Origin of the sequence: Salinispora sp. H7-4 (genome assembly GCF_013416675.1) — a bacterium.
Classification (GTDB): Bacteria; Actinomycetota; Actinomycetes; order Mycobacteriales; family Micromonosporaceae; genus Micromonospora; species Micromonospora vitiensis.
Map to the genome: position 1 here is coordinate 115343 of NZ_JABZED010000051.1, position 57671 is coordinate 173013.

At 67.1% G+C, this 57671-nt stretch carries 53 protein-coding genes and 1 pseudogene (2 of these 54 running past the window's edge); 25 read left to right on the forward strand and 29 right to left on the reverse strand.

The annotated features are described in order from the left end of the window. The 8 genes from H0524_RS20545 to H0524_RS20580 all read left to right on the forward strand — a co-directional run. A protein-coding gene (locus H0524_RS20545) for a type IV secretory system conjugative DNA transfer family protein (RefSeq protein ID WP_309225173.1) crosses the window boundary here: on the forward strand, positions 1-1043 show its 3' portion. It extends 553 nt beyond the left edge of the window; 1043 of the gene's 1596 nt are visible here — the last part of the coding sequence; its start codon lies off the left edge, out of view; its stop codon occupies positions 1041-1043. Between the two features lie 83 nt (positions 1044-1126). Next, the gene (locus tag H0524_RS20550) at positions 1127-1936 is read left to right on the forward strand and encodes a replication-relaxation family protein (RefSeq protein WP_180200106.1); all 810 of its coding nucleotides are present in this window, start codon (positions 1127-1129) and stop codon (positions 1934-1936) included. Further along, on the forward strand, positions 1924-2508 hold the full coding sequence (locus H0524_RS20555; RefSeq protein WP_180200107.1) for a C40 family peptidase: 585 nt from the start codon (positions 1924-1926) through the stop codon (positions 2506-2508). Before H0524_RS20550 ends, H0524_RS20555 begins: the two co-directional genes overlap by 13 nt. A gap of 485 nt (positions 2509-2993) precedes the next feature. Then, positions 2994-4289: a MarR family transcriptional regulator gene (locus tag H0524_RS20560; protein WP_180200108.1), complete on the forward strand. Its 1296-nt coding sequence runs from the start codon at positions 2994-2996 to the stop codon at positions 4287-4289. A 78-nt stretch (positions 4290-4367) separates the two neighbouring features. Next, complete coding sequence (locus H0524_RS20565) at positions 4368-4655, forward strand: hypothetical protein (RefSeq protein WP_180200109.1); 288 nt, start codon at positions 4368-4370, stop codon at positions 4653-4655. An 85-nt stretch (positions 4656-4740) separates the two neighbouring features. After that, positions 4741-4932, forward strand: coding sequence for a hypothetical protein (locus H0524_RS20570; protein ID WP_180200110.1), 192 nt, complete (start codon positions 4741-4743; stop codon positions 4930-4932). A gap of 176 nt (positions 4933-5108) precedes the next feature. Further along, complete coding sequence (locus H0524_RS20575) at positions 5109-5438, forward strand: hypothetical protein (RefSeq protein WP_218942337.1); 330 nt, start codon at positions 5109-5111, stop codon at positions 5436-5438. Positions 5439-5630: 192 nt separating this feature from the next. Next, positions 5631-6161 (forward strand): hypothetical protein, encoded by a 531-nt coding sequence (locus H0524_RS20580; protein WP_309225174.1) that lies wholly within the window; start codon positions 5631-5633, stop codon positions 6159-6161. Between the two features lie 35 nt (positions 6162-6196). Here the strand turns inward: H0524_RS20580 and H0524_RS20585 are convergent, their stop codons facing one another. The 3 genes from H0524_RS20585 to H0524_RS20595 all read right to left on the reverse strand — a co-directional run bounded on the left by H0524_RS20585 (position 6197) and on the right by H0524_RS20595 (position 7884). Then, on the reverse strand, positions 6197-6685 hold the full coding sequence (locus tag H0524_RS20585) for a hypothetical protein (RefSeq protein ID WP_255436093.1): 489 nt from the start codon (positions 6683-6685) through the stop codon (positions 6197-6199). Positions 6686-6792: 107 nt separating this feature from the next. Next, positions 6793-7296: a hypothetical protein gene (locus tag H0524_RS20590; protein WP_180200112.1), complete on the reverse strand. Its 504-nt coding sequence runs from the start codon at positions 7294-7296 to the stop codon at positions 6793-6795. A gap of 6 nt (positions 7297-7302) precedes the next feature. Then, complete coding sequence (locus H0524_RS20595) at positions 7303-7884, reverse strand: hypothetical protein (RefSeq protein ID WP_180200113.1); 582 nt, start codon at positions 7882-7884, stop codon at positions 7303-7305. A gap of 125 nt (positions 7885-8009) precedes the next feature. On the opposite strand from H0524_RS20595, the gene H0524_RS20600 reads away from it, so the two are divergent. The 5 genes from H0524_RS20600 (at position 8010) to H0524_RS20620 (ending at position 11859) form a co-directional block, all read left to right on the forward strand. Next, a complete protein-coding gene (locus H0524_RS20600; protein ID WP_026272809.1) occupies positions 8010-8276 on the forward strand; it encodes a hypothetical protein in 267 nt (88 codons plus the stop codon). 168 nt (positions 8277-8444) lie between these two features. Further along, positions 8445-9425: a DUF932 domain-containing protein gene (locus tag H0524_RS20605; RefSeq protein WP_180200114.1), complete on the forward strand. Its 981-nt coding sequence runs from the start codon at positions 8445-8447 to the stop codon at positions 9423-9425. A gap of 266 nt (positions 9426-9691) precedes the next feature. Beyond that, a complete protein-coding gene (locus H0524_RS20610) occupies positions 9692-10219 on the forward strand; it encodes a hypothetical protein (RefSeq protein ID WP_180200115.1) in 528 nt (175 codons plus the stop codon). Between the two features lie 84 nt (positions 10220-10303). After that, a complete protein-coding gene (locus tag H0524_RS20615; RefSeq protein WP_309225175.1) occupies positions 10304-10885 on the forward strand; it encodes a hypothetical protein in 582 nt (193 codons plus the stop codon). A gap of 335 nt (positions 10886-11220) precedes the next feature. After that, entirely contained in the window at positions 11221-11859 is a 639-nt protein-coding gene (locus H0524_RS20620) for a hypothetical protein (protein WP_180200116.1), read from the forward strand. A 65-nt stretch (positions 11860-11924) separates the two neighbouring features. Here H0524_RS20620 and H0524_RS20625 read toward each other — a convergent pair whose 3' ends face one another. From H0524_RS20625 to H0524_RS20660, 8 genes are all read right to left on the reverse strand, one after another. Beyond that, positions 11925-12722, reverse strand: a complete 798-nt coding sequence (locus H0524_RS20625; RefSeq protein ID WP_180200117.1) for a hypothetical protein — start codon at positions 12720-12722, stop codon at positions 11925-11927. A gap of 13 nt (positions 12723-12735) precedes the next feature. Then, positions 12736-13050: a type VII secretion target gene (locus H0524_RS20630; RefSeq protein ID WP_180200118.1), complete on the reverse strand. Its 315-nt coding sequence runs from the start codon at positions 13048-13050 to the stop codon at positions 12736-12738. Between the two features lies 1 nt (position 13051). Next, the gene (locus H0524_RS20635) at positions 13052-13807 is read right to left on the reverse strand and encodes a hypothetical protein (protein ID WP_180200034.1); all 756 of its coding nucleotides are present in this window, start codon (positions 13805-13807) and stop codon (positions 13052-13054) included. Positions 13808-14487: 680 nt separating this feature from the next. Continuing rightward, complete coding sequence (locus tag H0524_RS20640; protein ID WP_180200119.1) at positions 14488-15774, reverse strand: hypothetical protein; 1287 nt, start codon at positions 15772-15774, stop codon at positions 14488-14490. Next, positions 15771-18569 carry a BTAD domain-containing putative transcriptional regulator gene (locus H0524_RS20645; RefSeq protein WP_180200120.1) on the reverse strand — a complete coding sequence of 933 codons (2799 nt, stop codon included), beginning with the start codon at positions 18567-18569 and terminating at the stop codon, positions 15771-15773. Before H0524_RS20645 ends, H0524_RS20640 begins: the two co-directional genes overlap by 4 nt. Before the next feature lie 214 nt (positions 18570-18783). After that, entirely contained in the window at positions 18784-20835 is a 2052-nt protein-coding gene (locus H0524_RS20650; protein ID WP_309225176.1) for a hypothetical protein, read from the reverse strand. Position 20836: 1 nt separating this feature from the next. Beyond that, positions 20837-22705: an Hsp70 family protein gene (locus H0524_RS20655; protein ID WP_180200121.1), complete on the reverse strand. Its 1869-nt coding sequence runs from the start codon at positions 22703-22705 to the stop codon at positions 20837-20839. 216 nt (positions 22706-22921) lie between these two features. Then, the gene (locus H0524_RS20660) at positions 22922-23704 is read right to left on the reverse strand and encodes a hypothetical protein (RefSeq protein WP_309225177.1); all 783 of its coding nucleotides are present in this window, start codon (positions 23702-23704) and stop codon (positions 22922-22924) included. A 584-nt stretch (positions 23705-24288) separates the two neighbouring features. Between H0524_RS20660 and H0524_RS20665 the strand changes: the two genes are divergently transcribed. Continuing rightward, on the forward strand, positions 24289-26391 hold the full coding sequence (locus H0524_RS20665) for a nuclease-related domain-containing DEAD/DEAH box helicase (RefSeq protein WP_180200123.1): 2103 nt from the start codon (positions 24289-24291) through the stop codon (positions 26389-26391). A gap of 959 nt (positions 26392-27350) precedes the next feature. Here H0524_RS20665 and H0524_RS25100 read toward each other — a convergent pair. Continuing rightward, entirely contained in the window at positions 27351-27557 is a 207-nt protein-coding gene (locus H0524_RS25100; RefSeq protein WP_255436112.1) for a DUF397 domain-containing protein, read from the reverse strand. Between the two features lie 389 nt (positions 27558-27946). Between H0524_RS25100 and H0524_RS20675 the strand changes: the two genes are divergently transcribed. Both H0524_RS20675 and H0524_RS20680 read left to right on the forward strand, forming a co-directional pair. Beyond that, complete coding sequence (locus H0524_RS20675) at positions 27947-28759, forward strand: helix-turn-helix transcriptional regulator (protein WP_180200125.1); 813 nt, start codon at positions 27947-27949, stop codon at positions 28757-28759. 753 nt (positions 28760-29512) lie between these two features. Next, the gene (locus tag H0524_RS20680; protein ID WP_018727860.1) at positions 29513-29677 is read left to right on the forward strand and encodes a hypothetical protein; all 165 of its coding nucleotides are present in this window, start codon (positions 29513-29515) and stop codon (positions 29675-29677) included. A 63-nt stretch (positions 29678-29740) separates the two neighbouring features. Here H0524_RS20680 and H0524_RS20685 read toward each other — a convergent pair whose 3' ends face one another. From H0524_RS20685 to H0524_RS20695, 3 genes are read right to left on the reverse strand one after another with little or no spacing between them, the layout of a single operon-like run. Then, positions 29741-29953 carry a hypothetical protein gene (locus H0524_RS20685; RefSeq protein ID WP_018820069.1) on the reverse strand — a complete coding sequence of 71 codons (213 nt, stop codon included), beginning with the start codon at positions 29951-29953 and terminating at the stop codon, positions 29741-29743. Positions 29954-30013: 60 nt separating this feature from the next. Further along, positions 30014-30553 (reverse strand): hypothetical protein, encoded by a 540-nt coding sequence (locus tag H0524_RS20690; protein WP_309225178.1) that lies wholly within the window; start codon positions 30551-30553, stop codon positions 30014-30016. Then, the gene (locus H0524_RS20695) at positions 30528-31955 is read right to left on the reverse strand and encodes a hypothetical protein (protein WP_180200156.1); all 1428 of its coding nucleotides are present in this window, start codon (positions 31953-31955) and stop codon (positions 30528-30530) included. Before H0524_RS20695 ends, H0524_RS20690 begins: the two co-directional genes overlap by 26 nt. 694 nt (positions 31956-32649) lie before the next feature. Between H0524_RS20695 and H0524_RS25105 the strand changes: the two genes are divergently transcribed. The 5 genes from H0524_RS25105 (at position 32650) to H0524_RS20715 (ending at position 38575) form a co-directional block, all read left to right on the forward strand. Further along, complete coding sequence (locus H0524_RS25105) at positions 32650-32838, forward strand: hypothetical protein (RefSeq protein WP_026322889.1); 189 nt, start codon at positions 32650-32652, stop codon at positions 32836-32838. A 930-nt stretch (positions 32839-33768) separates the two neighbouring features. Beyond that, on the forward strand, positions 33769-35565 hold the full coding sequence (locus H0524_RS20700) for a radical SAM protein (protein WP_180200126.1): 1797 nt from the start codon (positions 33769-33771) through the stop codon (positions 35563-35565). Positions 35566-35702: 137 nt separating this feature from the next. After that, a complete protein-coding gene (locus tag H0524_RS20705) occupies positions 35703-36659 on the forward strand; it encodes an aldo/keto reductase (RefSeq protein WP_255436097.1) in 957 nt (318 codons plus the stop codon). Then, on the forward strand, positions 36656-37111 hold the full coding sequence (locus tag H0524_RS20710; protein ID WP_180200128.1) for an NUDIX domain-containing protein: 456 nt from the start codon (positions 36656-36658) through the stop codon (positions 37109-37111). The genes H0524_RS20705 and H0524_RS20710 overlap by 4 nt, the downstream gene beginning before the upstream one ends. Before the next feature lie 879 nt (positions 37112-37990). Further along, the gene (locus H0524_RS20715) at positions 37991-38575 is read left to right on the forward strand and encodes a hypothetical protein (protein ID WP_180200129.1); all 585 of its coding nucleotides are present in this window, start codon (positions 37991-37993) and stop codon (positions 38573-38575) included. A gap of 380 nt (positions 38576-38955) precedes the next feature. Here the strand turns inward: H0524_RS20715 and H0524_RS20720 are convergent, their stop codons facing one another. The 10 genes from H0524_RS20720 to H0524_RS20765 form a co-directional block, all read right to left on the reverse strand. After that, positions 38956-39375 (reverse strand): hypothetical protein, encoded by a 420-nt coding sequence (locus H0524_RS20720; protein ID WP_180200130.1) that lies wholly within the window; start codon positions 39373-39375, stop codon positions 38956-38958. Between the two features lie 24 nt (positions 39376-39399). Continuing rightward, a complete protein-coding gene (locus H0524_RS20725; protein ID WP_180200131.1) occupies positions 39400-39540 on the reverse strand; it encodes a hypothetical protein in 141 nt (46 codons plus the stop codon). 289 nt (positions 39541-39829) lie between these two features. Continuing rightward, the gene (locus H0524_RS20730; RefSeq protein ID WP_180200132.1) at positions 39830-40666 is read right to left on the reverse strand and encodes an NAD(P)H-binding protein; all 837 of its coding nucleotides are present in this window, start codon (positions 40664-40666) and stop codon (positions 39830-39832) included. Further along, entirely contained in the window at positions 40663-41556 is an 894-nt protein-coding gene (locus H0524_RS20735; RefSeq protein ID WP_180200133.1) for an NAD(P)H-binding protein, read from the reverse strand. Before H0524_RS20735 ends, H0524_RS20730 begins: the two co-directional genes overlap by 4 nt. Positions 41557-42484: 928 nt before the next feature. Further along, complete coding sequence (locus H0524_RS20740; RefSeq protein WP_180200134.1) at positions 42485-44899, reverse strand: excinuclease ABC subunit UvrA; 2415 nt, start codon at positions 44897-44899, stop codon at positions 42485-42487. Continuing rightward, positions 44896-45468: a TetR/AcrR family transcriptional regulator gene (locus tag H0524_RS20745; RefSeq protein WP_180200157.1), complete on the reverse strand. Its 573-nt coding sequence runs from the start codon at positions 45466-45468 to the stop codon at positions 44896-44898. The genes H0524_RS20740 and H0524_RS20745 overlap by 4 nt, the downstream gene beginning before the upstream one ends. A gap of 216 nt (positions 45469-45684) precedes the next feature. Then, entirely contained in the window at positions 45685-46053 is a 369-nt protein-coding gene (locus tag H0524_RS20750) for a hypothetical protein (RefSeq protein WP_180200135.1), read from the reverse strand. 306 nt (positions 46054-46359) lie between these two features. Further along, positions 46360-47805, reverse strand: a complete 1446-nt coding sequence (locus tag H0524_RS20755; protein WP_180200136.1) for an MFS transporter — start codon at positions 47803-47805, stop codon at positions 46360-46362. A 549-nt stretch (positions 47806-48354) separates the two neighbouring features. Continuing rightward, positions 48355-49140 (reverse strand): hypothetical protein, encoded by a 786-nt coding sequence (locus tag H0524_RS20760; protein ID WP_180200137.1) that lies wholly within the window; start codon positions 49138-49140, stop codon positions 48355-48357. Continuing rightward, positions 49140-50108: an ATP-binding cassette domain-containing protein gene (locus H0524_RS20765; protein WP_180200138.1), complete on the reverse strand. Its 969-nt coding sequence runs from the start codon at positions 50106-50108 to the stop codon at positions 49140-49142. Before H0524_RS20765 ends, H0524_RS20760 begins: the two co-directional genes overlap by 1 nt. A gap of 403 nt (positions 50109-50511) precedes the next feature. Here H0524_RS20765 and H0524_RS20770 point away from each other — a divergent pair, with 403 nt between their 5' ends. Together H0524_RS20770 and H0524_RS20775 are read left to right on the forward strand one after the other, a co-directional pair. Further along, a complete protein-coding gene (locus H0524_RS20770) occupies positions 50512-51015 on the forward strand; it encodes a hypothetical protein (RefSeq protein WP_180200139.1) in 504 nt (167 codons plus the stop codon). Positions 51016-51114: 99 nt separating this feature from the next. Then, positions 51115-52662 (forward strand): histidine kinase, encoded by a 1548-nt coding sequence (locus H0524_RS20775; protein WP_218942339.1) that lies wholly within the window; start codon positions 51115-51117, stop codon positions 52660-52662. Here the strand turns inward: H0524_RS20775 and H0524_RS25110 are convergent. From H0524_RS25110 to H0524_RS25115, 3 genes are read right to left on the reverse strand one after another with little or no spacing between them, the layout of a single operon-like run. Further along, positions 52610-53512, reverse strand: coding sequence for an HAD-IC family P-type ATPase (locus tag H0524_RS25110; protein WP_309225182.1), 903 nt, complete (start codon positions 53510-53512; stop codon positions 52610-52612). The two genes, H0524_RS20775 and H0524_RS25110, sit on opposite strands and share 53 nt — an antisense overlap. Then, positions 53416-53883 carry a hypothetical protein gene (locus tag H0524_RS25490; RefSeq protein ID WP_309225183.1) on the reverse strand — a complete coding sequence of 156 codons (468 nt, stop codon included), beginning with the start codon at positions 53881-53883 and terminating at the stop codon, positions 53416-53418. The genes H0524_RS25110 and H0524_RS25490 overlap by 97 nt, the downstream gene beginning before the upstream one ends. Beyond that, the gene (locus H0524_RS25115; protein ID WP_255436099.1) at positions 53880-55076 is read right to left on the reverse strand and encodes an HAD-IC family P-type ATPase; all 1197 of its coding nucleotides are present in this window, start codon (positions 55074-55076) and stop codon (positions 53880-53882) included. The genes H0524_RS25490 and H0524_RS25115 overlap by 4 nt, the downstream gene beginning before the upstream one ends. Positions 55077-55250: 174 nt before the next feature. Here H0524_RS25115 and H0524_RS20785 point away from each other — a divergent pair, with 174 nt between their 5' ends. Beyond that, positions 55251-55928 carry a response regulator transcription factor gene (locus tag H0524_RS20785; protein ID WP_180200141.1) on the forward strand — a complete coding sequence of 226 codons (678 nt, stop codon included), beginning with the start codon at positions 55251-55253 and terminating at the stop codon, positions 55926-55928. A 13-nt stretch (positions 55929-55941) separates the two neighbouring features. On the opposite strand, the pseudogene H0524_RS20790 reads toward H0524_RS20785, so the two are convergent. Next, positions 55942-56745 (reverse strand): annotated as a pseudogene (locus tag H0524_RS20790) (ornithine carbamoyltransferase); the annotation flags it as partial. Positions 56746-56906: 161 nt separating this feature from the next. On the opposite strand from H0524_RS20790, the gene H0524_RS20795 reads away from it, so the two are divergent. After that, positions 56907-57671: the 5' portion of an adenosine kinase gene (locus tag H0524_RS20795; protein WP_180200142.1), read on the forward strand. Its footprint extends 165 nt past the window's final position; 765 of the gene's 930 nt are visible here — the first part of the coding sequence; the start codon lies at positions 56907-56909; the stop codon falls past the right edge of the window.

The window sequence follows — 57671 nt, forward strand, 5'->3', positions numbered from 1 at the left end:
GACTGTTGTCGGACACGGCGTGGCGCACAGCGCGGGTCAAGGCCGTGACCAACGCCTTGAAGGCGTGGGAAGGCAACACTCTGGGCGAGTTCTGGGAGGGCTTCGACGGTCTCCCGGCGGGTCAGCGCGCCGGGCTGACCGCGCCGTTGCTGTCGCGGCTGCGGCTGGTGCTGGCGCACCCGATGGCGAACTCGCTGTTCGGGGTTCCGGCCACCACGTTCTCCTTTGCCGACATCCTCGACGGCGGGGTGCTGTTGTGCCGGCTACCCAAAGGCGTCATCGGCGAGGACGGCACCCGCCTCATCGGCTCCTTGCTGCTGGCCGGGTTGTGGCAGGCCACCACCGTCCGCGCCCGCATTCCCGAACACCAACGCCTCGACTGCGCCGTCGTGTTGGACGAGTGTCACAACTTCTTGCATTTGCCGATCGGTATCGATGACGCCCTCGCCGAGGCCCGCGGCCTGCACACCTCGTTCGTTCTGGCCCACCAGTACCTCGGCCAGCTCTCCGGGGAAATGGTCGAGGCGATCGACGCCAACGCCCGCAACAAGATCTACTTCGCCCTCGCCCCGCGCGACGCAGTCGACCAGGCCCGCCACCTGCGCCCGTACCTGGACGACGGCGACCTCATCCGCCTCGGCGGCTACGAGGTCGTCCTGCGACCCGTAGCGAACGGTCGGGTCGTGCCACCGGCGACCGCTGACACCGAGCCCCCACCGCCGCCGATCAAGGGCCGCTCCGAAGCGCTGCGCAAGGCGGCACGCAAGCAGACCGGGCTGTCACACAAACACCGGCGGGAGCTGCTCGGCACGGCGGTGACGGTCACGGCGAGCACCGAAACCGAGCCTGCGACGCCGGTTCCGGTGCCGGATCTGGTCGGTCGCAACACCTTCGCCACTGCGGGCGAGGGTTCTAACGAGACCCCTCACGAGCCGTCCAACGAGGAATCCAACGAGTTCTCCAACGAGTCCGAGGACTCGTTTGACCCCACCCCCTATAACACGCCATCCGCGCACGTCAACGGCGCTGAGGAGGTCTGGTGAACCGGAACCGACTGATAAGAGATATCACTCCTACTAGCGCACAAGCCTCTGCCCCTACCGGTGCCCGCCTCACGGCGTCCGTCGTGGCCGGCGAACTGACCCGGCTCACCCCCCGAGACCGGCACCTGCTCGACCTGCTCGACCAGCACAAGACCCTCACCACCGATCAGCTCGTCGACCTCGCGTTCGGCTCCCTCGGCCGTGCCCGCAACCGGCTTAACACCCTGCTCAGCCGGGACATCCTCGACCGGTTCCGGCACTACCACCGGCCCGGCTCGCAATCCTGGCGGTGGACCCTCGGCCCGGTCGGCGCGGCGATCCTGGCGGCCGGGCGCGGCGACACGCTGCCCCGACCGGCCGCCGTACGCGACGCCACCGCCCGACTCGCCATGTCCCCGACACTGCCGCACCTACTCGCCACAAACGGGTTCTTCGTCGCGCTGACCGGGCACGCCCGCATCCACGGCGGGCGGTTGACGCGGTGGTACAACGAAACCCAAAGCCGCGCGGCGACCGGCAACCTGGTCCGACCCGACGGACACGGCGTGTGGGCCACCGGCGGGCGCGCCGTGCCGTTCTGGCTTGAAGTCGATCTCGGCACCGAAACCCTGTCCCGGGTCGTGGGCAAGCTGACCGGCTACGCCGCGCTACCCCCACCCCGGGCCTACCCGGTGTTGTTCTGGCTTCCCACCACCGCCCGGGAAGCCAACCTGCACACCCACCTCACCCGCACCGGGACACCGGACGGGCTGACCGTGGCGACCGCCACCGTCAACCACGCCCCCGACGCGGGCGGGCCGGCGGGTGCGGTGTGGTGGGTCGCCGGACAACCTGGGCGGGTCAGCCTCGCCGATCTCATCCCCGCCGGGGACGGTACCCCGTGGGACGGGTAGCAACCGGCCTCGCGGTAGCGGCGGCGGCGGTCGTACTGCTGATCGCCACTGCCGCCGCCGGGGTGGTGTCGGTGATCTACGGCGGCGGGTACGGCGGCCACGGGCTACCACCGCCCGGCGTGGCCGTGTCCCTGCCACCCGGGTTCACCCTCCCGGCGGGCGCCCCGCCGCCGGTCGTGACCGCGATCGGATGGGCCCTCGCCCAGCTCGGCACCCCGTACACCTTCGGCGGCGATTGCACCGCCGCGCACTCCGGCGTGCCAGCGCGGCAGTGTGACTGTTCGTCGCTGATGCAACAGGCGTACCGGGCGGCCGGGGTCACCATCGGACGCACCACCCGCGACCAGGCACACGACGGCACCCCCGTTCCGGGCGCGACGTATCTGCGTCCCGGAGATCTGATATTGATCCCGGGTAGCGGCGGCACGCACGCCGATCCGCGACATGTAGGAATGTTCATCGGTTCTGGTTTGATCGTGCAAGCCCCGAAAACCGGTGACGTGGTAAGGGTCAGCAAACTATCCGGATGGGCCAATCAGATAGCGGCCATTCGGCGAGTCGTACCGAGCTGAAAAGAGGCAAATGGAGAACACATCGAAGAGTCGCCGAACAGCCATTCGGGCGATGGGGTAAGAAGTGATTTTCGCCACAAGGTATCGGGGTTCGTCGTTCATTGATGGTCGGCGTATCCGGCGCCGACCGGACCCTGACCCCGGGGCCGGGCCGAATTCGCCCTGTTCGGCAGCGCTGCCGTCGCGCCATACGCGCCCCGATCGAACGCTACCCATACCGATATACCCAAGCGCGGGGAACGTCCGCCAGTGGGGACCATAGCGCCCCGCAGCGCCTATTACGGGCCGGACAGCCGGCCCTGAAATGAAGGGGTAGGTGGTATCCGGAATGGTTACGAAAAAAGTCTTGGAAAACGGGGTTGACATTCAACCGGCAACGAGGGTCCATGGACGTGGGCACCGAAACAACGGCCCCGGCGAAACCGCCAACAATCGCTAGCGCGATGCGGTATTCGCTGCCACCCCATTTCTGTGGAGGATCCGCCATGACCGCAAACATTTTTCTCACCGCCGGCAGCAACGAGGCCCGGTCTGTTGTCGCCGAGGCTCTTCGTCGCCTCCCCGGCGTGACCGCCCGTAAGTTGGCCGGACAGGAAAACCTTTCGCTGGGGGTCGTCACCGAGGCACTCAAAGTCATGGAGGCGGCCGGAACCGCTATCCGCACTCCCGGCCCGACCAACGGCAACCGCAAAAGCGCCGACCTCTGGGAACCCGCCATCCCGAACAACGACGCCACCGACACCACGCCGGACACGGCCGACGAGGCGACCCCGGCGGACAGCGACGCGAGCGGCAACGCGGCGGCAGACGAGGCAGCCACCACCAACGCCATGCCGGGCGCGGCCGACGAGGCGACCTCGGCGGACAGCGACGCGAGCGGCAACGCGGCGGCAGACGAGGCAACGAGCACCGACACCATGCCGGGCGCGGCCGACGAGGCGACCCCGGCGGACAGTGAGGCGAGCGGCAACGCGGCGGCAGACGAGGCAACGAGCACCGACACCACGCCGGGCGCGGCCGACGAGGCGACCTCGGCGGACAGTGAGGCGAGCGGCAACGCGGCGGCAGACGCGGCGCCGGTTTCCGGGGTACCTGTGTCGGGCGTGCCGTCGGGCGCCGGTGACCACCTGAAGATCGTGATGGTGGCTGCGGTGCTCGGCGACTACCCCGACGGCGTGAGCGCGGCCGACGTGATTGACCAGTCCGGCCTACGCGCTCAGGTCGTCGCCCGGGTGCTTACGGCGATGGAAGTTGCCGGGGCGGCGGTCCGTAAGCCGGGTGACAGTGACAGCGCCCCGGAACGGTGGGTGCGTGGTGAGGCTGACCTCGCCACGGTGGACCTCGCCAACGCCGCCCCGTACCGCGAGTGCGTGTGCACCTGCGGCCACAAGCACCGGATCAAGACCGGTGTCACGGTCACCGCCACCCGCCGCGCCGGACGCACCACCGGCGAGAGCAACACCGACGGGTCGCCGAAACTCGGCAAGAACGGCCTACGAAACCAGGTCGAAGCGTTCATGCGTGACCTCGGTCCCGGCCACGACCTCACCCCGGGCACCGTCGGCCGTGAGTTGGGCGGCCGTAGCTCGGGCGCGGTCGGCAACGGCATGAACAAGCTCAACGGACTCGGCGTGCTGATCATGACCAGCGAGGCCCCGGTGAAGTATGCCCTCGCCGACAACCCGCCCGCACCAACCGGCGAGGTCGCTGCGCTGATGACCCGCACGGGCGCCGACCCGAGCAACACCGCCGGGGCCGACGGCACGACGGCCACGACCTGACCGAACAGACCCGATACGCCGTGGCCGGGCACCACGCCCGGCCCCGGCGCTCACACCAGACCAGAAAGGCAATGACCAATGACCACCCACCGCCACCCCGGCCACGGCCCGGGGCGCCGTCGTACCGCCCCGACACCCCCACCGGCTGAAACCGCCGATGTGTACCTGGTCGCCGGGGGCGACCTGGTAGCCGTGTTCACCGATGCGGACGCCGCCGCCGTGCAACACACGGTGATGACCGGCGCCAACCTCGACACGATCACCCGGCGTATCAGCGCCCACGAGTGGCCGCGCGTACGCGCCCGGCTCCAGGCAACAAACCCCGACCTAACGATCGTGGACGCGTGGGCCGGAGACGACCAATGACCCGACCCCACAGTGGAACACCGAAGATCCCGGCCGCTTTGGCGGCACGCTCCCGCGACGCCCGATGCGGCCTGCCATCCCACCGGTGAACATCCACCCCAACCCCAACCCGGACCCCGACTCGGATCGGGGCGGATGGCACGTGGACTTCACCACGATCAACACCACCATTTCGGCCCACCTCGCCGCCGAACGATGCTGCTCAGTGTGCGGCCAACCGATGAAGTACTGGGTGCACCGGGCGGAGTTGCGTTCGATGCAACAGGCGATGCGGTGATATTCGTCTTGGGCCGATCCGCCCCTGTGCTGGCGGCGGTATTCGTGCCATCATCTCAGCCATGACGATCACGGAAAGGGGCAATGCCGCGTAGACGGCCTGCCCAGGTGCGTGCGGACGTACCGATCCGACGTACGAGACCTGCCCGGCAAATCCCGGGGGTCCCCAAGAGCGTGATGCACGGTGTCCGCCGGTGGGAACGCCAACGACTATGGCCGGATGCGGTCGCGGAGGCGTTTGAGAAGTATCGGCGTTTCGTTCACCAGCCGGGTCGCATCCTCTACGGGCTGCCCGGTGGCTGCTGTCCGTGCTGCGTCGACTACTACGGCCTGCCGGATGACCCTCGCGCCGTTCTGCATGAGGCGCTGACCCAGATGGCGGGGCGGAAGGCGCGCAAGCTGCGGCGCATGGTGGCCGAACTCGACGCTCGCTTCCTGATGCGGTCGCTGCCTGATCCGTGGGCGCCAGCGCAGTGGCCGTGGTGGCGTCGGCGATGCCTGTGGTGAACGGGGCCTCTGCAGGTGTGCAACCTCCCGCAACGATGTTGCGTTGGAAGCAACGTGAACGTCGTGGTCGAGCTGCCGGGTGCGGCGCCGTCGTCGTAGGGACGGTCGAGCAAGCGCCGATCAGACGGGCCGAAACCTAACGTTGACCGGTGGCTGAAGGGCGGTAGCCGCAGCCTGTCGTAGGCTGCGTCCGTGTCCGAGACCAGACGTGCCGTGGTATTCGCCGACCACGGTCAGTTCTACCTGCAAGATGTCGAGGCCCACGATCAAGAGATGCGCTCCGGCGGCGCGATGGACCCGGATCGTGCCCCTGCAGGATGGACTCACGAAGCGGTCCATGTGCACCGCATCGGTGTGGAGCCGCACTCGATCTCAGTCGGCACAGCGCGTAGCGACTTCGTGGAGACGAGCCTTGAGCTGCACGAGACGCCCCCGCCGGAGCTGCCACAAGCGGAGCATATCGTCGAGGCGGACGTGCAGATTCCTACCGGCGAGTTGTCCATTTACGGATGTTCCGAGGATCCTGGACCCGAGCACCGCGTCAATATCTCGGCGGGCCGGTACCGCGTCCGTGTGTCATACGTGCCGTCCGACCCGCCGGAGGTTGACGGGAACCCGGACGAGCCCGGTGACTATTTCCGGTATCACGTGGAGATTTGGCCGGCGACCCAACCGGCAGCTCTCGTGGTGGTTAGGCAGGGACCAAGCCCCTGGGCGGGCTGACGGCGGAGCCTGTCATCGTTCGGCCAGGCCGGTCATCACAGCCCGCCCGGATGGCCAGACAGCCATTCACGATGCCGATTTCGCAGTTCATCTCGGTCAGCTCGGCTTGGAAGAATCACATCGGCGCCGCCGTCGTACGGGTGATAGAGCCACCGCAAGTCCGACGGGCCAACGATCACATTGCTCAGTTCGTCGTCCGCCACCGCACGAAGCAGATCGTCCAGGATGCCTGGCCGCCACGCCCGGCGGCTGGCGAACAGATGCCAGTACACCTGGAAGTCGGCTTCGTCGTCCGGATCAGGCTGGACGGTGGACCAGTGCACGCCGCCCGGGTCGAGTTTCGCCTGAAGCGGAGCGCGCTGCACGGGAGGGTCGTTCTGGCCGGTCCAGTCGCAGGTGATGATGATCAGTGAAACGCCGGGTGACAGCTCGGTCAGCACCGTGTTGTGGCGATCAAGGATGGTTGCGTACTCGTTGGCGTCGTCGGCATACCGCTTCGACCCGGGGAGGCTGTGGAAGCGCACCCACCGCTCGGGATAGCAGCCCCGTAGCTGGTACGCGATCGCAGGGCACTCCGGCCACCGCCGCTGCCACGCCGCGCGGACCGTGTCGGCAAGCTCCGACGCGGCTATCACGACTCATCCCGCTTTGTCCAGCGTTGGAGCAGGCCCCAAGCCTCTTGGCGGTGGCGCTCGTCGGCACCGGCGTCGGTGGCCAGCGCGGTCAACACCTCCACCGCCTCACGCTCCCGGCCGCGATCCTTCAGCAGACCGGCCAGCCACAACCCAGTGCGCGGCAGGACCGCTGTCTCCCGGCGCAGCGCCGCCTCGTCACCTCGGCGCACCCAGTACTCCGCCAACGTCACCCCAGCGCGCTCATCACCGCCCAGCGCAACCTCGCGCAGACTCTCCACCCGCCCGGCCTCTACCAGCAGCTCCATCAACCGGACGAACGCGCACCGGTGGCCCTCGTGCACCATCTGCCGTAACTCTGTCTCACGCTGCTCGGCCAGCAACCGGCTCGCGCGGTGATGACAATTCAGCTCGGCGTCGGCCAGCGGGCAGCGGTACCTGTCGCCCAGGTACGACCACCCGTCATACCGAGGATCATCGGTGTCGCCGGGGTACTCAAGCACCGGCTATCACCCGACCAACTCCCGCCAGAACGCCACCGTCGCATGTGGCTGCCAGCGCAGTTCGCGTCGATCGAGGCCTTCGCCGGCGCCGAACTCCTGACGGACGTAGTCCATCAGATCGACGCCATAGAAGATGATGTCCGTTTGATACATCGACAACACAGGGTGTCCGAAGGTTCCACGCCCGGCCGGCAAGTAGCGGTGCGAGTACACCGGGATCATCTGCGGTACCGAAGCCAACCGCTCGCCAGCCACCACCAGCGCTTCTCCACGGTCGGCCGGTTGCGCGCCCCACTCGTCATGCCAGAACGCGTTGTGTTCGACGTCGAACAGCACGCCCTTGACCGGCCACGCGAGCCGATCACGCAGGTGATCGACCTCGCCGTCGCGCCAGTCCGGCCAGCCCTTGCCTATCGGCAGGCCGGCCGAGAGGAACGCCCGGTGATCATCAGCGAACTCGAACCCGAACCGCCCCTCGACACGGTCAAACTCCGCTGCCGTCAAGCCAGGCTCCAACTCGACATGGCGCTGCTCAGCAAGCGGCCTCGCCGCCTCCGCGCCGATGAACACCGCCTCGCTGTTGATCATCGAGCCAGGCTACCGGCTACGAATAGCGCACGACTCTGATATTTCCTGCCCCCAGTACGTTCCTAGGTGGTCCCCGGGCTGCCGAGCTGCGGCGCTAGGCGGACCCGCCGGGGCACCCGGATTGCATGAAGGCCGCACTCACGCTGTGTCCGCATATCGCGCTGGCCCGGCACCGCCGGGCCCGCCCGGACCGGCCCGGTGGCGGCATCATCCCGCCCGGCTCACATGGTGGCAAGCCTGACCGCTACGTCCTCGGGATCACCCGCTCCTACCGGAGCGTGTTCATCCCCGAGCACGGCTTCACCGTGTACGTCCCCGCGTTGTTCAAGACCGTCCACGAGTACACCTACGGCCCGCACGGGCGGCTGAACACCGAACCGGAACCCCGGTAGAACCCCACCGGCGACGGGCGTCAAATTCGCCACAGAAAGCTCGATCGACCGGACCAGATCGACTTGATCCAAGACCATAGGTAGGAACAATTATTTACGACAGCGCGGCCCGGGATTGGAACCCCGACCCGCTGTTCACATCCGCACGGCGACTCGGAAGGAAACCTCGTGGCACACGAACTCGAGACACTGGCCAACGGCCAGACAGCGTTCGCCTCCGCCCGACTGTCCGCCTGGCATCAACTCGGCCAGGTCACCGATGACTGCATGACCGCCGAGGAGGTCATGAGCACCGCGTGGCTCGGCGGCTGGGAGGTCCGCAAGATCCCACTGCAGGGCATGGAGATCAACGACAAGGGCGTCACGAAGGTCGACTGCCCCGACAAGGGGATGACCGTACGCACGAACCCGGCCACCGGCGGCACCGAATACCTCGGCATCGTCGGCGACGACTACACCACGGTGCAAAACGAACAGGTCGCCGAGGTACTCAACCTCCTCGTTGACGCCTCCGGCGCGCACTTCGAAACCGCCGGGTCGATGCGTGGCGGCCGGTCGGTGTTCGTCACCATGAAGCTGCCCGAGGGCATGAAGGTCGCCGGAGTCGACCTCCACGATCTGTACCTGGCCGCGACCACGAGCCACGACGACACCGCCTCACTGCGGATGGACGCCACCCCGGTACGGATCGTGTGCGCCAACACCCAACGGATGGCCTACCAGCGGTCACAGGGCTCCTACGTGTTCCGGCACACCTCAAACATCACCGCGAAGATCAGCGAGGCCCGGCAGGCACTGCAGCTGGTGTGGGAGCACTTCGACGCGTTCGAGCGCGAGGCCGAAAAGATGATCAACGAGACGTTGACCATGGGCGAGTTCGAGAAGGTTATCGCCCAGCTCTGGCCCTTGGCCGACGACGCCTCGGACACCGCGCGTAACAACGCCAAACAGCGAACCTTGCGGTACCTGACCCGCGACGCCGACACGCAGAAAACGATCAAGGGAACCCGGTGGGCCGGCTACCAAGCCATCACCGAGTACCTCGACCACTACGCCAAAGCCGCCACCGTCGAGGTCCGCGCCCGCCGCGCGGTCACCGGCACCGGGGCGGACCTCAAGGCCCGCGCGTTCGACCTGCTGGCGGTCTGAGCGTGGCCCGGTATCGGGGCCGGCACCGCCACAGGCGGCGGACGGCCCCGACACCGGCGGGCACCACCACCGCCGAACGTGTCACCAACCCTGTTGCCCGACCGGGCGGCGCGGCCCGCCCGCCCACACAGCCCGGCCCCAAACGCCCACCCGCGCCACAGACCGGCCGCACACCGGGGCATCGCACCACCCGCCCGTCGGGCGCCGCTACGACCACGCCCACACCTCGACACACTCGCACGCACTCCACGATGGAGGACTTCCGCATGAGCACCGTCCCGACGCCGACCGCCGACACGGTCCTGAACTCGATCGACGCCCTGTGCGACGCCTACGCGAAGGCGAAAGTGGCCTACACCGTGGCCAACCACGCCGACACCAAAACCGAACGTGACCACCACATCGCCCGCAGCCAGTACTGGAATGCCGAGGCCCAGAACCACTACAGCAGTTTGACCGAGGCCATCCATACCCTCGCGCCGGACCGCACCCAGGTCGAGACGTTCCTGCCCGTGCGGGTCCTACCCAACGGCCACGTCGAGATCCACACCCGCGACCAACTCGGCCGACAGATCGTCGTCGTCCTCACCACCGCTGAGGCCGTCGCCATCGGCGTGCACCTGACCGCACACGCCGCCGCCGCTCTGGACCGCACCGGCACGATGCTCCACCGCATCCTGCCCCCACTACCCACCCAGCCACCCGTAGCCACCACCCACACCCCCACCCGCGCCCCCACCACCCCGGCCAATGAGGGCGCCCCCGCAAAAGGCCGCGCGCCCGCACCCCAGTAGGTACCCCACTCCGGGCGGCGCGGCACCACGCCCGCGCCGCCCGGCACCGGCCTACACCATCCCCCCTTTCCTTCGGAGATCCTTGTGACCACTGTTGAGCGCCTGCTCGCCCTCGCCACCGCCTACGCCCACGCAGCCGTATACGCCGACCGCCAACGCAGGACCGCCCTGACCGTCGAGGGCCTCACCGAGCAAGCCGTTGCCCTCACCGACGCCCAACACGCTGACGACGCCGTCGATCGCGCCCGCGCCACGCTGCGCGCTGACCTGCGACACGCTCTCGAACGGCCCGTACGCGCCACCCCGGACGCGGACCTACCCGTCTGCACCTGGCACAACGGGAAGGTCGAGGTTCGCGCCGTCACCGACGACGGCTCCCGCGCCGTGCGAGTGCGCTATAGCGCGTCGCAGGCCGTCGACGCCGGAGCCGCGCTGATCGCCTGCGCCGCGATCACCGACCAATACCTCGGCGGCACCCTGTCCACCATCTTCGGCGCCTTCCCCTCCAACCCTGCGACCGTGCCGGCAACCGATACGCCCGAGCGGAACGCGGACATGAACGGACATCCGTCACACGAGGTGACGTCGAGGCGTCGCAGGTCTTTCTGGATGGCCGCCGTCTCAGCGCCGCACTGCACGCCGCCGGGCCGATCGAGCCGGCCCTGATCGAGGCAGTCAACCACCTGAACCTACGCATCTACCCACGAGACCACCAGGCCGGCGACCGCAGCGCCTACGTGGTGCTCGACCTGCACGGCGATACTCCGCCCGAAGAACAACTTGATGGTCGGTGGCCGGCGGGCACACCCAAGGGTGCGTGGAACTCCCGCCGGCCACCTCGCCCAGTGCCGGGCCATCCAGGCCGACGACAGCCTCTACCCGGGCGGGCGTGCCGAGCATCCTACGAGAGCCGCCAACAACCACGCCCTGCCCGTCGCCACCGCGACCGGCAGGCACCGGGCAGCGGATCCCGGCATCGGTGAGGTTGAAAGGATGACGAGGTGGCGCAACGAAGCATCGGCGGACGGATCGCACTCGACCGCGCAGGCGTCGCGGCGCACACCGGCGCCGCACGCTCCACGGTCAACCACTGGCACCTGCACCGCGACCGATTCGGCTTCCCGAACGCGTTCGTTCATGACGGCCAGGAGTGGTTCTGGCGCGATGACATCGAGGTGTTCCACGCCGCGCACCTGACCAACAAGAAAGCCGTGCTCACCAAGGTCGACCGCAGCGGCAACCCGACCGACCTCGTCACCTCCAGCGGCGCCGCCGAAATCCTCGGCTACTCCTCCTACCGCAACCTGCCGCACGAGCTGATCGACAACCCAGACGACACCGAGGAACTACCCAGCGGACGGATCCGCCGGTACTGGTACCGACGCACCGTATGGGCACACGCCGACGCACGCACCGGCCGGCAATCCACCGGCCGCACCCCCGGCACCACCGGCCCCTACAAACCACACCCATACGCCGACGACCCACGCCTTCACATCGCTGCCGAGCTACTGGCCGAAGCAACCGAGGCCGGCCGAGACCGGCGTGGCCTCGGCATCGAGCTGGCCCAACACCTCGGCATCCCACAACGCACCGCCCAACGGCTACTCGCCGCGGCAGGTAGGAAGATGGGCCGGTAGCCGGTAGCCAATCCCGTCAGGGAGCGCCCTGCTATCCCTGGGATGCTGGCTCCCGGCCTGGGCGGCTACTTCGGTGGAGCGAGCGACCAGTCTGCGTCCCCGTCCTTGACCGTCGCGTCGTTGAATGTTGACGAGTTGGGCGATGGCCATTTCCCAGCAGGGAAGGAGCTGTTGTCCACGGCCTCGCCGTGCAGGGTAACCATCGTGGATGCCTGCGAAGCGAGGAAGGCCGACAGCGTAGAGATAGCCGCCCAGACGATCGCAGTGTTTACGCCGGCTTCCTCCAGGATCAGCGCGGCACCAACCGGAGAAAAGACACCGGAGCCAAAAGCGGTGATCGCGGCGATGGTTGCTGTTATGAGCTTGGCGACCACAACGGCAAGCGTGGTGTAGAACGCTGCGCCAGCACCCGCACATAGCAGAAGGTGGTTCGATGTGCTCGACGCGAGCGAGCTGATGTGTGAGGCTGCATCAGAATGACTCGCGACGCTGTTGACGTAGGCATCTCTCGCCTTGCCTGACCAGTCGGAGTTGTCGACCACCAAGTGCTGTGAGGACAGGGCGCTGCCGACTGCCGAGGCGGAACCGCGAACGTCCATCCAATCCCAGGCGTCCATGAACATGAAAATTGGTGCAGTGGCGCCTTTTAGGAGGTCGACAAGGAAGTCGAAGATTTCTTTGCCAACCTTAAAGGACTCGCGGCCAAGCCACAAAATCTCTTCGGCCAAAAAATCTGGAACGAACCAGCGGTTAGCGGCCGCAATGGCGGCTGGCTCGACCTGGTTAAGCCGCATGCTCAGGTCGTCCAAGCCTGCGCCGATGTCCGCCAACAATCCCTCAAATTGGGCTTTACTGAAGTCCACGACGAACCTTAACTTAGTAGATGTTTCGGATTTTGTGCTCGTTGCTGCGATCTTCCTCGTCGTAGGTATCGGCGACCTGGCGTAGGGTGTTCGCGACCTCAGTCATGGCAGTTTGCCCTTCGAGGCAGCGCTGACTGACGTGCCGGACAACGTCGTTGTAGGGGGAGACGATCAGTTGAAATAGACCAGCCTCTACCCGACCAAGCTCCATGTCTGCAACCTTGGCGGCGGTCGCTCCGATCGCCGTACTCTGCCGGTCCCACTCGCCTGCCTCGATCCGCAGCACGTCCGTTGCTACAGTTACCTGTTGACGATTGGTGGGTGGCATTTCAGCGCTCCTTCGGCGAGTTGGCTAAATTTTGAAACCCCGCCAACGTGGCGAGCGCCTGTTGCGCAAGTTCATCGAGGTTCTGCGTCGTCGACTTACGGCGCGCGGCACATTCCTCGATGCCAGCACGCGCCTGTCTCAGCGCCTCCGACAATGCTGCATTAATGCCCGCTGAGCCCTCTCGTGCCGCCCACTGTGGGTTAATCGTACAAGCTTGCAAGCCAGTAGGAGTAAGCGTGATCGAGACAGCCCGGTCCCTATCCCAGCCCGTCAACGTTGGTAATGCTTCGGCGGCCTGGTCCCGCGTTACCTTCAGCGCTGAGAGCACCTCCTCCGTCAGGCTCAACGGGTCACGTGGGTCACCGATCGGTTGAGTCTGAACCATCGGAGCTTCACCGCCCCGACCTGGCGCCTCCGATGCGGCCTCCCCTCGGCGATTCAGGGAAGTGAGGGAGCGCATGGTGTGGGTGTTGAGGGATTCGGACCATGCCCGCGAAGCATCGGCAACCGCTTGCTGAAAGGCAAGCAGCACAGATGGTCCTATCTCGTCAGCTGCCAGATGGCGTTGCCAACCAGCACCTACCTCGATACGTGATGGCAGGCTGTCCGACCCGACGGCTACGACAACGAAGCCGGTCGGGTCAGTGCCTCGCGCGCCGTTCGGGTGTGGCTGAGACTGTATCGCACTGATCGCATCCTGAAGCTCCAGCGCCCTGCTCTGGATCTCGCGGAGTCGGGCAAGTGGGTCCTTATTCATGCTGATCTCATCACCCCAAGGTTGATGGCTGAGCCGCCACTACGCGCCGTACCAGTGCCCATCCGATGACGCCCGTCGCGAGCGCAGAGTGCCCTAGCAAGACCGCCAATACCATCCATGTTCCGTGCGTTAGGTACCCGAGCATCAGCGTCGCCAGTAGCCCAGAGGTGAGCCAGAGCAGGGCAGCCACGATCCGGCTAGGCCAGAGCGAAGGCCGTTTCCAGGCAAGCGCTACACCGACCAGCACAAGCGCTAACGAAAGTAGGGCCACCGCCTGCGAACCGGCCGAGCCGAAGGCTGCATCTGAGGCCACGTCCGGTGAAGAGGAAACTACGAGGGCGACGATGGGAAGCTCGAAAACTGGACCCGCCGCCCAGAGAATGAAGAAAGTCCTATCAGGACGCTTTTTGCGTAAAGATGGGCCCTGCTGCACACTTCCCCCCGTCATCTTCACCTTCGAAGATTGGCGGCCACACCAAACAGTCGCCGCCCGCAGCGAGCCAGCATGCCGCATGATCTGTGGACCCCGCAACCCCTGGCGGGAGGTTTAGTAGCGGATAGACCCATCACACCAGCGCGAAGTGGGCGCACGCGCCGGTGACCAGCGATGGGCTTTCCATTTCGTTCGGTATGAGATATCCATCAGTGTCGTTTCGGCCCCTGGTCTGGCCGGAATGACGTCATACCGGCACCTTCAGGTGTCCGTTGCGGGTCGTCTCTTCACGGCGTAGCGCGTTGAGTAGCTCGGACACGCGGTTGTTGCGGATGGCGTGGCCGTCGCGGCGGAGGCGGTGAGCGAGGGCGTCACGGCTGACGGTACGTCCTTCGCGGACCAGGTCGTCGCGCGCCGCGCGGGCGGCGGGTAGCAGCGGGGCGAGGTCTGGTGCGAGGTCATCATCGTCTGTGTCGATTTCCTCTCCGTCGTCCACGTCGTCGTCTGGGCCGTAGTCCTCGCCGTCGTGGTCGTGTGAGTCCAGCTTGGGTACGGGTTGGGCTTCGGGATATGGGTTGGCCGCATCGGAGTTAGGTGTGGCGGCAGGTTGGTGTGGCTGTTCGGGCGCTGACACCTCTGACGCCTCGGCCGGATCGGGCCTGTTGGTGTCGCCGTCGGTCGGGGTTGGCGTGGGTGCGGTGATGGCGGGTGCTAGTCGGTCAGCCCAGGCGGTGTAGTTGACGCGGGAGGCCAGTTCGGCGGCTAGCCGGTCCAGGTCCAGCGTCCGGACTGCGATGTCAGCCATGCGGGGGTCGTGTTGGTCGGCGCGCACGACTTCAGCGACGGCGCGGGCGACTGCCGGGCGGCGTTTCTCGGCGCTGATGGCCTGTTCGGCGGCGCGCAGAGACTCAAACAGGGCGAGGGGGCGCCATTGGCCGGTGGTGGCGTCGCGGTGGCCTTCGCGGGCCAGCTCTGCCGCGCGGGCGGTGAGGATCGGGTGTCGTATCCGCCGCCATAGGCCGTAGTCGGGGGCGGTGTCGGCGAGTTTGCCGGCCGCGCGGAGGGCGTCTCGGCGGCGGGCGGCGGCGTGCAGCATCCACAGGGCGTATGCCGAGCTGGACAGGACACCGAACACGGCGGCCCAGTACAGGTCTGGCCAGTGCCCGGCTACCTGGATACCGACTGCGACGGCGGCGACCATGGCCGAGAACGCACGCAGGCCGTAGGCGCGTTCACCGAGGCGCATCCGTTCGTCGGCCATCGCGGCGAGGGCCATCGCCAAGAGTTCCAGGCACAGCGCGAACGGCAGCACCAGGAGTACCCGAGCCGGGACCGGAACGGCGGGCGACCAGGACAGGTGCTCGAGGGCGACCCAGGTCTGACCGATCACGGCGCCGGTGACGGCCACGGCATAGAACGGGTATGCCCACCGCGCTGACCAGCCTGCGCTGCCGTCGCTCGACGGTCGGCTGCTGCCCGGGTGGTCGGCGGTGTCGTGGGCGGCCTGGATGTGAGTGTCCGGGCTGTCGGTCATCTGCGGTCCCCGGCGGTGGTGGGCTGGAGTTGGCGTGCGGCGACGCGGCGGGTGGCCTCGGATGGTTCGGCGTCACCCAACTCGGTGAGGCATTGCTCGAGGCGGCGTAGGGTGCGCCGCACGGCGTCGGGTCGTCCGGCGCGGCCATGGATGCGCATGATCCGCTGGTACAGCTCCTCGTTGACCGGGTCGAACTCCAGCGCACGTTCCAGCGCGGCTACCGCCTGCTCCGGGTGATCGGTCTCGGTGATTTCAGCGATGCGGGCGAGCGCGGACAGGATCTGGTACCGGTAGGTCGTGGCGTGGTCGCCGATCCAGGGCTGGCCGTCGCCGCCGTCGGCAAAGTCACCCCGATACCACTCGACTGCCTCCCGCAGCGCGGCGAGCGCAGCGGTGTCGTCTTTAGCCCGGTTGGCGCGCTCGATGGTAGTGAGCATCTGCCATAGGTCCACGGCGATCAGTTCGGGGTCGAGGTGATAGCGGCTGGCCGCTGGGTCGTAGACGACGAACATGGCCTCAGTACCGGTCGCGGCGCGTAGCACGCGCCGAATAGTGCTGATGTCAGTGCGGATGCGTTTACCGGCGGTGCTCGGATCGGTATCGGGGTGCAGGTCGGCGGAGAGCTGGTCGAGGGTCCGCCCGATCGGGTGCACGGCCAGAGATGCGAGGACGGTGTAGGAGCCGCTGCGCATCCCGGTGGCCACCGGCCCGGTCTCGGTCTCGACCAGGAGCGGGCCGAGGACCCGCAGCCGCACCGGGGCCGCCGCCTTACTTGGCTGGGCGGGGATCAGCGGGGCCGCCTCGGTGGTGGCCGCCTGGTCGACCGCGTGTTTCGGGGCGGGGTCGAGGTCGATGTCATGGCCGGGTTCCGGGCGCGCGGCGGCGTCGGTGAGCATGGCGAGAACGGCGGCGAGATCGCCGGCGCTGAGGGTGGACAGTCGGGTAGCCGGGTGTGGTTCGTCGCTGGTGATGGTGCCCTCGGCGCTGATGTCGAGGGTGGGAATGCCGTCGTGGTGTCCGAGGATGACGGGGTGTAGGTCCAGGGTGGTGTGGTGGGTGGCGATGGCGTGGAGGCGGGGCGCGTGCCGGGGGTTGGAGTCGATGAGTAGTACGTATGGGGGTTGGGTCTCGGCGTGGTCGGTGTAGGTGTTGAGGTCGAGGATCGTTTCGGCGTTGAAGGTGTCCAGTAGTCGGCGCCGGCCGATCATTTCTTCCTCGGCGTGGGTGATGGCCGCTGCGGTGTCGGCGAGCACGATGAGGCGTTCTCCGTCGTAGGCGATGTTGTCGGGGTCGAGTCCGACGGTCAGGGCGTTTTCGGGTAGGAGCCGGGCGATTAGGTCGGCGGTGGTGACCACGATCGGGCGGGCGGTGGATGTCTCGGCCGCGGTGGTGGTTAGGACGGAGGCGAGGATGGCGCGGGCCGTTGGTATCGCGCCGTCGCCGTGCAGGGCGATGCCGGGACCGGGCAGGTGGAACAGGCCTATCTCGGTTCCGTCTGCGTCGATGCCGATCGGTGCCGCAACGGCAGGGCTGGCGCGGTGGCGGTCGCTGTTGCTGGGGGAGAGGTGGCGGCTGTCGATGATGTCGACGGGTGCCAGAGACGGTGGCATCGGGAAGCGTTGCGGTGGGCTGCTCACCGCTGCTGGGAGGGTCAGTCGGGCGTGGCGTCGTCGTTGTAGGCGTAGCAGGGTGGCCACGGAGGCGATGGCGGCGGCCAGGCCGAGGCTGATCCAGCCTCGCGTCGGCAGCATGATCCCGGCTTTGTCGTCGGGCCGGTTGTCGAAGGTCACGGCACCCGGCGTGGGGGTGTCGACATCGGCTAAGCCGGCGGGGGCGCTTGGCTCGAGGTTCGGTGGTGACGGGCTCGACTCCGGGACGCTGGGTGCCGGCGACGCGGGCAGTGGGTCGGCTTGGATAGTCTTGTTGGCCTCGGGTGCGGTGGTGCCAGGGCTGCCCGGTGGGGGACTTTCGGCGTTCTGTGGGGTGGCTGCTGGTGGGGCCTGGCGGGCGGGGAGAGCGAGGATCCAGCCGATGTGGATTTCGTTAGGGTCGGTGAGGGCGTAGCCGTTGGCCTGTTCGTGTCCCTGGTTGAGTTTGTAGATCTCTTGCCAGCGGTGCGGGTCGCCGAGGTGATTGGCGGCGAGGTCCCACAGGGTGTCTCCGGCGGTGACGTCGATGCTCCTGTCGGGGTGTTGGTCTACGAATTGGGCGTCGATGTGGTTTCGGGCCGAGGTCGGCGGGGTGGCGACAGCGGATTCGCTGTTGCGGGTTTCGAGAGTCGGAACGGCGTCGGTTGTCGTGGACAAGCTGACGGTGTGTCCTAGCCCGGAGGGGGCGGAGCAGGACGGCGGTGCGTACGGTGCAGCGTCGCGGATTGTTGCGTCGGCTGATGGCGGTGTCACCGCAGGCAGGCCGGTATCGGAGGCGGTGGGGCTGTGCGCGGTGGCGGGAAGGGCGGCGGTGGTGACGGCGGTGGTGCCGAGCAGCGTGGCCGCGAGTGCTTGCAGGGGGCCGGGTAGGTGCAGGGTGAGGTGCCATCGCAGGCGGGTGGCGAGATATCGGTGGATGTGTTCGGTGACGGCGGTGATGAGGAGTATCCATAGCAGCCAGGCGCCGACGTACACCAGCAGAGCGAGGAAGCCGGTCGTCAGTGGCTGGTGCACCCATGCCTGAACCTGGTCCATGGATAGATCGACGGCGGTGAGCCAGCCGCACTGGTAGAGCAGTGCTGGTGGTGCTAGCGCGAGGGCAGCGGTGGCGGTGCGTACGACTGCTGTCGAGGCGTGCTTCGCCATGGCCTGTCTCACCTCCGGCGTTACGGCGGTTGGTGAGTCAGACCGTAGGAGCGCTATGTGCTGCCGGAGAGGGCGAAGGACCTGACAGCACCTCACACTTCCTTACACGGCCTCACAACCGCAGGTCCGGGCCGTGCGCTGCTCGGTGATCGCGATCTTCTCGGCTTGGTGGGGAGACAGGGCCGCGAGCGTCACCGCCCCAGCCGGGCGGCTATTACCCGATGGTGGTGGGGGTGACTGGGTGCGCGGCGGTGTCATCGTCGAGACCGGCGCGTGTGAGGGTTTGTTGGTAGCGGTCGTGGAGTCCGGCCGCGGCTTCGTGGTCGCCGAGGGCGGTGAGGACTCGGCCGGCGTGTCTGTGTAGCTCGGCGTTGTAGGGGTCGATGCGGATGCCGGCCTGCAGCAGTCGGAAGGCACGGTGTGGGTCAGGTTCCGCGGTGGCGAGGGAGACGCAGATGTCGATGATCTGCCGACGGGTTGCTTCGCGGATGGGGTCGAGCCATGGCCAGGTGCGCGTAGCGGCAAGGTCGGCGGGGTAGGCGTCGAGGATGGCCTGCCACGCGGTGTGGGTGTTGGTGAGCGTGGTGGCGGCGTGGTGAATGGCGGCGTTGAAGTGCCATAGGTCGACGTTGATGTGTGTGGGGTTGAGGCGGTAGCGGTCATCGACGTGGTCGATGGCGGGGAGGCCGCCGGCGTCTCGGATGGTGCCGCGTAGATCGCTGAGGGCGGTGTAGAGCCGTCCGGTGAGGGAGCGGCGGGGAAGACCTGGCCAGATGGCGTCGGTGAGTTGTGCGGTGTCGGCGCCGGTGGGGTGGGCGGCGAGGTAGACGAGGATGTGGAGGGCGGCGCTGCGGCGGACGGCGAGGGGTTCGCCGTCAAGGAGGAGTTGGGGATCGCCGAGGACGCGCAGGTGTAGCCGCTGGCGGGCCGCCTGGTGGCGGAGGGTGGGTTCGTGTCGGGTGGTTTGTCGTGGCAGCCGCGGGTCAGGTGGATGGGGCAGGGGAGTAGCGCGGGGAGCGGTCGGCCCGCCTGGTGTCGGGTCGGGAACGGCGATGAGGGCGAGCAGGTCGGTGGCCGCCATTTGGCCCAGGACGCACAGTCGTGGCCCGGTCCTCTCAGGGACAAGAAGGGGGTGGTGCAGGTGGCCTGCCGAGTCGGCGTGCCAGGTCGGGCCGGCCGGCCATTTTCCTAACGCGACCACCGTGGTAGCGGTGGTGACGCTCGCTTCGACGAGGTTCTTGGCCTGGGATTCGTCGCCATCCTCCTCACTGAGGAGCACGACCTGCCGATAGCGGGCCGCACGTGGCTGCCTGTCTTCGGGCCCTGGGACGGTGTGCGGTTCCGCGCGGTGGTGGGCGGCGTGGACGAGTTGCGCTGCTTCGTCAAGGTTGTCGACGATTGTCAGCGGCAGACGCCGGCCGAGTGCTTCTGCGGCAGGTCCGAGGAGACTGGCAAGGGCCGCCTTGGTGGTGATCAGGGATGTTGTGGGATGTCGGTGCCCGGCGAAGAGGGCAGTGACCAGCAACCCTCGGCCGACAGGCAGCGCGCCCGCGCCGATGAGACCCACACCCCCAGCCGGCAGGACGTCAACGAGGGCGGTAATCCCGATCGATGGAGCCGGTGCGGCTAGTGGGCGGGGGCTATCGGCGAGTGCGGCTTGCACCGCAGCGACGGTGGGAGGCAACGAGGCGAGGTCCGAATTGTCACGGCTGGCGTTGCGCGGGTGGTAGTCACGGCGTCGACGTAGCCATACCAACGCTGCGGCAGCAGTGACCTGCGCGGCGACCTCACGGGGCAGCCAGCCACCGGATACGACGATCCCGTTCTCGTGTGTGACCTCGCCGGGATCGTCAGGACTGGCCTGGACTTGAAGCGCGACTGGGCCGGACGACACCGAATGCGGTACGGCGGTGGTGACGTTGGTGGTGGTGACGCCAAAGACGGCGGCGCCAGCCATTCCGCTGGCCGTGGCCTGCAAGGGCGTCGGCAGCGGCAACCGCCGCAGCCACGCCGAGGTTGCGCGTAGCCGGATAAGGACCCGCATCGCAACGGTGTAGGCGAGCATCAGCCAGACCAGCCATGCTCCGACTGTCAGCGCGGCAGTGAGTGTCTGCTCGGTCAACGGCTGCTGCACCCATGCCCGCGCCTGCTCCGTGCTCGGCCAGCCACGGATGGGTGGGCCGATCAGGGTCAGCAGCACCAGCGGTGGACCGGCCAACAGTGCAAGAAGGAACAGCAGTGACATCAGCCGCCGTGGCCAGCGCACCTCATCCACCTCCATCCGCAGCCCGGAAGGGTGCGGTCGAGGAATGAACGACGCGCATCCAGATGCGGGCCATCCACCACACTGCCACCGCAACGGCATAGCAGATGGCGAGGATGCCGGTAGACGGCGCGCCAACGATCGCGGCGCTGATCACCGAGACCGGTACGGCCAGGATGACGCGGAACATCAGCGGCGTCACCAGCGCCATCACGATCCCGGTGCCCAGGAACAGCCCGCCGACCCGTCCTGCAAGGTCGATCCACATCACCAGGTTCGGCCACCGGGCCGCGGTAAGCGAATATTGGATCAATCCCATACCGACGGCGGCAGCGATGACCGAGCCGGTCGGTACGGCCAGCAGCGCCGACCAGCCGCCGTGCGGCGTGCGCCACTGGCGAGCGGCCACTACTGCCATCGCCGTCGCCAACACTACGATGGGGACTATCGGCCACAGTGCCCAGCGCAGGAAGCTCCCCACCGGCAGGGCGAAGTACTGGCTGGTGACCACCGCGTAGAGGCCCGCGATAGCGGCCCCAAGGGAGACCGCAGCCAGAATGCCGACACTGACCTTCCCACCCTCTGTTCGGATGTCCGGTGTGGGACTGCGCGCAGCGATCAGAGAACCAAGGACCGTGCCCGCGGCGAGGCACCCCAGCAGGGCGAACACGGCCGCCAGCGCCAGACCACCCCAATTGAAGTCAACCCAGTAGTGCAGGCTCAGGGCGCTGTTGCGTTCGGCGGTCGCGATGCACTGCCAGATCAGCGCCAACGAGGCGAAGCCTGGCACCGCGATTCCGATAGCTCTACGCACCGGCGGCACCGGCACATCTACCGCAACCCCCACGCCGTGACTTGCGGAGCCAGCCTCGGCAGCCCCGAACGCCGCGACGAACTGCGGCTCGGCCACAACAGCCGGCGTAATCCCCGTCTGCTCGGCGATCGCCTCGCCCAAACGCGGTAGCCGAGCGCTGCCGCCTATGCAGTAGATCCCCGCCAGGTCACGGGCCGACAGCTCGGCGGCGGCGATCGTCTGCTGCGTCAGGTCCGCGACGCGTCGCACCACGGGCCGGACAGCATCGTCGAGCATGGCACGGTTCGCGATGACAGGCGGCTGGTCGGCAAGCGGTACCGTGACCGCCGGGTACGAGAGCAAAGCCTCCTTCGCTAAGCGGGCGCTTTCCGCCGTCACCCATAGCGCTGCGCCGTCCCCAGCCATGTCCCGACCATTCGTCAACGCCGCTGCCAACGTCGAATCGACGCTGGCACCACCCGCCTCAGGGTCCGCCACAGTCGCAAGCACCTCGAAGCTTGCCGCCGTCCGGCGTAGCACCGTCACCTCAACCCCAGCCCCGACATCACAAACGGCCACAAACGAACCCACCGGTAGCCGCACACCCGTTGACGCCAGATGCTCCGCCACCGCTACCGGGGCCTCCACCAGACGAGGCTGGGCCAGACCCGCCCGATGCGCGACCTGCCGCATCCAGGTACGCCGACGTGGCCCCCACCCCGCAGGCACCACCAATCGCACATCCCGCACCGGCCCACCAGAAACCCGCTCAGCTTCAGCAGCAGCGCGACGCAGCGGCGCCGCAGCAAGCTCCACCGCCTCCACCCGCGCACCATCGACCACCAGCTCACCCTCGGCGGGACGACGCGGACCCGGAACCAACCTTGCCGGCTGAGCCTCGGCGGCCTGCCACGCCTGCTGCCCCGTCCACACCCGACCATCGCTGTCGACACACACGGCACTAGACAGGAACGGCATGCCATCGAACGGCAGCACCGACGCCCTACCGTCGGCCCACGCCAGCACCGCCACAGTGCTGGCACCACCACAGTCAATCGACAGCCGAACCTCTACCCCCATCGACGTAGTCAAACATGAGGATCACACTCACGTCACCCGTCGATCACTCACCGAAAGCAGGACCCCGAAGGCATTGGCCGGCTCGGTGCCGGGTCCCATAGTTCGGACGGTTTTGACCTACGGCGGCTGTCGAGCCGCAGCGAGCTCAACCGTTGAGCCGGTGTGATGGGCAGCCATCGGCGGGATCCCTCTGGCCTACGGCGTGTCCTTCGTCGGTCAGACGGGTGTGCCGCTACCGCTGATGGGAGCGGCACGGCGACGACGCCGCAGCTCGCGTTGGGCCTGTGCACGAGCGCATTCGCGGCTACAGTACTTGACGCCTTCAGTGCGGTTTTGTCCGAACTCGGCTCGGCCGCGCTGGCGGACGAAGGGCCGCCGGCAGGGTTCGTTGGCGCAGTGGCGCACTGTGGCCCGCTCGGCCATGTGGTTGTACAGCTGCAGAAATGACGCCGAGTAGATCGTGGCCTGGCGTTCCTCGAGTCCTCCGATGCCGATGCTGAACTTGCTCAATGCGGCGCTAAGTACGGATTCCAGGGCCGACAACCGGGAGGCGACCGTCATCTCCCGGAGGTCATCCAAAGTGACCTCGTGGACATCGCACGGGTTGTCCAGGCGGAACTGCTCTAGCTGTTGCTTGTCCACCTCCGCTTCGACGAGGGCTTCGATCCCGCCCTCGGTCTGGCAGGCCAGCCACGTTCTGATTGCCTCGTGCGCTAGAGATAGGTGTACTTCGACGTCGCGGCGGTGATGCCCGACGCGCCACGGGCTGTCGTCAGGGTCGAACGGCACGTCCTCTAGCCAACTCTGCGCCTCGAAGTCGAGATCGTTGCGGTCCATGTCGACCAGTGGCCCGTAGGTCCGCATCAGCGCGGCCGCAGCCTCTAGGTCCGCGGGCGGTGTCGCCAGCAGCTCGTGCAGATAGAAGTCGGGTGGCAGGTGGACTGCCTCCCCTCGTCGGGGCGCGATGCGCCACAGGACCCAGTCCCCGTCGACCTCCACATCGAGTAGCGGGCGTAGGGGCGGCTGCGCGACCACGGTCCCCGGCCACAGCGTAGGACGAAATTGTGCAGGCATATATCACGCACCGTCCTTGTTGATTGGAGTGGTTCGTAGGACGCTTGTGAAGAGCAACGTACTACGGCCCGGCAGGACCGCGCAACGCAGACCCAACCCCGACCGAAGGGCAGACGCGTCTTGGATGACTTGATCATCGCGGGAGAGCGGCAGCGAGCAATCAGGGATAGCGTGTCCACGCCCCAACCCTGGTACCTGCAAGTGTCGACCGTGACCCCAGACCTCCCGCCAGCGTCCGACCGACACGAGATCACCAGCAGGGCCAGCTGCTGGCACGTTTGGCCCCCCGAACTAGACCCGGACGGTGCGTGCGAAAGGTGCCACCTGGCCTATCGCGAATGGTCCATGTAGGACCCCAATGGACCGGCTCGCCAGCGAAACAACCAGTGCTCTGCTCTGAAAGCCAACTGCGCCGTACAGCGCCGCGGCAGCTGCCGGGCTGTACGGGGTGCGTCGAGGCGGTTGCGCTGTGCACTAAGTTTCATAGGAACATCTAAGGAGGTTGGTCGATGGCTGCTGGTGGCTCTGTATCCGCGCAAGCTGCCCGGCACCGTGAGCACGCGCAGTTCCTTACCCGTCAGCTTCGTGAAGCGCATCGGGCCGCCGCCCGGTGGAGCGCGGCGGCGGCCGGGGAGCGGCAGGCCGCAGCTGCGTTGTGGGCGCTGACCCGTTCGGGCTGGACACTTTTGGTTGATCGGCGGTGGCCCGGTACCGCGACGGCGAACGTCGACATGATTCTCGTCGGTCCTGCCGGGGTGTACGTCATCGACGTCAAGAACTGGCGCGACGCCCCGCAGATTGTCGACGGCGAACTCAGCGCCGCCGGCCGCTCGTGTGCCGCCGAGGTGGTGAAGCTGCAAGCGGTGACGCGCCGCGTTGAAGACGCTCTGGCCGACATGCAGATGTCACCCGTGGCCGTCGCACCGGTCATGGTCTTCGTCGGGCGGCAGGTCGATGAACGGCTAGGCCGTGTTCACCTCGTCGGCATTCACGAACTGCTGCACGCCGTCACCAGCGCCCGGACCCGCCTGCGATCTCCGGTGGTCCGCGCGGTGACGGCTCACCTGACCGATGTGTTTCCGGCGTACGAGGCGCCCCAGCTACCCGACACCGCCACGACCGACGTCCCGGCGCGCACCCCGGATGAGCCTGGAGAGCTTTTTGATGTGGATGACCTCGCTGCCGAGCAGCTACGCGTTGCGCGGGAGCGGCCGGTTGAGAGTTGGATGACGTTCCTACACCCCGACCAGCTCAGCCTGGTGCGTCGCCGGTGGGGCGGCCCGGCGCGGATCACCGGCGCCGCCGGCACCGGCAAGACAGTTGTCGGGCTTCATCGGGCCGCCTACCTGGCCCAGTCCGGCGGACGGGTGCTGTACGTCACCTTCGTCCGCAACCTGCCGCTGATACAGAAGCACCTGCTCGAACGGATGGCACCTGCTGGTAGCGATCGGATCGAGTTCACCAGCCTGCACCGATGGGCAGTCACCTTCCTGTCGCAACGGGGAATTTCGGCCCGCCTCAATGTCGCCAAAGCCGATGACTGCTTCGCCCGCGCCTGGCGCACCCACGGCCGACACACCTGCCTCGCCGACCTCGAGCCCAGCCCCCGCTACTGGGAAGACGAGCTCCGCCACGTCATCAAAGGCCGCGATATCTCCAGCCTGCCCAAGTACATCGCCGCATCGCGACCGGGCCGACGAACCGCCCTCCGTAAGGCGCACAGGGAAGCAGTGTGGGCGATGTACGAGGAATACCAGCGGCTACTGAACGAACGCGGCGTCCAGGACTTCCCCGACCTGCTGCTCACCGCCCTCGCGGAACTGCGCCGCCACCCCACCGACGGCGGATACACCACGGTCATCGCCGACGAGGTGCAGGACCTCACCCTCACCGGGGTCCGGATCCTGCACGCCATCTCCGGCGACAGCCCGAACGGTCTGCTGCTCATCGGCGACGCCCAACAAGCGGTCTACCCCGGCGGCTTCCGCCTCGCCGACGCCGGCATCAATATCCGAGGCGGCCGCGCCGAGGTCCTCCACGTTAACTACCGCAACGCCGCGCCCATCATGCAGGCCGCGCTGAACGTTCTCGACGGTGAACCGTTCGACGACATCGACGGCATGACGATCACCGCCCCACCGGCCATCGAGATGACTTACCACGATGGCCGGGTCGTCCACTCACCCTCAGACTCACGCCCCATGCACGACGCAGCGCTCCGCAAGGCACTTAACGATCTCGCTGCGCAGTCCGACGACGCGTTGGCGGACGCGGCCGTGCTGTGCGCCACCAAACGCGACGTCGACCACTATCTCCAGATGCTCAGAGCTCAAGGGCTACCGGTGCTGAACCTCGATGACTACGACGGCCGCCCAGGCCAGGTGTTGAAAGTCGGCACGTATCTACGAGCCAAGGGCCTTGAATTCAAGTACGTATACCTGCCCTGCCATGATCGAGGGCTCAAAGCCGCGCAACTGGGCGGGTCTGCCGATGTGGACCGGCTCGCTCTTGCCCGCCGGCAACTATTCGTCGCGATGACCCGCGCACGGGACCTGCTGTGGCTCGGCTCGATCACCGGCGGCGCTCCCGCCACATCGATGAACGGGTGCTGAGCATGATCGCTACGCTACCCCTGCCGCAATACCGACGACGCGGACTGGCGTGCTCTCCAGCCGATATGCGAATGGCCTGACTTCAAGAGGTGGTCCTGGCTACCCAGAGCGCCTCAAATTGTGGGGCGGTCTCTATAGCGTTCGACTACCAGATCATGCGAGGCTGACTGAAGCCGCGTCCGGTCCTGGCCGTCGGCCAATAGGGGGCTGCGCGCGGCATGGTGCATGCGCCAGAGGTGCGGGTACCTGGCGGGGTATAGGGCCGGTCCCACCGGGCCGGGTTGCTATCCCCAGAGGGGGTTTGATCAGGTCCGGAGGTAGTCGAGTGCCTTTAGAAGCCATGAACGACTGGACCTCGCACTGCCGGTGCCGAATGCTACGGCGTTACCGACGACGGCATGTCGCATAGCGGTTTCCAGGACGAGGCTTGGCGACTGAGGTTTCAATGGCCGCCGGGCCGGTTTCGCGCCCTGGGGATGTGCGAGGCAGAGGTCAGCGGCATGCCAGTCCCTGGCGAGGGCGGGTGCCATGAGCGGGCCTGGCGGGGGCGATGGCGGAGAGCATTGAGTCCACTCTTAAATGGAGCGATGGATGTCTATCGGGTGGCGAGGTGAGGTCGAGTCCACCTGGAGGTGCCACACGCATATTCATGGTTGGGTTGGGGGCTCTTCGGTGCTGCGGGTCAGTGAGCATTGAGATGGCAGTGACGGTACGTGCTATATGGGTTGCACCGTGTCGCGCAGGCGTGTCTGGGGCGATGTTCCGTAAGGTCTAGCAGCTAGAGGGTTGCGGGCGGGTGCTGCTTCTCCTGAGGTTGATGTGCCCGGCTGGGCTTGCTTCGAGTGGGCCGCGGTGGGGGTGCCGTCGTTGACGCCCGCCCTGGCTGTCGCATGGCTGACAGTTACGGGGGTGTGGCTGGTGACCGGTGACGAGTGGGGTGGTTGCGCGAGGGCTGGATGTCAGGCGTGGGTCGCGGGGTGTCGTTCGCTGAAGGTGAGGAGGAACGCTCGCCATGAATCGTCGGGAAAGGACAGCGCGGTTTCGGGTGCGATGGAGTCGAAAACGGCGACGCTGTTCTGGTAGCGAGACACGGTGACGCATTGAGCGTGGTCGCATCTGGAGCTACGGCGTGTCCACAAGGATTGTGTGTGCGTGTTTGCTTCCATTCTTTTCTCCAAACGATTGTTGAATTCGTCATGGGTGGTGTTGTTGTTGCGGCTGGTGTCGTGGCGCGACGGGTAATGCTTGGCGGTGTGTGGCGAATCGTGAGATCTACCCAATCGTCCTCACGTTCCGTCTTGGGTGTCGTTGCGCTATGCAAGCAGGCTAGCAGGGCAGTGGCGGTTTCAGCTATGAATGGCGCCCTTTTCCACCCTGGCGAGGGGCGACTGAGGTGGTCTGCTAGCTTATTGCGACCAGCTGCGATCCAGCGGGCGGAAGCACACTGCCAGTGGCGAGTTATCTCGTTCACTCTGCCTGTAGCGATTATCCGCAGGAAGGAGTGGATCTGATGACGAGTAGGCCAGGACCGATTACGAGCCGTAGGCGTCTGCGTATGGCCCTACGGCAGCTGCGACTCGCCGGTGATCACGCCCTCGAGGACATCCGGGCTGAGATGGACTGGTCGCTGTCCAAGGTCATGCGGATCGAGAGTGGCATGGTGAGCATCTCCGTCAACGACCTCCGCGCGCTGCTGGCGTTCTACGGAGTCGCTGATCCCGATGAGGTCGACCGTCTTGTGGACATGGCGCGCTCGGCGCGTCGACGACACTGGGCCGGACAGTACCGCGAGTACGTGTCTACCTCCTATATGGACTTCTTGGGCTATGAGGACGATGCCTCACGAATCAGCCAGTACCACCCCTTCCTGATTCCCGGATTGCTGCAGACCCAGGACTACGCGCGGCTGGTGGCCACAGCTGGCCCACACAACCGCGACAGCCAGGCCGTTGAGGCGCGGGTACGGCTGCGTATGGCCCGACAAGACCGCGTGTTCAGCAACGACCGACACCACTCAGTGCGGTTCGTGTTGGACGAACGCGCCCTCAAGCCAGTCCATGACCCCGACGTGATGCGGCACCAAATCGACAAGATCCTCCACCTCCTGCCGCGACTCGACCTAGTAATCCTCCGGCAGGACAGCGCGGCCGAACCCGGATTCGTCGGCCCGTTCTCGTACCACGAATTCCACTCCGACCTTGATCCCGACGTCGTCTACCTCGACAACCAGCCCGACGACGTGGCCCTCATCGAAGACCCTGACATCGTCACCCGGTACAAGACAGCGTTTCGTGAGCTGTCCGACCAGGCCGTCCCAGGAGCCAGTGAACCCGGACGCAAGATCCTCAACCGCCACGGCGGTCACTAGCCCTCTCGATCAGCGCGTGAGGCGTGACGGGGTGCTGGCACCCGTACCGTGTCATCCGTAGACGCCGAACCCGCGCCGCGCCACTGGTCGGCCTGCCCGGGACACCCCTGTCCGGAAATGAACACATACCCCACCGGCCCGCGATGCAGGGGAGAGGCCAACACGACCAGCAGCGCACCCATCAGCGCTGCCATGCTGGTATCCGCAACCATCGCTCCAGCCACCAACGCCGTAGCGCACGCACCCGCCCGGCTGGCCGTGTCCCGCCAGGATGTCGACACCGGAAGCCAGGAACCCCCCGCCAATGTGGTCTCCAGCGGCGACCGTATGAACGACACCGTCGAGTCGGACACTCGGTCCGCCCTCACCTCACGACCCGAACTCACCATCAACTCCTAACGCACATGCAGGATGCAACATCCAGTCTGCTGCTGGCGATCTGCCTGTGGCAGGTTAGCGGAGACGGAGTCACACCGCACACGAGTCGATACGGCGTGTCGTACTACAAGAGACAAAGCGCAGGCGTCCACCGGCCAAGTGCCCGCCACCCCACCACCAGCGGCGTCTTCCGCAGCACATCCTCCTCGGCGGCGACGACGTACGGCTGCGCCTGGACCTGGACAACCACGCGGACCTAAAGCCGTCCGTTTGGATCTGGTGACACGGCCCCTACTGACACCCGAATTCCCGTGCTGGAACGCAGGTTGGCGCATCACCTGACGCCGTTCGCCACGTGAGAAGGAGACGCACCTCGTGACCGCCCTCGACAGCCCCATCGCCGGCCGCCCTTACGACCGGCACCACCGTCGGCTACCCGGTGGTGGGTTCACCTGCGAACGGCTCGGCTGCACACACGTCAACGGTCGGCCCGAGCTGCTGCAACGGGACCTGGCAGAGGAGCTGGTCGACGTCGGCTAGGAGCCGCCCACGCTGGTCGCTGACTGAACGCCCGGCCCGGCGCCGTTCTGACGTCCGGACCGGTCAGCCGTCGGCGGTGACGTGCTCGCACACCCTGCGCGGCCGGTAGCCTCCCGGGACGTTGACACCGATGGTGTCCCAGAACGCCGGTGACCCGTCGATGTGTCCGCCGAGCGTGTGCCAGGCGTAACCGGGGTGCTCCATGCGCAGCGCCGCGAGGCCGGCGGCGGCGAGTCCGCGGCGGTGGTAGGCCGGTAGGGTGTGCGGCTGCTCCACCCAGCCGATCCGGCACCGGCGAGAAACTCGCTGGTTGGCTGCACGCTGCACTCGGCTATCTCATGTAGAACATGCAGCGTGGAGGGCCTCCGCGACGGCATCCTCTGCCGTGTCTACATACCGGAGGCCGGGCACGAGTTCACCGTCGGCCTTTACGACCCGCCATCCGCCGAGTGCCACGACCGGCACGTGTCCCCGGCGCATGGCGAGAGCGACCTCGCTGAGGGTGCCCCAGGAACCACCAACACTGATCACGGCGTCAGCGCTCCACACGATGATGGCGTTGCGGGCTTCACCCATGTTCGTAACGATCGTGGCAGACAGGTCTGGGCAGGCACCGTCCTTGCTGTCGTTGGGGCGGATGCCGATGACAACGCCGTTCTTGGTGCGTGCACCGGCTGCACAGGCTGCCATGACGCCTACGCCTCCGCCGCAGATGATCGTTGCTCCCCTGTCGGCCAAGAGTTCGCCGACGCGCCGAGCGTTCTCGACATCGTCGTCTGTGCAGTATCGGGGTCCACAAACGGCTACTTGAACGGCCACGCTGTCATGCCTCCAAGGTGAGGGATTGATGTCAGTCCGGCGAAGCAGGCAATTCACGTGAAGCGGTGTACGCGCAAAAGAGATGAATGCGCTCCCGTAGTTCGGCAGCGAGCGCCGACTTGGCGAAGGTCTGACTGGTCAGCGTTCGGTCTGTCGCCTTCATGCGCTTAATCACCGGCAGCGTCCGGCTCTCCGTCGGTAAGGAGAATATCGGTTGCAGATGCTCTTGAGCGCCGTCGAGGTCGTTCAACGCGAGGTGCGCCGCCACCAGGTCAACCTGTGCCGCAGCGAAGAACTCGGGGCATTGCTCGAGGTCCGGCTGCGCCGCGAACAACTCCAGGGCATGTGTAGCCTCGGACGCCGCTCGCTCGAAGTTTGTCTTGCCACCGAGGGCTAACCTGACCTCGCTTGCGTAGTATGCGGCCTTGCCGAGATTGAAGTGGAACACCCCTCCTGGCCCGTCCCCATCTGGACCTACATGTGACCGAGCCGCCTGGGCCGTCGCCAGGGCACGATCGGCCTCCCGGTGATCGGCGGCTGCCGCGTGCGCCCGCGCTTCCTGACTCGCGAGCCTTAGCAGGCTCGTGCCGGCAGTGGCATACCGCTGGCCGCTGTGGGCCAACTCGGCGGCTCTGCCGTAGTCGCCGTTCCAGTAGGCGACGTTTGATTGCACCCAGCGAACGTAGACACGTAGGGCGTCGTCCTCCGCGAGATCTGCACAGAGCCAGGCCGTACGTGTATGGGTGTCGGCGGCATACGCTTGGCCAAGGTCCGCGCAGGTGTGGGCCAGAAGCGCACAGAGCTGGCCGGCGACCTGGTACAGGCTGGGTAGCACGGCCGGGCGTTGGCGGTCATCGAGTAACTCGAAGACCTCTGCTCGCAGTCGGGACAAGGGCCGAAACATCGCAAACGGTGGGCGCATCAGGTAGTCATGCGCCATCTGGCTGACGTCAGCGCCGAGCTGGTCAAGGACGTCTTGGTCTACAGCTCCTCGCGCTCGCCGCACGAAGCGTGCGGACTCTTCGGCAGACATCGCAATCTCCTCGCTTAGCGCGCCGTCCCCGGACAGGCACGCCTTGTCGACGTGTACCTCCTCCGACGGTACGACGCCGTGGCCGGAGGTTGTCGACAGGCCCAGCGCGATCTCAGCGATCGGCAGCGCCCCCGCAGGGTGCGCGAGCGTGGCCGGCGCGTCCGCGCCAACGGTAAACAGTTGCGTGGTGGTCAGCCCTGGGAAAAGACCTTCAAGGATGCGACACGAATCCGGGTGCGGCAGACCCTTCAGGTCGCATGCTAGCCACCGGGCAAGTTGGGACCGGCTTGGGTAGCCACCCACAAGATCAGGGTCAACCCGCTCGGCAACCCGATCCCACTCCTTACAGAACGTCGAGTACTTCTGCCAGTGACGCTCACGAAGCAGCGCCTTTAGCAGAGTCGATGCCTTGGCCACGTCACCCATCCCTGTCCGGTTGGCTACGCCCGGCGTCCACATCGTAGCGCCGGGATCGTGGATCGGCTGCTGCTGGCCGCGTCCCAACGTCATGCGACACATAGACGCGACAGATACGCGACCGAAACTCCTCCACAGCTAGTGGCATGCAGTCGAAATGCGACGCGCGCTGACCACATGCTGTTAGCCATGCGGTAAGGGCTAACAGCTTCAGCCGGCTCCCAGCTCGGTCCGACGACCTATCTACTCGAGGTAGCAGTCTCTACCGACGAGCACTTAGTACTACTTCGGTGGGCGGCGAACGGGTTTAGCGCATGAGCAACACCACGTGGTCGCCCAAGCCGCGCACGTCGTCCAGATCGGTTGAGACAAGGACATATTTGGTAGCCCACCACTGCTACAACAAGGATAATCGGCGCGCATTGACACCTTCGCTCACTACGGTCAATCAACACCTATTTACCGGGAGGCTCGCCATGCCGACAGTCACGAATGAACACAAAGACTGCCTGTCCCAGCGAGGTAGCGGAACTTTCCTGGCCACGTCGTCCAATTCAGCCAGCACTCGGATTACCGCGTCAGAGCTGGATTCTGAGCGGTTGCTTTCGACTGGTCGTGCTGTGGGCCGGGCACGCGTGTACTACACCTCCCATCCTGGCTTGGACGTTCTTCAGTCCGTGCTGGACGGGCTGAGGAGGCTGTGATGGTCGACGGGAGCAGGCGCCCGCTACACGGCAACCGTGATCCACACGGATCGCCTCCGCTGCCGGATGGTGATGGGGTTCCAGTGGTGCCGAGGGAGCCGGATCCGCCGACAACCAGGCAGAAGCTGGTCGCGGCGCTCGTTGTGATGATCGTTGTTGTTGGGGTTGTGATCGGGATGGTGCGGTGATGGCCAGGTCGCCCGGGGCTGTGGGTTGAGGGCCGGAGAATCCGTTCGCCTGGATCGAACTTGTTCCCTGCAGTTCGTTCGCCTCGTTGTGGTTCGGGTGATTCGGGTTCTTGATCGGCCTACCTATCCCGGGTGGGTGTGGGTGGAGGGCTACGAGCTTGACGCGTCGGGTGATGCGTTGCGGCGGCGACAACTGTTCATCAGGCACGACGGGACTCGGCCGACGATGTCTGGCCATGGGTGAGGGCCGCTCGATCCGCAACGGACGGCGGCACTGACCGGGCGCCCCGGGCTGCACCCTGGCCGGCGAGTGCCTCGGCCAAACCGTGGTCCTGCACCGCTAACTCCCATTAGCGGGCACACCCGGAGAGATCTATGACGCTGGAGCCAGGTTCGACCAGGCTATTTGCCAGCAGGGTCGGAGATTCGCCGCCGAGGCCGCGAGAAAACTCCACTGATACGAGGTCAATGTGGCGTTCCATCGCAGGTTAACGCGATCACCAAGGAGGCCACTGAGGTGTGCTGACTTGCCACTGCTGAACCAATCAATCGACTGAGAAAGGCGCTCCGGAGATGTCTAATCAAACTCTCAACGCTCAGGATGTAACTCCGCATGACCGCCTTATTGATACCGTCGAACGCTGCACAGATAAAGCTGTTTCCTCGAACGAACTACTACGACTGCCGCTGGAACAACCACACGTGATACGCCGCGCGCTGGAGGACCTACTGCCGGGGCGAGTTGTAGTCACTGGCACGATCGAGCACCGACTCCTGCTCATCGAACACGGGCACGGGGAGCGATGGATGGCTGTGGACCTGTCTGGCGAGGCGCACGCCACTCGGCGTTGGCCCGATTGGACAGCGGATCACCTCATGCTAGAAACACCGAACTCGTGGCTGTCGCCAGCGACTATCGATGAACAGGGAATGCAGCGTCTACTCCGCCCGCGTGTCCTGCTGACAGCTCTGTACCGGCCGGAGATTTTCCCATTGCCACGGTTTCCGTTGGCTATCTCTGATCTTGCACGAGCAGCGCGAAGCACCCTGACCGGCCAGGTGGACCTGTTGGATATGCAGTTGGGGGCCACCCTCGACGACCTCATCGCCGCTATTGATGAGAATCCCCCCGACATCCTCGGAGTGTCCGCGACGTTTGGACAGCACGACCTGATGCTCCGGCTGCTGGATCAGGTGTACGGCATGGCCGTAGCCCCGCTGGTGCTTGCCGGCGGCAGCCTCACCGCGCGCAACGAGCGCCTACTGCTGGACCGATACCCGCAGCTACTCATAGCCCGTGGGGCCGGCGAGCCGACGATCCAGGACGCGATCAGCTACTGGCACGGCGACCTCTCACTGCCCGACATTCGAGGCATCGGCTACTCCGGCAACAGCCGTGCACAGAAGGGTCTACTGCAGGTGGGCCGGTACCGCCGGACCCGGACGATCGCCAACCGCGCACAGACAGACAACTTGCCGGAGCTGGACCTGCTCGATGCCACCTTCACCCACCGCGGCGTCGCGCAACTTGAAACGTCGCGAGGATGCACCAACTACTGCTCGTTCTGCCCACGCGGACATAAGGGCACGTGGTCCGGGGCACGCGCCGACGGAATGCCGGCGGTCCTGGCAGCGATGTCGAAGGTGTTTGACCGCCATCCCGAAACCTCGCGCACGCTGTACCTGGTAGACGAAGAGTTCATCGGCGGCGACCCGGATGCCGCGCCCCGGGCCTTGGCCGTCGCCGACACTGTTCATTCGGCGGGCTTTCGCTGGGAGTCGTCATGCCGGGTTGACCAGGTAGTGGACCCGCACCGCGACCGACAGTGGCACCTCGACCGCGCCCACATGTGGCACGGACTGCTGCAGCGGGGACTACGTCGCATGCTGTTCGGGGTTGAGTCCGGGGTCACGTCGATCCTTGAGCGATTCAACAAGGAGACCACAGCCGAGCAGAACGCTCTGGCTATCCGGACCCTGACCGCACTGGGGGTACCAACCCGGTTCACCTATATCACCTTCGACCCGCTCATGACCCGCGACGAATTGGCCGAGAGCCACGCGTTCCAGGCCCGCACCGACCTCCTCCTACGGCCGCTGCCCCACCTTCCGGTCGAGACCATCGTGGATGGGGTCCGCGATGAGACGTTTGTCGCCGCGCATACCACCGGTCGGCCGCTGCGCAACGGCATCTCCTACATGCTCGTGTCCATGGAGTGCCTGATCGGAGCTGCGTATACCCGTCGCGCTGAACAGGCTGGCCTGACCCGCACGGTCCGCCCGTCGATGGGCCGCGTTGACGCCGACTACGCCGACTGGCGCATCGGCAGCGCCTCGCACCACGCGCAGCTATGGATCGACCGGAACTTCGCGTTCGACTACACCCTCAAAAGCCTGGAGAAAATCCTCGACGGCCAGGCGCGACGCCAGGTCCGCGCCGCGCGGGTGGTCCTCAAGAACGCCGCAGCGACACTGCTCGGCCGTATGCTCGACCTCATCGACCGGCACCCACTCCACACCCCCGCCCCGGAAGCTCTCAACCCCGCGTTGGTTGACCTGCTGAACCGAGGGCTTGGCGAGGTACAGGCGGCCATGGCACCGACCATCGCCACGGTCCTCGCCGTGCTTCCTGCCGACCGAGCGGACATCCTCACCACTGCCCACACTCACTGGACCACCCCGACCGGCTGGGCGCTGATCAACACGGCAGACCCATGCGGCACGTGACCGCGCCCGAGCTGCCGCCGCGACAACTCACTCGGCTCGGCCGGACCTCCCCGGCACTGGCCGCCGGCTGCTGGCCCCTCGCCGGTCCCTGCGTCAACGATGGCGCGGATGTCGGCTGGGCACCCACCCACGACATCATGGCATTGGACGCGCTACGCGCCGCCTGGGAAAGGGGTCTGCGACTGTTCGATACCGCCGACGTATACGGCCACGGCCGAGGCGAGGAACGTCTCGGCTACCTGCTTGCCGAGGTACCCCGCGACCAGGTGATCGTGAGCACCAAGACCGGCTACGACCGGCGCAGTGGACACCCTTACCAGGCGTTTCAGATGAAGAGGCACCTACGACGGTCACTGACCCGACTGGGCACCGACTACGTCGACATCTACGCCTTTCACAGCACAGACTTCGGCTCAAATGACCAATACCTTGCCGAGGCGATCGTACAAATGCACGAGTTCAAACGCGAGGGTCTGATCCGCGCTATCGCGATTCGTGCTCCCCATGAATTCGCCACGCAGTGGGCGGACGAGAGCAATCCCCGCGGGAAACAAGCACGACGATTCCTGCACCTGCTCGACCGCTGCCAACCAGATCTGATCGCTGTCCGTCACAACCTGCTCAGCCCTGCCTACCGGACCGACGAGACCACCGTGATCGACCTGGCGCGACAACGCGGAATGGACCTGCTCATCAAGCAGGTCCTCGGACAGGGTCTTCTTATCCGCCACCCCGGACTCCCAGCGACAGCATCGCTGTTCGGCCCGGGTGACCACCGCCGACAGCACAACTGGTTTAGCCCCCTGGGCCGACGTCTGATCTGGGACGGTCTACAGCCGGTCCGGGACCGCTACGGTCACACACCCGCCGCACTGGCCAACGTAGCCATACGCTTCGCACTGACAACAGCCCCGACCGCCGTTGCGATGCTCGGCTTCCGCACTGCCAACCAGATCACCACGATCACTACCCCCGGCCCCGCCCTGACACCGCCAGAGGTCGCGGACCTGGCCGCGACAGGCGCCCGAATTCGCACAAGCCTTGACCAGGTTTCCCCACAACCGGACCCGACCATGACTGGAGTGCAGAGATGACCGAACCCCACCGCTTTCCCGTCGACGTCCTCATACTCCTTCAACGACCCGACGGACGGATCCTACTCACCAAACGCGCCGGCTCCATCTACCTCGCCGGCTCCTGGGCTGTCCCCGGAGGCAAAGTTGACGCCGACGAAGACGTAATCACCGCCGCCATCCGAGAGCTGCATGAAGAAACCGGAGTAACGGTCACCCACGACCAGCTCACATTCATCGGAGTCACACACCACCGCCCCCCACACCACGACTCCCGAATCGGGTTCGGCTTCCTCGCCACCGACTGGACCAGCGAACCCCGCAACGTCGAGCCCGACAAATGCTCCCAACTCGCCTGGTTCCCACCAGACCAGCTACCCAACCCGACCATGCCCTACACCGCCGAAGTCATCCGCCTCCACCAAGAGAAACAACCCTTCTCCTTGCACGACTGGTGGGGGATCGGTCACTGAAGTGACACCGGGATGCCCCCGCTACCACTAATACCTCGCGAGGTCGACAGTGCGGCGCCTGACCGGGCTTATCCTTGCGCGGACCGGTCCCCGCAACTGGCGTATCGCTGCGGGGACCAGCTTGTCGGTGGCCTGCGGCCAAGGCTGCTCCACCTGCGCGTGGCCGTGGCCAGCAGCCGAGCGGTGACCTCGTCGACCTGTTCAGGTTCGCCGCAGGCCCGACCGCTCGCCAGCGCCGGGCCCTGCGTTGTGGATATCTCCGATGCTTGTGGATGATCCCCTGATCATGGCCGGATCTGCTAGCCCTCGTATCACCAGCAGCGCGGACGCAGGGGCGGGCCGTAGAAGGACTACACGTCGTCGGGGGGTGATCGCGTTCTTCTTCCCTGCCCGACCAGCGTCGAGGGTGTTGCGAGCCTCGCTGGCACACGCGTTGTCGCGGATCTCCGCCCGAGACAGCCCACATCTGTCCCACGATGGGTGTGGGGGTGCGGACATGAGCGGCACCGGCGGTCGGTGTGACGGGGGCTGGGGTGACGTCAAGGCACGTATGGCCGAGCGCCGGGCCGGGGACGGGTGTTGCGTCAGCCAGTCGTGCCGATGCTCGCGGCGCCGGTCGACATCATGCCCGAGGGCCCGGGCCTGGTGCACGAGCCGAAGCGGGACGGTTCTCCAGAGACTTCGAGGTGTCTCAGGGGTGAGACGTCGCCGCGCAGTCAACCTGACCATGCCGACCCACGCGGCTCGATCGAGACCACGGTGGTCTGCTACTGGCGCCTCTACGACATCGATGCGGTGTCCGCTTCTAGCCGATGAGCGGATGTCGAGGGGGCAGTCCGACGGGATTAACGGACCAGGCTGACTGTTATCGTCCGCCGCGTGAAGAGCGATGACGAGCTCCTGGAATTGGTTCGCCATGACCTGAATCTCGCCGAGCTGCTGTGGGAGGTCTGCGAGTTTGACCTCACGCGCGGTGATCACGGGGAGACTGTCCGACTGTCGTCCGGGCAGGCCCTGGAAGGCGCAGCAGGTGACTTCACTGGCGGCACATTCTTCCTCTGCGGTGAACGCCGCTCGATCCGTCCGGTCTTGTATGCCAGCTCCGAAGGGCAGGCCGGCCTTATCGGCCATAGCCTTGCCGAAGCCTTGGAGGTCATGATCGGGCTACCGTCCTGGTGGGACTGCCTGAAGTTTTCCGCCAGCGGGGATCTGGTGACCATGCAGGCGGCTGCGGAGCACCTGCAGCGCGACGAGCTCAGAGACCAGCCGGAGGTTGGAGCTAAGCGAGTCCAACTCGCGACAGCACTGTCGTTGGACCTGGCGACTGTCCCGCTGCTGCTGGCCCGCTTGTATGATGCGGTGGCGGGGACCGCACCTGATTTTCTCCTCACCGTCGAGACTGGTGAGGAGTACGAGTCGCTGTTTGGGCCGTGGCTGCCGAGCCGCAATCCCTCCTGGAGTTGAGAACCTCCGTTGCAGCCAACGGCCGAACGCCATGATCAGGAGTGCTGTTCTGCCGCGATCCGCGCGTTACGCAGGGTTACGTGACTGCTCGCGGAGCGCGGCGCGGGTCTGCCGATGAGCGGGCACTTGACCATGACCCGCACGTCTACCAGCTGCGGTTTGACTTCCCCGGCCGTACGCCGTGGGCCGTCACGGCGATCGAAAGGCTGCGCGGCCCCTGGTCCCTGGACATATCGACGAGGTCACCCGTCCGCTGTCCTTACTGGCCTGGCCGGGTCAGCCTTCCGCGCCGGTACTACCCGCCCGCTCGGCGACCGGTCCTCCCGCACGGCGCGATGCTCGCCGCACGGGACGCACTGGCCCGGTGAGCCGGGCCGCCGTCACTCGGCGCCGGACAGCTCCATCGCGACGTCGAGCTCGCGCCGCTTCGCCGGAGAGAGGACCCCGATCCGCTCGATCAGGTACTCCCCGCCGAGGGACAGCACCCAAGTGCAGAAAATCTTCCCATCCATGGGCAGCGCCACCCGCACGACACCTTCCTCGGCGAGACCCTCCTGCGCCCCGAAGAAGACTTCGACGCCGATCGCCCGCACGTCCGGCCCGGCCGCCTCGACGACGCGGCGCCGCTCATCCGCGTCGACCGCCTGCTCACCGGACATCAGCAGGAACCCCTGCTTCCCGACCGGCGTGGCCGGGGCAACGATCTGCACCGCCCGGAACTCCGGCCCCGCACCACCCGACAGCAGCACGACGGGCCGCTTGTCGTCGAACTGGGCCCACCAGAGCTCGCCGCGTTCCACACGCCGACACTATCGCGCACGGGCTCAGGTGAGACCGCAGCCGAGGTAGCGGGCGACGGTCGCGGCAGGCTGCTCGACCACCCGGCCAGTCACCAGGCCCCGGGAGAGCCACAGGTACTGCGCGTGCCTCAACGCCAACGGCGTCGTCGAGAAGTTCGCCAGCACACGTCACCGGCAGACGCCCGTCACCCACGATCAAACGCACCCGCTACCCCTACCTGAGCTGTGGCCAGGGTGCGGTAGCCCAGGGCCGAGTGCAGCCGCTGCCGGGGCTCTCCGGCGCAGCCGGGCCAGCCGTACGCACTGTTGCCGCGAGGCGCTCGGCCATGGCCGATGAGCGGATCCTGGTTGGCGGTCGTGTTGCCCCGACCGGGATAGTTAGATCGTGCTGGGTTGACGGTCGTGTTGAGGCCTGGTGGCCCGCCCGGGCCACCAGGCCCCCATGATGGCCGGATTAGCGGAATTCGGCTGCGTGGTCGGTGGCCCATTGGGCGAATGTCCGCGCGGGTCGGCCGGTCAGGCGCGGGACGATGCCTGCCCACTCCTGGTTCGTCGGGGCGGGGTCACGCGCGGACTCCGCCCACATGGGGAAGATCCAGTCGACGAACGTCTCCGGGTAGCCGTTGCCGATCCACTCGGCCCGGGCCTCGGCCGGATCGAGCTCCTCGAACCGCACCGTGGCACCGATCGCCGTGCCGATCGCGTGCACCTGCTCGACCGTGGTGAGCGCCTCAGGGCCGGCAAGGGTGTAGGTCCGGCCGGCGTGGCCGTCCTCGACGAGAACCGTCGCGGCGACCGCGGCGATGTCCGCCTCGTGGGTGGGTTGGGTCACCGCAGCCCCGTACGGGCGGCGGACCACCCGACCTTCCTTGATGGACGGGGCCCAGTCCAGCCAGTTCGCGGCGAACTCCCCGGGACGGACGTGCGTCCATTCCAGACCAGAGTCCTCGACCGCACGTTCGACCGCCAGGTATCCGTCCTCGCTGTCGTCGGTGTCGGCCAGCGCCCCGGACAGCACGACGATCCGTCGCACACCGGCCCGCTGCCCGGCGGCGACCACGTCGCGCGCTGTCCGTCCGACCGGGAACAGATACATCCTCTCAACGCCGTTCAGCGACGGCTCCAGGGACGGCGGCTCCGTCAGGTCGCCGCCGACGACCTCCACCCCGTCGGGAAGGCTCGCCGCCGACGGCGTCCGCGTGAGTGCGCGGACCCGACGCCCGGTCTTCACCAGTTCGGCGACGACGTGTCGACCCACCATGCCGGTGGCGCCCGTGACCAGAATCGTCATCGCGTCGCCTCGGGCCGGAAGTCGGTGGCGTGATCGTTTGCCCACTGGGCGAACGTGCGCGGTGGTCGCCCTGTCACCCGCTGGTAGGTGTCGGTCGGCGGCAGTGCCCCCGTCCCGTCGACCGCGTCGGCGAGCAGCGCGATCATCCAGTCGGCGGTCTCCTCGTCGAAGCCGTCGCGTAGCCACAGCGTGCGCGCCTCGGCCGGATCGAGCTCCTCGAACCGCACCTGTACGCCGATGGCGGCACTGATCGCGGCGACCTGCTCCGCCTGCGAGACCTTCACCGGGCCGGTGACGGTGTACGCGGCACCGACATGGTCGTCGGTCAGCAGCGCCGCGACCGCCACGTCGGCGACGTCGGCCTCGTGGACCACCGGGTAGCCGGCCGACGCGTACGGCTCCCGCACCACCCGCTCGGTCCGGATCCGGTCGGCCCACCGCAGCGCGTTGGCCGCCAACAGCCCCGGCCGCACATGGGTCCACTCGGCACCGGAGGCATCCACCAGCAGTTCCAGCCCGCGGTGTGCTTCCCGCTCATCGGTCAGATGCCGCCCGAGAGCGCCGTCGCCACCGGTTCCGGGTGCGAACCCGGCCGCCGCCGCGGAGTGCACGACGAATCGGGTGACGCCGGCCTTGACCGCCTCACCGACGAACCCAGGGTCGGTCCCGGCGTACACGAACGGGAACAGGTACACGGACCGCACTCCGTCCAGCGCCGTTCGCCAGGTCCCGGGACGTTCGAAGTCTCCCTGGACCACCTCGGCCCCGTCCGGCAGCCGGTCTGTTTGCGGCTGGCGGGTCATCGCCCGCACCGTTCGTCCGGCCCCGATCAGCCGGGCCACCACCTGGCGACCCACGTTTCCGGTCGCGCCGGTTACTAGGATTGTCACGTTGCTCCCTCTCGAATACCTGGAATGGGGCGATGGACCGCCGCCGCGAATCCACGGCCAATGGCGCGGCGGCGGTCACCACGCAGGCTAGGTCGAAATCTCAAAAGCCGCACATCGCACATGTGTACGACGTGCATGGTCGCCGCGGCCCGGTCGCGTCAGTGTTCCCGGTTTACGGAGACCCCGCACACGGCGTTAGCAACACCGGTCTCGGTCCGCCGGTGCGCTCGCGCGGCTAGGGTCGACGCCGCTCGGCTGCACGACCCTGATGACGGGGAGATAGCCGCGGACCTTGGATCGCCGCAACTCCGACAGCCAGAACGCGCTCGTCGGAGCGAACCTCCACGCTGCCCGACAGGAACACGTGACCGTGCAACACTGGGCGCGCTCAAGCTCAGTGAGTATCCGGATCTGCCGCGATCCGGGCGCTCCGCTCCTCATCGTGGTAACACACTGTAGTCAGCTGCGTAGTCGTCCAGTGAATCTGATCAGGCTGTCCGCCGCTACTGTCGGACTCCGTTAGCGTGCGGTACCCGCTGGGAGACGGAAGGACTGTACAAATTACGGCTGATCGACCGATCAAGGGAGAGACGCCAGATGACGACCGAGAGCACCGTGGAACAGTCGGCCACGGTCCAGTAGCTACTCCGGTACTCTGGCCGCGGCTTTGCAAGGGCGGTGTCGTGTCGCATCACTCGGCAAAGCTCGCTGTTACCAGGCTGTTATCATCGACATTCAATTGTTATGTCATCGCCGACGCATCGCGATGGTGGGGTTGTGGTATCGATCCCCCCTCGGACACGTAGAGTTACTCCACAGTAATCAGCGTCGGGCTTGGCCTCGACGCTGATTTTGTTTTGGCCGAGGTTGTAGGTGAGGGTGAGCCGTAGCTCTGCACGGATGCGGTTTCCGGTACACACAACGCTGCTCAGCTCAGGACGTGCTGGAGGTAGCGTGCTGTCTTGGTGTCGGCAGTGACCAGATCTGCTGGTGTGCCGGTGGCGACCACTCGGCCACCGGCAGGGCCGGCTCCCGGGCCCAGGTCGATGATCCAATCGGCGCGTGCAGCGACGTGGAGGTCGTGCTCCGCCACAACCACGGTGTTGCCGGCGTCGATGAGGACGTCGAGGGCTTCGACGAGGCGCTGGACGTCGGCGGGGTGCAGGCCCGTCACCGGCTCGTCCAGGACGACCAGGCCGCGTTTGCGGCCCCGGTTGCCTCGTTGGATCGTGGTAGCTAGTTTGAGGCGCTGTGCTTCGCCGCCGGAGAGGTCGGTCGCGCTCTGGCCGAGGGTGACGTAGCCGAGGCCCACCTGGCGCAGGGCGTGGAGTGTGGCGACCAGGGAGTCGGGGTCGGTGAAGAACTCCGCGGCTTCGTCGACGGTCAGGTCGAGTACCGCGTCGATGGAGAGGCCTTGGTACTCGACGTCCAGGACCTGCTGGGTGAAGCGGCGGCCCGCGCAGGTGGTGCAGGTGACCCATACGTCTGGCAGGAAGTGCATGTCGACGAGTTTGCGGCCGTGGCCGGAGCAGTCCACGCAGCGGCCACCGGCGGTGTTGAAGGAGAACGTGGAAGCATTCAGCTCGGCTTTGCGGGCGTGGTCTGTGGAGGCGAACAGGGTGCGGATCGCGTCGAAGGCCTTGCTGTAGGTGGCGGGGTTCGACCTCGGGGTGCGGCCGATGGGGTCCTGGTCGACGACGGCCACCCAGCCGACGGGTGCTGTGTCGTCGGCTTCGACGGCGGAGGCGAACGCGTGCAGCAGGCTGCTCTTGCCGCTGCCGCTCGGGCCTGTCAGGCAGGTGAGTCTGCCCTGGGGCGCCCGTACTTCCGCGACGTCGACGTTGTGGTTGCTGATGTCGCGGACGGTGAGCCAACGGGCTGGATCGGCGTCTCGGGTCTTGCGTTCGACGCGTTGTTTGCGGCCGGAGAGGTAGGCCGCGGTCGGTGAGGTCTCGTGGTGGGCCGCTTCGGCCGGTGGTGCGGAGATGAGGAGGTGACCACCGTCGCGGCCGGCTCCCGGTCCGATGTCGACGACCCAGTCGCAGGCCTTGACGATCTCCGGGTCGTGTTCGACGAGCAGCACGCTATTGCCGTTGTCCCGCAGCGCCTTCAGCATGTCGAGGACATCTGCCTTGTCTGCGGGGTGCAGGCCGGAGGTGGGTTCGTCCAGGACGAACGTGATGCCTTCAAGCGGAGTGCTGAGCTGGGCTGCGAGGCGTGCGCGTTGCAGCTCGCCGCCGGAGAGGGTCGAGGCCTCGCGGCTCAGTTGCAGGTGGGACAGGCCGGTGCGGTGCAGGACGGTCAGGCGGGCGCCCAGTTCGCGCAGCAGCGGGAGGCCGACCGCGCGATCCTGGTCGCCGAGTTCGGCTTCGGCCTGGTGCACCCAGTCGATGAGGTCTGTGCCGGTGAGTGTGATCAGTTCCGGATAGGTGCGACCGCCGACGGTGACGGTGCGTGCCGCCTCGCCGAACCCACTGCCAGCGCATTCCTGGCAGGGCGTCATGCGCATGTACCGCTGGTAGCGCTGCTTGCTCGTTTCGCTGCCCGCGTTGGCGAACACGCGCTCCACCTCGGCGAGGGCGCCGCGCATCGGCTGGCTGCTGCTGTAGGTCCACTCGGTGCCGGTGGCCCGGCTCGGAATGGTGACGCTGGTGTCGATGACCTGCTCACCGGTGCCGTGCAGGACCGCGTGCTGGAAAGTCGCTGGCAGGTCGCGCCAAGGCACGGACAGGTCGACGCGGTGCAACTCGGCGAGGGCGGGAATGAACGAGTGCTCGCCGGAGCGCCACTTCGCGAACCAATGCGAACCCCCTGAGAACAGGGGAAGTTCAGGATTGTCGATGATCAGCTCCGCGTCGGCGCGCACGGTACCGCCCGCTCCGTGGCACGCCGGGCAGGCTCCCTCGGGGCTGAACCTGTCGAAGCTGGTCGTCGCGAGCTCGGCGCCGGTGCGGAGCGCGGGCAGGCGTGAGTAGACCAGGCCCAGGTACGCGTCCATGCCGGTGACGGTGGCCATGGTGGAACGAGGATTGTTGTTGAGTCGGCGCTGGTCCACCGCGAGCGTCGCGCCGAGGCCGGTGATGCGGTCGACCTCGGGCCGGTCGCGCTGGCCGAGGTAGCGCCGCACGAACGGCGAGATGCCCTCGAGGTAGCGCAGTTGTGCCTCGGCGTGCACTGTGTCGACCGCCAGCGAGGTCTTCCCGCTGCCGCTGACGCCGGTGAACGCCACCAGCTTTCCGCGCGGGATTCGCACGCTAATGTCGCGCAGGTTGTGGGTCCGGGCACCGGTGACTTCGATCCAGCCGTGGTCGTCGTGACGCCGCACGTCGTTCGCTCCGTTCACTTCGCTACCAAGGGGTTGAGCAGGAACGCGACATCGCGCCGCACCCACTCCGAGAGCTCGCCGTCCCCGAGGATCGCCCACATGATCAGCGCGCCGTTGTACGTCGTCTGCACCGCCCTGGCAAGACCATCTACATCGCACTCGACGAGCTCACCCTGCTCCACGGCCCGCTCCAGCAGCGACGTGATGCCCGTGCGCATCGACTGGGCGAACCTCACGGCGTGGTAGTGCAGTGCGTCGTCGCTGAGGTCGAGATGCAGGAACGCCACGTGGTTGGCCATCTCCGCGGGGCTGTCGACGTCGCTGCTGAGCGCCGCGATGAATGCGTAGAGGGCTTCGAGCGGCGACTCGTACTTGGCGACGATCTCGGTGAAGAACTCGTCGACCTTGGACGCCTCGTACTCGTTGATCGCGACCAGCAGGTCGTGCTTGGACCCGAACCGCTTGACCAGCGTGGCCGCCGAGATTCCGAGGTCGGATGCCACGTCGTTGAGCGTGACGCGGAGCGGGCCGATGCGGGCCAGCGTGCGGGACGCGCTGACGAAGATCTGTTCGTTGGTGACGGACATCGGTCGCGGGCTCATGGCACGGATAGTACCCGATAAGTGAATTGGCGTTTACTAACGCCGCGTCGCGTGATCATCTGACCTCCCGCCGCAGCACTGAGATGACAGAAGCCTCCTCATGGCCGCGCCTCTCCGCTGCCAGGGCCGGCTTGACGGCAGTCGGCCGTTCGAGGAGCCGACGCAACAGCAGTTGCATGCCGGTAGTCGCCCGGATGCGGTTCATCGCGCGGACGCCAGGAGCGAGTACCATCGTGTGAAGAAGTTGTCGTGCGCGACGACCTCCGGCATCGCGAGCGCCTCGCGCCAGATGTCGGCGAGGGTGCGTTCCACCTCGGTGCGCGGCGGAGTGCTGCTCCGGCTCGCCGCGGTGACGCGGGCGGGCAGCTCGTTGCGATCGATCTTGCCGTTGACTGCATGTGGCAAGTGGTCGAGGAACACGAGAAACCACGGCACGAGCTGCCTGGGAAACGATGCCGACAGATGGGCCCGGATCTCCTCCTCGGCGAGCACCGGGTTCACGTGGGCCCCGAGGTCCTTGCCGCACAACGTCACCGCCGCTTCGGCCACCTCGTCGTGGCTGAGCGGCATGGTGCGACTTCGCCGGGTTCAATGCAGTGTCCGGCTTTGGTGGCGTGGGGGAGGGCGCGGCTGGCGGTGAGTGCTCCCATTCGAGCGCCGCAACCTGCAGCACCGGGCTGCCGATGTTGTCCAGCACCGGTCCGCGGAAGAGCTCCAGCGCCCCCCGCAGCAGTTCCTCGAAGGCCCACGTGTCGAGCCGCCCGCGTTCCACCTTGATCGAGTAGTCGGCGTGGCCGGTGGTGATCAGGTCCGCGGGAGCACCGGCGGCCGCGATACGCACAGGAGTAGTGATCGTTTGGCGTTACAAGGCTGTGATCAGTTTTCGGCACTCGCCGCAAGGGGTGCCGGAGCCGATCCGATGTAGCTGCGCCGCGGTACGAGGAACGTGGCAAGGCCTGCCAGCACGTACATGAGCACCGCGGCGACGAAGGCGACGTGGTAGTGGTCGAGCAGCCGCACGGGTGTGTCGTCGGCGGTCACCGGAACGATCGCCGCTGCCATGGTGACCGCCACCGTGAGACCCAGCACCGGGCCCACCTGTTCGGAGGTATTGATCAGGCCGGCCGCGAGCCCCTGCTTTCGTTCCGGCAGCCCGCGCGTCGCCACGATGATCACGGGAGCCTCGATGAACGCCGCGCCGACGCCGATCAGCAGCAGGGGCGGGAAGATCCACGCCAGGTAGGAGCCGTCGCCGGGCGCGAACACGAACCACAGCGAACCGGCCGCGCCACCTGCTGTGCCCATCAGTAGCAGTGCTCGCGCACCCACCTTCTCCATCAACCACGCCACCCTGGTCGCGATCACCGCCATCACCAGCGTGATCGGCAGGTAGGCCAGGCCGGCGTCCGTGGCTGAGTAGCCGAGCACACGCATCATGTAGAAGGTCACGTAGAACATGACGCCGAGGTTGGCGGCGGTGGACAGCAGGTTGATCACATTGCCCGCCCGAACCCCAGGTTCGGCGAACACCGCCAACGGCACGAGCGGGTCGCTGTGCCTGCGCTCCACGGCCACGAAGGCTGCCAGCAACACCACCGTCGCGGCCGCGCTCATCGTCATCACCAGGGCGCTCGACCCGTGCTCGACCCTCGTCAGCGTGAACACGAGCATCCCGAGCCAGCCGGTGAGCGTGAGCGCACCGAGCACGTCCGGCGACACCCGCTGCTCCGGCTGGGTGCGCGGCAAAAGCGATGCCACGGCGAGTCCGGCCACGAGCCCGATCGGCAGGTTGAGCAAGAAGATCCAGCGCCACCCGAATGCATCGGTCACGAGTCCGCCCACGACCTGGCCGAGCGCCGCCCCCGCGAGACCGGTGAAGCTCCACCACGCGACAGCCCGGTTGCGCCCGGAGCCGGTGGTGCTGACGAGGTTGAGCAGGGCCAGGGCGGTGGGGGAGACCATCGCCGCGCCCACGCCCTGAACAGCCCTGGCCGCGAACAACTCGGTACCGCTCGTCGCAAAGCCGCACCACACCGACGCGGCCACGAACACCCCGAGGCCGACCAGCAGCAACCGCTGCGGTCCGAACAGGTCGCCGAGTCGCCCGGACAGGGCGAGCAGACTGCCGAATGTCAGCATGTAGGCGCTGGCCACCCACTGCGTGTCCGCAGCGTCCATCTTCAGGTCCACCTGGATGACGGGCACTGCGACGCCGAGCACCGTCATATCGAGGATCAGCAGCATCTGGACCAGGCACAGCGTTGCGATGGCAGCGAAAGGTGGCTGGCTTGTCGCCTCTGGCTTCTGGTTCAGTTCGGTCACGTTCGGTCTACCTCCATGGGGTGTGTCGCAGTCCCTACTGAGGGTAAATGAACGTGCATTTACTTATCAACTCGGGGCCCCGGAACTGGTCACGACATCTCCGCATGACGACGGCACCCAGCCGTCCACTAGGGATGACAAAGCAAAAGGCACCTGACCCCTGTTCTTGCAGGTCAAGCGCCTTACGATCTTGCGCGCCCGAAGGGATTCGAACCCCTAACCTTCTGATCCGTAGTCCGAAGCCATCACCGAGAGTGAATGCGTACCGCAGCGTCCCGAACCGTCCCGGTCAGTCCAATCACGTCCCCGCAGGTCCGGGAGCCGATCGGGCTAGGTCGATGGGTATCTGGGGGTTCATCGAGGCGGGAAATCCCTGTGGGTCCCGGTAGGTCCGCGTCAGTTCCCCGACGTCCGAGCACCCATGGAGCACCCAGGAGCAGGGCCGTCCCGCCGCCGGACCACATCTCACTACGAACAGTAGCGCCGACGTACGTTGGGGTATGCGGCCGGTTGGTGGAGACGCCGAGTTGTGACAGGGTGCGCGACGGCTCAGGCGTCCCGGGTCTTCAGGATCCGGAGTGCGACCAGGAGCAGGCCGATGGCCCAGCCGACCACAACGAGGAGCCCAACAACCGGTGGATAGTGAGTGTCGTTGAGGTTCATGAAATTCATCGCGGCATTGCCCAGCATATAGGGCGCGATCTTTATGAGGAACGGGAAGCCGGAGATCTGCATAATCAGTGGAATCACCAGCAGTCCGAGGAACGCCGTCGTCAGCGTGCCGACCGCACTGCGCAGCATCGCACCGATGGCGATCGTGATCATCGCGCCTATCCCGAAGTAGACGGCCATGGTGAGGATCTGGAACCACACCCGGCCGGCCTCGTATTCACCGAATTCGGCCAGCGTCGGTCCACCCGCGAACACCCCGGCGGCCGCCGCCGGCAATCCCACGACGAAGACCAGAGCGCCGACCACGATGGTCTTGGATAGTAGCATCCGGCTCCGGGCGGGCACCCACTGCAGCGTGGCGTGGATTGTGCCGGTGGAGTACTCAGAGGTGATCATGACCATGGCGACCGCCGTAAAGGCGAACTGCGCCACCACGATCGCAGCCCACACAGCCAGGTCACCCACCGGATAGAGCACCTGGACGGCGTCGGCGCGGAAATTGTTCCGCATCGTCACTCCGACGGCGGCCGAGACGCCCGCCATCAGGGCGATCCCGCCCGACAGCAGCCACGGCGTCGACCGCAGCGACCACAACTTGGTCCACTCGGACGCAATCGCCCCGCGGAGACCACCACCGGTGGCCAGAACATCGAGCGTCGCCATCAACTGACTCCTGCGCTCTCGGCGTAATCGTCGGCGTCCCGGGTCAGCGACGGCACCGAGCCCCCGCCGTACTCCAGGCTGTCTCCGGTCAGTTCCATGTAGACCTGCTCCAGAGAAGCCTCAATCCGGCGCAACTCGTGCAGCCGAACCCCGGCCCGGAAGGCCAGGTCGCCCACCCGCTCCAGGGACACTCCGGCCACCATCAGGCCCTGCTCTCCTGCCCACTGCACATAGGCGCCCTCCTCGGTCAGCCGGTCGACCAGGCCGACCAGGCTGTCCGCATCGGGGCTGCGGACGCTCACCGAAGTCCGGGCGCTGGCCGCGATCAGGTCGGCGATCTCGGCGTCGGCGATCAGCTGGCCCTGACCGATCACCACCAGGCGGTCCGCGGTGATCTGCATCTCGCTCATGAGGTGGCTGGACACGAACACCGTCCGGCCCTCCGCGGCGAGCGAGCGGATCAGGCCGCGCGCCCAACGAACGCCGTCCGGGTCGAGACCATTGATCGGCTCGTCCAAGATCAGCACCTTGGGGTCACCGAGCAACGCGCCGGCGATGCCGAGGCGCTGCGCCATGCCGAGCGAAAAGGCACCGACCCGGGTGTCGGCCACCTGAGTCAGCCCGACCGTCTCCAGCACCTCGTCGACCCGGGCGATCGGAATACCGTTGCTGCGGGCCGCGGCCTTGAGGTGGTTGCGAGCGCTCCGGCCGGGGTGCACCGCGCTCGCGTCGAGCAGGGCACCCACCTCCCGGAGCGGGTGGGTCAGGTCCACGTAGCGGCGGCCGCTGATCAGCGCCTCGCCCATCGTCGGATGGTCCAGTCCGACGATCATCCGCATCGTCGTGGACTTGCCCGAGCCGTTGGGCCCGAGGAACCCGGTGACCTTGCCTTCCTCGATCTCAAGGTCCAGCTCGTTGACGGCTACCTTGGAGCCATACCGTTTTGTCAGCCGCCGTAGGGCGATCATCGCGTGTGTCCTCTCCGTTCGTCTGGACGCCACGCTATTTCCGATCCCCTGGCCAGGGCATGACCCAATCGGCAGCCGTCCGGCATGACCTTCGACAGGTCTCCCGGCCGTCGACCGGGGGTTCTCATAGAGCCGTGATACTGTAGCCACCGTCCCTATCGTTCGCGGCGTACGCAGCGCCGACCGAGGGGACAGCACACATGCCGAATGGCATCAACCGACGAGCAATGCTGCAGGTCGCCTTCGGTGCCGCCGCGGGCGCGGCCGTCGCGGGCATGCTGGGCGACCGAATGGCCAACGAGCTCTGGTACGACTACGAAACCGCACGCTGTTCAATGCCTCCCAGGAACTGCTGGACGCTTACGCCGCGGTCGCGCAGCGGTTCGGATCCATCGAGTTCGAAGTGGCCTATTTCTGGCTTGAGCAGCGAACCTCCGGCAACTACCCGCACGACTATCGGGAAGCCTGGCGCCCGTTGCGGCCGCAGCTACAGTTGTTGTCCGAAATCCAGCTGAGCATGCTGGACACCTATTACCGCCGAAACTTCGGCGGGCTGATGTCGGCATTCCTCGACTTCGGACAGGGTGTGCTGTGGGATCCACGGCGACCCGACCCCTACCGGGTGCACATCATGAACGGCGACCCGACGCCCGGGTACCACGTGTGGCACGCGTACATCCGTGCGATGGACCTGCTCAACGTGGATGCCGACCGCTGGCGGTCGATCGAGCGGCTGGTCGGTGCCGCCTGGCATGTCCAGTCCCTGGCCAAACCGGCCTACAACGCGCCGAACACCCCGCTCGAGCCGATCGTGGTGGCCGACGTCAAGCGGCTCTGGCTGCGCCGCTCGACAGAGGAGATTGATGAGGCGTTCGAGTCCAACCCGTACCCCGCGGGCGTGAGCTGACCGACCTTCGCACGTGATTCCACCCGCACCGGTACCACGAACGCCGACCAAACCCGGGACTCGGTGCCATTCGGCTACGATCGTCCGTGTGCGGATGCCGTGGCGTGCGCCGGGGTCCGAGGGGCGGCGCTGTGGGTGGTGCTCGCCGCGCCGGTCGCGGCCGGCGCGCTGGCCGCACCGCCCGATGCCCCCTGGTATGTGCCGTCCTCCTCGGCCCTGCTCGCGCTGCCCGTGCTGGCCGGAGTCGTCGCGATCGGCCGCCACCGGCCCGACCTCGCACTGACCGCCGTGGCCGGCCTATCCTTCCTCTTCGCGCCCAGCCTTTTCTCGATCAATCTGGCACCCGCACTCGCCGTCACCGGCTACCTGGCCGGCCGTCGGCTCGATCGCACACTACCCGCAGTGCTCGTCTTCTCCGGCACGATGCTGGCCGGGTCGCTGCTCACGCTGACGCTTAGCCAAGCAGCCATGGCCTGGCTCGCGATGGCCTCCACCGTCGCCTTCCTGATGGTGCTGCCATGGCTGGGCGGCCGTTACCGACGGCAGTACCACGAGTTGACCCAGGCCGGTTGGGAGCGCGCAGCCCAACTGGAGCGCGAGCAGCGCATGATCGCCGAGCAGGTCCGGCTACGCGAACGGACCCGCATCGCCCAGGACATGCACGACTCGCTGGGCCACGATCTGAGCCTGGTAACCCTCAAGGCCGGTGCCCTCGAGGTGGCACCCGGCCTCGACGAGCAGCACCAGGCCGCGGCCGGGGAACTACGAGCAATCGCGGGGTCGGCCACCGACCGCCTACATGAGATCATCGGGCTGCTCCGGGACGCCGGCGAGGAGACCCCCACCACGCCCCGGACCGAGAGCGTCGACACCCTGGTCGACCGGGCCCGCTCTGCCGGACTGATGATCGAGATGCGGGTCGAGGGCACATCCCCGGCCGAGCTTCCGCCGCTGGTCGCTGGCGCCGCCCACCGGCTGGTGCAGGAGTCGCTGACCAACGCCACCAAACACGCGGCCGGCGCGGCCATTGAGGTGCGGCTGACCTACCGGCCGGACGAGACGGTCGTGACGGTGAGCAACGAGCCGCCACCGGCCCGTGCGACCGGTGACCACCCCGACCCGCCGTCCGGCCAGTGGGGCCTGGCCGGACTACGCGAACGGGTTCGGATGCTCGGCGGGGCGCTTTCCGCAGGCCCGAAAGACGGCGGGTTCGCGGTGGTGGCCCGACTGCCGCACAAGGGGCCGAGTGGGCACTCGGGACCGCCGGCTGAGCCGTTCTCGGCTACCGAGGACCTGCGGATCGGCCGGCGGCGGATTCGACGGCGGGCGGTGGCCGGGGTGACCGCGTTCGTACTGGTGGTGATCGGTAGCGCGGCCGGCTACCACGCCTATCTCACCTTCGACTCGGCAATGAGCAGCGACGAGTTCGACGGACTGCGGATCGGCCGGCACCGCGCCGAGGTGGAGTCGATTCTCCCCGCACGGCAGCTGCCCGGCCGCCCGGCCGACGAACCCGATATCCCAGCCGGGTCGTCGTGCCGCTACTACAGCGACGGTAGCTTCCTCATCGGTCAGACCGTCTACCGGATCTGTTTCACAGGCGACGCGCTGTCGGCGAAGGACCGGTTGCCGGCTCTGCCTCGCTGACCGACGCCGCCTGCTCGCGCGTTTTCTCCCGCCGACCGAGCAGGAACCAGATCAGTTCGAGCACCGGACCGGCCGTCGCCGCGATCGCCACCCCGGTCCAGGGCGCGGTCATCCCGACCAATTGCAACTGGAAGAACTCCTGCAGCCAGGGCATGACCAGCACGACCAGGAACGCCGCCCCCATCGTCGCCACGAGCAAGATCCGCCACCAGGTGTACGGCCGGGCGATGACGGCCAGCGCCCACAGCGCCACCAGGAACAGGGTCAGCGTGGCCACCGAGGTCTCCGCCTTGAGGTCGCCGTCGTAGTGGGCCCGGGCGAACACGTACGCCGAGATCGTCGAGGTCGCGGCGAGCACGCCGGCAGGTATCGCGAAGCGCAGCACCCGTCCGACGAAACCGGTGCGGGCCCGCTCCTTGTTGGGCGCCAGGGCCAGGAAGAACGCCGGGATACCGATGGTGCACGAGCCGATCAGGGTCAGGTGCCGGGGCAGGAACGGGTACGGCAGATTGGCCAGCACGACCGTGATCGCCAGCAGGACTGAGTAGACCGTCTTCGTCAGGAAGAGGTTGGCCACCCGCTCGATGTTGCCGATCACCCGCCGCCCCTCGGCGACCACCGCCGGCAGCGTGGCGAAGCTGTTGTTGAGCAGCACGATCTGCGCCACCGCCCGGCTCGCCGGGCTGCCTGATCCCATCGCCACGCCGATGTCGGCGTCCTTGAGCGCGAGCACGTCGTTGACGCCGTCGCCGGTCATCGCCACGGTGTGCCCACGGCGTTGCAGGGCCTGCACCATCGAGCGCTTCTGGTAGGGGCCGACCCGGCCGAACACCGTGGTCGATTCGACCACGTCGGCCACCCGGTCCGGGTCTTCCGCCAGCGTCCGTGCGTCGACCGCCCGCCCGCCGTCGGGCAGCCCAGCCGACCGGCCACCGCTTCCACCGACACCGGGTTGTCGCCGGAGATCACCTTGACGTCGACGTCCTGCTCGGCGAAGTAGCGCAGGGTGTCCGGCGCCTCGGGCCGGATCCGCTGGTCGAGAGCGATCAGCGCGACCGGAGTGAGCCCTTCAAACACCCGCTCCGGCGTCTCCAGGGCCGCCGCAAGCGAGCCGGTCGTCCGGGCCAGGAGAAGCACGCGCAGGCCGCGGGAGCCGTACCCGTCGGCCTGGGCCAGCACCGGGTCGCCGGCCCGCAGCATCGCGTCGGGCGCGCCGATCAACCAGGTACTGACGTAGCCGGACGGGTCGGTGAGGGTGGCGCCGCTGAACCGCCGGGCGGCCGAAAACGCAGCCCGCGCACCATGGCTCCAGCCGGCCTGCGCCGGATACTTGTCGACCACCGCCCGCATGGTCGCATTCGGTCGTTCGTCGGCAGCGCCGAGGGCGCCCAGCACCGCCGGCACGTGGAGATCCGGATCACCGAGTGGGGTGGGCGCACCTCGGCGACCTCCATGGCCACCTCGGTCAGGGTGCCGGTCTTGTCCAGGCACACCACGTCGACGCGGGCGAGTCCTTCAATGGCTGGCAGTTCCTGCACGAGGCACTGGCGGCGGCCGAGGCGAATCACGCCCACGGCGAAGGCGACCGAGGTGAGCAACACGAGACCCTCGGGGACCATCGGCACCAGGCCGGCCACCATCCGCCGGATGGCCTCCGGGACGTCGTCCCGATTGACCAGCCACTGGCTGATGATGAGAGCGATCCCGGTGGGAACGATCGCCAGGGTCACGAAGCGCAGAATCGCGTTGATCCCCTTGCGGAGTTCAGAATTGACGAGGGTGAAGCGGCGGGCCTCCTCGGCCAGGCGGGTGGCGTACGCCTCCTTGCCTACCTTGGTGGCGGTGAAGGCACCGGTCCCGGCGACCACGAAACTGCCCGACATGACCTCATCGCCGGGCTCCTTCTGCACCGGGTCGGACTCGCCGGTCAGCAGCGACTCGTCGACCTCCAGACCATCGGCCTCAAGCACGGTGCCGTCCACGACGATCTTGTCGCCCGGTCCTATCTCGAACACGTCGTCGAGGACCACCTCGGAGGCTGTCAGCTGGACCCCGGCATCGTTGCGGCGCACCGTCGGGCGGGCCTCGCCAATCACCGCCAGTCGGTCCAGGGTCCGCTTGGCCCGCAGCTCCTGAAAGATGCCGATCACGGTGTTGGCGATGATCACGCCACCGAACAGGGCGTCCTGGATCGGGCCGACGATCAGGATCGTGACAAACAGCACGCCGATGATCGCATTGATCCGGGTGAACGGGTTGGCTCGGATGATCTCCGTGGCGCTCCGGCTGGACCGCGCCGGTACGTCATTGGTCTGCCCGGCGGCTACACGTTCGGCCACCTGTTCAAAGGTCAGGCCAGCCAGTCGTGGATCCGCGACCTGGGTGCTGTCGGCGCCGGAATTCGTCCGGGTCATGGGGCGTGACGCTATCGGGCAAGCAATCGTGGGACAGGTGCCCATCGTCAGATGATCACACTTACCTTCGACAGGTGGCGGTGCTCTGTGTGGACGGGTGATGCGGCGGGACGGGCAGTCCGCGATGGTAGAGTTCGGCCCGTTATCGTCGAGAGGGACAGGGGGAGTCGCCCGGTGATTCGGGTTCTGGTCGCCGACGACGAGATGATGATCCGTGCCGGCGTCCGCGGCATCCTTACCGCCGACCCGGAAATCGAGGTGGTGGCCGAGGCCGGTGACGGCGTCGAGGCTGTCGAGCTGATCCGGGCGCATCGCCCCGACGTGGCCCTGCTCGACATCCGGATGCCTGAGCTCGACGGGCTGTCGGCGGTGGCCGAGATCCGTCGCACGGTGCCCGACACCGCGGTTATCCTCCTGACCACGTTCGGCGAGGACAAATACATAGCGCGGGCGCTGGACGCGGGTGTCAACGGCTTCCTGCTCAAGTCGGGCGCGCCGCGCGACCTGATCGACGGGGTACGCGCGGTCGCGGCCGGCGGCGCCTGCCTGTCGCCCCGGGTCGCCCGGCGAGTCATCGAGGAACTCGGCGACGGCCGGATGAGCCGCGGCTCCGAGGCACGCAACCAGGTCGACACGCTGACCGCCCGTGAGCGAGAGGTGCTGGTGCTGCTCGGTGCCGGGCTGTCCAACGCCCAGATTGCCCGGCGACTCAGCGTGGTCGAGGGCACGGTCAAGGGCTACGTGAGCAAGATCCTGACCCGGTTGGGCGCCACCAACCGGGTCCGGGCCGCGATCATCGCGCACGAGGCGGGCCTGCTCGGCTCGACAGACGGGCCGGAAGGTCCGACCTGACCCGCGATTGTGATCAGGTCAGACACCACCGCAGCACCGCGCTGGCACTGTGCAGCTTGTTCTCGGCTTGGGCAAAGGCGATGCTGGCCGGTCCATCTAGCACGTCGGCGGTCACCTCCTCGCCGCGGTGCGCCGGGAGGTCGTGCATGAAGACCGCGTCGGGGTACACCTTCATCAGCGCGGCGTCCGCCCGAAACGGCTTGAATGAGTCCCGCCAGTCCGGGCGCGGCTTGGTGGTGCCGGTCGTCTGCCACCGTGTGGTGTAGACGACATCCACATCCGATGGGCGAGCGTCCATGGCCGCGGCCACGGTGAACCGGCTGCCGGCCGCGATTGCCTGCTCGTTGGCGCGCCGGACGGTCGCCTCGGGGATGCCGAAGCCGGGCGCGGTGAGCAGGGTCAGTTCGGTGCCCGGAAACCGGGTCAGCGCCAGCGCCAAGGCGACCGCGGTATTGTTGCCCTCGCCCAGGTAGAGCACCCGGATGCCCTCCACCCGGCCGAAGTGCTGACTGATCGTGGTCAGATCGGCCAGGGCCTGGGTGGGGTGCTCGCTCGCACTCATCGAGTTGATGACGGCCATCTGGGACTGGGCCGCGTAGGCGGGCAGTTCGGCGTCGCTCTGGGCGCTGCGCACCACCAACGCGTCGAGCATCCGGGAGAGCACCCGTCCGGTGTCCGAGGTGCTCTCGCCGGTGTTCTCCTGCAGGTCGACCGGGCCGTACGAAATGATGCTGGCGCCGAGTCGCAGCGCTGCGGCTGAGAATGCCGTGCGGGTGCGGGTCGACGTCTGGCGGAACAGGATCCCCACCACCTGGCCGGCCAGGACCGGCTCGGGGCGGCCACCCGCAGTCGCGTACTGGGGCGAGGTCAGCGGCGAGGCGTTGGCCTGGTCCCAAACGCTTCCCGTTCACCTGTTCCCTGGGTGGGATGTCGCCGCCGTCTACATCAGCCCTGCACCACTTGCCCTGAGGAGTACCTGTGAGTACTGAGATCGATGTCCTTGTCCTGGGCGGCGCCGGTGTGGACACCATCGTCTACGTACCGCAGTTGCCCCTTTCGTTCGCTGACAGCTATATGGTGCCGGCGATCACGACTCGTGCGGGGCAGACCGGCGACTTCGTGGCGTTGGCGGTCCACGCCCTGGGCCTGCGTTCCCACCACGTCGATGTGCTCGGTGACGACCATGAGGGCGACCTGGTCCGTGCCCTGCACGCCGAGCGGGGCATCCCGCTCACCGTGGTTGCGCTGCGGGCCGGTACCCGCCGTGCGGTCAACCTTGTCGCCCCGGACGGGCGGCGGTTGTCCCTGTACGACAGCAGCCGATCCGAGGCGGGGGACCGGCTCCCGGTGGAGACGGTGACCGCACTCGCCGCGGCGAGCCGGCACGTCCACGTGTCGATCACCTATCCGTGTGCCTTCGCCCTGCCCACGCTGCGCGCGGCGGGGGTAACCATCTCCACGGACCTGCACAACTGGGACGGCCACGAGCCGTACCACGAGGACTTCGCCTACGGGGCCGACCTCGTCTTTGTGTCGTCGGCCGCGCTGGCCGATCCCGAGAAGACGATGCGGCGCATCGTCGAACGTGGCCGGGCCGGCACGGTCGTGGCCACCGCCGGAGCCGAGGGGGCGTACCTGCTGGTCGACGGCGAGTTCAGCCATGTGCCGGCGGTCGATCCGCCGGGGCCGGTGGTGGATTCCAACGGTGCGGGCGACGCGTTCGCCGCAGGTTTCCTGTTCGGC

Excerpts from the sequence above, each read along its gene's own strand:
- H0524_RS20655 (WP_180200121.1), bottom strand. The coding sequence starts at position 22,705 with ATGGGGGTAGAGGTTCGGCTGTCGATTGACTGTGGTGGTGCCAGCACT.
- H0524_RS25115 (WP_255436099.1), bottom strand. The coding sequence starts at position 55,076 with ATGACCCGGACGAATTCCGGCGCCGACAGCACCCAGGTCGCGGATCCA.
- H0524_RS20575 (WP_218942337.1), top strand. The coding sequence starts at position 5,109 with ATGCACGGTGTCCGCCGGTGGGAACGCCAACGACTATGGCCGGATGCG.
- H0524_RS20760 (WP_180200137.1), bottom strand. The coding sequence starts at position 49,140 with ATGGCGACGCTCGATGTTCTGGCCACCGGTGGTGGTCTCCGCGGGGCG.
- H0524_RS20700 (WP_180200126.1), top strand. The coding sequence starts at position 33,769 with ATGCAGCGTCTACTCCGCCCGCGTGTCCTGCTGACAGCTCTGTACCGG.
- H0524_RS20705 (WP_255436097.1), top strand. The coding sequence starts at position 35,703 with ATGGCATTGGACGCGCTACGCGCCGCCTGGGAAAGGGGTCTGCGACTG.
- H0524_RS20730 (WP_180200132.1), bottom strand. The coding sequence starts at position 40,666 with ATGACGATTCTGGTCACGGGCGCCACCGGCATGGTGGGTCGACACGTC.
- H0524_RS20745 (WP_180200157.1), bottom strand. The coding sequence starts at position 45,468 with ATGTCCGTCACCAACGAACAGATCTTCGTCAGCGCGTCCCGCACGCTG.
- H0524_RS20675 (WP_180200125.1), top strand. The coding sequence starts at position 27,947 with ATGGCCCTACGGCAGCTGCGACTCGCCGGTGATCACGCCCTCGAGGAC.
- H0524_RS25105 (WP_026322889.1), top strand. The coding sequence starts at position 32,650 with ATGGTCGACGGGAGCAGGCGCCCGCTACACGGCAACCGTGATCCACAC.
- H0524_RS20665 (WP_180200123.1), top strand. The coding sequence starts at position 24,289 with ATGGCTGCTGGTGGCTCTGTATCCGCGCAAGCTGCCCGGCACCGTGAG.
- H0524_RS20610 (WP_180200115.1), top strand. The coding sequence starts at position 9,692 with ATGAGCACCGTCCCGACGCCGACCGCCGACACGGTCCTGAACTCGATC.
- H0524_RS20765 (WP_180200138.1), bottom strand. The coding sequence starts at position 50,108 with ATGATCGCCCTACGGCGGCTGACAAAACGGTATGGCTCCAAGGTAGCC.
- H0524_RS20645 (WP_180200120.1), bottom strand. The coding sequence starts at position 18,569 with ATGGCGAAGCACGCCTCGACAGCAGTCGTACGCACCGCCACCGCTGCC.
- H0524_RS25100 (WP_255436112.1), bottom strand. The coding sequence starts at position 27,557 with ATGGAAGCAAACACGCACACACAATCCTTGTGGACACGCCGTAGCTCC.
- H0524_RS20640 (WP_180200119.1), bottom strand. The coding sequence starts at position 15,774 with ATGACCGACAGCCCGGACACTCACATCCAGGCCGCCCACGACACCGCC.
- H0524_RS20630 (WP_180200118.1), bottom strand. The coding sequence starts at position 13,050 with ATGCCACCCACCAATCGTCAACAGGTAACTGTAGCAACGGACGTGCTG.
- H0524_RS20695 (WP_180200156.1), bottom strand. The coding sequence starts at position 31,955 with ATGGGTGACGTGGCCAAGGCATCGACTCTGCTAAAGGCGCTGCTTCGT.
- H0524_RS20560 (WP_180200108.1), top strand. The coding sequence starts at position 2,994 with ATGACCGCAAACATTTTTCTCACCGCCGGCAGCAACGAGGCCCGGTCT.
- H0524_RS20600 (WP_026272809.1), top strand. The coding sequence starts at position 8,010 with ATGAAGGCCGCACTCACGCTGTGTCCGCATATCGCGCTGGCCCGGCAC.
- H0524_RS20750 (WP_180200135.1), bottom strand. The coding sequence starts at position 46,053 with ATGCCGCTCAGCCACGACGAGGTGGCCGAAGCGGCGGTGACGTTGTGC.
- H0524_RS20565 (WP_180200109.1), top strand. The coding sequence starts at position 4,368 with ATGACCACCCACCGCCACCCCGGCCACGGCCCGGGGCGCCGTCGTACC.
- H0524_RS20635 (WP_180200034.1), bottom strand. The coding sequence starts at position 13,807 with ATGAATAAGGACCCACTTGCCCGACTCCGCGAGATCCAGAGCAGGGCG.
- H0524_RS20710 (WP_180200128.1), top strand. The coding sequence starts at position 36,656 with ATGACCGAACCCCACCGCTTTCCCGTCGACGTCCTCATACTCCTTCAA.
- H0524_RS20595 (WP_180200113.1), bottom strand. The coding sequence starts at position 7,884 with ATGATCAACAGCGAGGCGGTGTTCATCGGCGCGGAGGCGGCGAGGCCG.